This window comes from uncultured Granulicatella sp. (genome assembly GCF_963528315.1).
Classification (GTDB): Bacteria; Bacillota; Bacilli; order Lactobacillales; family Aerococcaceae; genus Granulicatella.
In genome coordinates this window covers 1-57,671 of the sequence record NZ_CAURVV010000002.1, presented here as the reverse complement: position 1 = coordinate 57,671, position 57,671 = coordinate 1, and the positions used below count along the sequence as shown (strand labels likewise).

Annotated in this window: 57 protein-coding genes and 1 pseudogene (1 of these 58 running past the window's edge); 30 read left to right on the top strand and 28 right to left on the bottom strand. The window is 32.6% G+C overall.

Features of this window, described 5'->3' with window-relative positions:
- The 5 genes from RYK07_RS01045 to RYK07_RS01025 all read left to right on the top strand — a co-directional run.
- Positions 1–2,184: the 3' portion of a DEAD/DEAH box helicase family protein gene (locus RYK07_RS01045; protein WP_314851980.1), read on the top strand. It extends 480 nt beyond the left edge of the window; 2,184 of the gene's 2,664 nt are visible here — the last part of the coding sequence; its start codon lies off the left edge, out of view; it ends in the stop codon at positions 2,182–2,184.
- 105 nt (positions 2,185–2,289) lie between these two features.
- Positions 2,290–2,481 (top strand): type II toxin-antitoxin system HicA family toxin, encoded by a 192-nt coding sequence (locus RYK07_RS01040; protein WP_314851979.1) that lies wholly within the window; start codon positions 2,290–2,292, stop codon positions 2,479–2,481.
- 32 nt (positions 2,482–2,513) lie between these two features.
- A complete protein-coding gene (locus RYK07_RS01035; RefSeq protein ID WP_314851977.1) occupies positions 2,514–2,933 on the top strand; it encodes a type II toxin-antitoxin system HicB family antitoxin in 420 nt (139 codons plus the stop codon).
- A 163-nt stretch (positions 2,934–3,096) separates the two neighbouring features.
- On the top strand, positions 3,097–3,501 hold the full coding sequence (locus RYK07_RS01030; protein WP_314851976.1) for a YbgA family protein: 405 nt from the start codon (positions 3,097–3,099) through the stop codon (positions 3,499–3,501).
- Positions 3,485–3,853 carry a TIGR02328 family protein gene (locus tag RYK07_RS01025; RefSeq protein ID WP_314851975.1) on the top strand — a complete coding sequence of 123 codons (369 nt, stop codon included), beginning with the start codon at positions 3,485–3,487 and terminating at the stop codon, positions 3,851–3,853. The genes RYK07_RS01030 and RYK07_RS01025 overlap by 17 nt, the downstream gene beginning before the upstream one ends.
- Before the next feature lie 58 nt (positions 3,854–3,911).
- On the opposite strand, the gene hemH is transcribed toward RYK07_RS01025, so the two are convergent.
- On the bottom strand, positions 3,912–5,009 hold the full coding sequence (gene hemH, locus RYK07_RS01020; RefSeq protein WP_314851974.1) for a ferrochelatase: 1,098 nt from the start codon (positions 5,007–5,009) through the stop codon (positions 3,912–3,914).
- Between the two features lie 129 nt (positions 5,010–5,138).
- Here hemH and RYK07_RS01015 point away from each other — a divergent pair, with 129 nt between their 5' ends.
- The 8 genes from RYK07_RS01015 to RYK07_RS00980 all read left to right on the top strand — a co-directional run bounded on the left by RYK07_RS01015 (position 5,139) and on the right by RYK07_RS00980 (position 10,417).
- Positions 5,139–5,621 carry a prolyl-tRNA synthetase associated domain-containing protein gene (locus tag RYK07_RS01015; RefSeq protein WP_314851973.1) on the top strand — a complete coding sequence of 161 codons (483 nt, stop codon included), beginning with the start codon at positions 5,139–5,141 and terminating at the stop codon, positions 5,619–5,621.
- Positions 5,622–5,708: 87 nt separating this feature from the next.
- Complete coding sequence (locus RYK07_RS01010; protein ID WP_314851972.1) at positions 5,709–6,275, top strand: hypothetical protein; 567 nt, start codon at positions 5,709–5,711, stop codon at positions 6,273–6,275.
- Positions 6,276–6,284: 9 nt separating this feature from the next.
- Positions 6,285–7,247, top strand: a complete 963-nt coding sequence (locus RYK07_RS01005; RefSeq protein WP_314851970.1) for an LD-carboxypeptidase — start codon at positions 6,285–6,287, stop codon at positions 7,245–7,247.
- 119 nt (positions 7,248–7,366) lie between these two features.
- The gene (locus RYK07_RS01000; protein WP_314111140.1) at positions 7,367–7,600 is read left to right on the top strand and encodes a YneF family protein; all 234 of its coding nucleotides are present in this window, start codon (positions 7,367–7,369) and stop codon (positions 7,598–7,600) included.
- A 289-nt stretch (positions 7,601–7,889) separates the two neighbouring features.
- Complete coding sequence (locus RYK07_RS00995) at positions 7,890–8,501, top strand: sel1 repeat family protein (protein WP_314851969.1); 612 nt, start codon at positions 7,890–7,892, stop codon at positions 8,499–8,501.
- A 35-nt stretch (positions 8,502–8,536) separates the two neighbouring features.
- On the top strand, positions 8,537–8,719 hold the full coding sequence (locus tag RYK07_RS00990) for a hypothetical protein (RefSeq protein WP_314851968.1): 183 nt from the start codon (positions 8,537–8,539) through the stop codon (positions 8,717–8,719).
- Between the two features lie 256 nt (positions 8,720–8,975).
- On the top strand, positions 8,976–9,566 hold the full coding sequence (locus tag RYK07_RS00985) for a type IV toxin-antitoxin system AbiEi family antitoxin domain-containing protein (RefSeq protein WP_314851967.1): 591 nt from the start codon (positions 8,976–8,978) through the stop codon (positions 9,564–9,566).
- Entirely contained in the window at positions 9,563–10,417 is an 855-nt protein-coding gene (locus RYK07_RS00980) for a nucleotidyl transferase AbiEii/AbiGii toxin family protein (protein WP_314851966.1), read from the top strand. The genes RYK07_RS00985 and RYK07_RS00980 overlap by 4 nt, the downstream gene beginning before the upstream one ends.
- A gap of 209 nt (positions 10,418–10,626) precedes the next feature.
- Here RYK07_RS00980 and RYK07_RS00975 read toward each other — a convergent pair whose 3' ends face one another.
- Entirely contained in the window at positions 10,627–11,256 is a 630-nt protein-coding gene (locus RYK07_RS00975; RefSeq protein WP_314851965.1) for a 1-acyl-sn-glycerol-3-phosphate acyltransferase, read from the bottom strand.
- 335 nt (positions 11,257–11,591) lie between these two features.
- Here RYK07_RS00975 and RYK07_RS00970 point away from each other — a divergent pair, with 335 nt between their 5' ends.
- From RYK07_RS00970 to phnE (RYK07_RS00915), 12 genes are all read left to right on the top strand, one after another.
- Positions 11,592–12,230 carry a 3-keto-L-gulonate-6-phosphate decarboxylase UlaD gene (locus RYK07_RS00970; protein ID WP_314077657.1) on the top strand — a complete coding sequence of 213 codons (639 nt, stop codon included), beginning with the start codon at positions 11,592–11,594 and terminating at the stop codon, positions 12,228–12,230.
- A gap of 23 nt (positions 12,231–12,253) precedes the next feature.
- Entirely contained in the window at positions 12,254–13,315 is a 1,062-nt protein-coding gene (gene ulaG / locus RYK07_RS00965; RefSeq protein ID WP_048711869.1) for an L-ascorbate 6-phosphate lactonase, read from the top strand.
- Between the two features lie 100 nt (positions 13,316–13,415).
- Complete coding sequence (locus tag RYK07_RS00960) at positions 13,416–13,865, top strand: PTS sugar transporter subunit IIA (RefSeq protein ID WP_314077659.1); 450 nt, start codon at positions 13,416–13,418, stop codon at positions 13,863–13,865.
- A gap of 1 nt (position 13,866) precedes the next feature.
- Positions 13,867–15,363 carry a PTS ascorbate transporter subunit IIC gene (locus RYK07_RS00955; protein ID WP_314851964.1) on the top strand — a complete coding sequence of 499 codons (1,497 nt, stop codon included), beginning with the start codon at positions 13,867–13,869 and terminating at the stop codon, positions 15,361–15,363.
- Between the two features lie 87 nt (positions 15,364–15,450).
- Entirely contained in the window at positions 15,451–15,735 is a 285-nt protein-coding gene (locus RYK07_RS00950; protein WP_314111133.1) for a PTS sugar transporter subunit IIB, read from the top strand.
- Between the two features lie 21 nt (positions 15,736–15,756).
- On the top strand, positions 15,757–16,449 hold the full coding sequence (locus RYK07_RS00945; RefSeq protein WP_314851963.1) for an L-ribulose-5-phosphate 4-epimerase: 693 nt from the start codon (positions 15,757–15,759) through the stop codon (positions 16,447–16,449).
- A 9-nt stretch (positions 16,450–16,458) separates the two neighbouring features.
- Positions 16,459–17,295 carry an L-ribulose-5-phosphate 3-epimerase gene (locus tag RYK07_RS00940; protein WP_227931339.1) on the top strand — a complete coding sequence of 279 codons (837 nt, stop codon included), beginning with the start codon at positions 16,459–16,461 and terminating at the stop codon, positions 17,293–17,295.
- A gap of 500 nt (positions 17,296–17,795) precedes the next feature.
- Positions 17,796–18,593, top strand: a complete 798-nt coding sequence (locus tag RYK07_RS00935) for an AAC(3) family N-acetyltransferase (RefSeq protein ID WP_314851962.1) — start codon at positions 17,796–17,798, stop codon at positions 18,591–18,593.
- 494 nt (positions 18,594–19,087) lie between these two features.
- On the top strand, positions 19,088–20,143 hold the full coding sequence (locus RYK07_RS00930) for a PhnD/SsuA/transferrin family substrate-binding protein (protein ID WP_314851961.1): 1,056 nt from the start codon (positions 19,088–19,090) through the stop codon (positions 20,141–20,143).
- A gap of 69 nt (positions 20,144–20,212) precedes the next feature.
- Positions 20,213–20,974, top strand: a complete 762-nt coding sequence (phnC, locus tag RYK07_RS00925) for a phosphonate ABC transporter ATP-binding protein (RefSeq protein WP_314111124.1) — start codon at positions 20,213–20,215, stop codon at positions 20,972–20,974.
- Positions 20,964–21,782 (top strand): phosphonate ABC transporter, permease protein PhnE, encoded by an 819-nt coding sequence (gene phnE, locus RYK07_RS00920; protein ID WP_314679030.1) that lies wholly within the window; start codon positions 20,964–20,966, stop codon positions 21,780–21,782. Before phnC ends, phnE (RYK07_RS00920) begins: the two co-directional genes overlap by 11 nt.
- A 16-nt stretch (positions 21,783–21,798) precedes the next feature.
- Positions 21,799–22,608, top strand: coding sequence for a phosphonate ABC transporter, permease protein PhnE (phnE, locus tag RYK07_RS00915; protein ID WP_314679028.1), 810 nt, complete (start codon positions 21,799–21,801; stop codon positions 22,606–22,608).
- Between the two features lie 18 nt (positions 22,609–22,626).
- Here the strand turns inward: phnE (RYK07_RS00915) and RYK07_RS00910 are convergent, their stop codons facing one another.
- The 13 genes from RYK07_RS00910 to lspA all read right to left on the bottom strand — a co-directional run bounded on the left by RYK07_RS00910 (position 22,627) and on the right by lspA (position 37,779).
- Positions 22,627–23,241 carry a DUF624 domain-containing protein gene (locus RYK07_RS00910; RefSeq protein WP_314851960.1) on the bottom strand — a complete coding sequence of 205 codons (615 nt, stop codon included), beginning with the start codon at positions 23,239–23,241 and terminating at the stop codon, positions 22,627–22,629.
- A 472-nt stretch (positions 23,242–23,713) separates the two neighbouring features.
- Positions 23,714–27,445, bottom strand: a complete 3,732-nt coding sequence (addA, locus tag RYK07_RS00905) for a helicase-exonuclease AddAB subunit AddA (RefSeq protein ID WP_314851959.1) — start codon at positions 27,443–27,445, stop codon at positions 23,714–23,716.
- A 3-nt stretch (positions 27,446–27,448) separates the two neighbouring features.
- Positions 27,449–31,018, bottom strand: coding sequence for a PD-(D/E)XK nuclease family protein (locus tag RYK07_RS00900; protein ID WP_314851958.1), 3,570 nt, complete (start codon positions 31,016–31,018; stop codon positions 27,449–27,451).
- Between the two features lie 141 nt (positions 31,019–31,159).
- Positions 31,160–31,396 (bottom strand): glutaredoxin-like protein NrdH, encoded by a 237-nt coding sequence (nrdH, locus tag RYK07_RS00895; RefSeq protein WP_006702652.1) that lies wholly within the window; start codon positions 31,394–31,396, stop codon positions 31,160–31,162.
- Positions 31,397–31,625: 229 nt separating this feature from the next.
- Positions 31,626–31,790 carry a hypothetical protein gene (locus RYK07_RS00890; protein WP_314851957.1) on the bottom strand — a complete coding sequence of 55 codons (165 nt, stop codon included), beginning with the start codon at positions 31,788–31,790 and terminating at the stop codon, positions 31,626–31,628.
- Positions 31,791–31,848: 58 nt separating this feature from the next.
- Positions 31,849–32,475, bottom strand: a complete 627-nt coding sequence (locus RYK07_RS00885) for a thermonuclease family protein (RefSeq protein WP_314851956.1) — start codon at positions 32,473–32,475, stop codon at positions 31,849–31,851.
- Between the two features lie 79 nt (positions 32,476–32,554).
- Positions 32,555–33,115 (bottom strand): ribosome recycling factor, encoded by a 561-nt coding sequence (gene frr / locus RYK07_RS00880; RefSeq protein WP_006702655.1) that lies wholly within the window; start codon positions 33,113–33,115, stop codon positions 32,555–32,557.
- A 1-nt stretch (position 33,116) separates the two neighbouring features.
- Positions 33,117–33,839, bottom strand: a complete 723-nt coding sequence (gene pyrH / locus RYK07_RS00875; RefSeq protein WP_314679015.1) for a UMP kinase — start codon at positions 33,837–33,839, stop codon at positions 33,117–33,119.
- Positions 33,840–33,940: 101 nt separating this feature from the next.
- Positions 33,941–34,822, bottom strand: a complete 882-nt coding sequence (tsf, locus tag RYK07_RS00870) for a translation elongation factor Ts (RefSeq protein ID WP_006702657.1) — start codon at positions 34,820–34,822, stop codon at positions 33,941–33,943.
- Positions 34,823–34,926: 104 nt separating this feature from the next.
- On the bottom strand, positions 34,927–35,697 hold the full coding sequence (gene rpsB / locus RYK07_RS00865; protein WP_314450495.1) for a 30S ribosomal protein S2: 771 nt from the start codon (positions 35,695–35,697) through the stop codon (positions 34,927–34,929).
- A gap of 170 nt (positions 35,698–35,867) precedes the next feature.
- Complete coding sequence (pyrR, locus tag RYK07_RS00860) at positions 35,868–36,407, bottom strand: bifunctional pyr operon transcriptional regulator/uracil phosphoribosyltransferase PyrR (RefSeq protein WP_314348998.1); 540 nt, start codon at positions 36,405–36,407, stop codon at positions 35,868–35,870.
- A gap of 12 nt (positions 36,408–36,419) precedes the next feature.
- Positions 36,420–37,313 carry an RluA family pseudouridine synthase gene (locus RYK07_RS00855; RefSeq protein WP_314852013.1) on the bottom strand — a complete coding sequence of 298 codons (894 nt, stop codon included), beginning with the start codon at positions 37,311–37,313 and terminating at the stop codon, positions 36,420–36,422.
- 1 nt (position 37,314) lies between these two features.
- Positions 37,315–37,779: a signal peptidase II gene (lspA, locus tag RYK07_RS00850; RefSeq protein WP_314851954.1), complete on the bottom strand. Its 465-nt coding sequence runs from the start codon at positions 37,777–37,779 to the stop codon at positions 37,315–37,317.
- A gap of 283 nt (positions 37,780–38,062) precedes the next feature.
- On the opposite strand from lspA, the gene RYK07_RS00845 reads away from it, so the two are divergent.
- Together RYK07_RS00845 and RYK07_RS00840 are read left to right on the top strand one after the other, a co-directional pair.
- On the top strand, positions 38,063–38,695 hold the full coding sequence (locus RYK07_RS00845; RefSeq protein WP_314851953.1) for a YkyA family protein: 633 nt from the start codon (positions 38,063–38,065) through the stop codon (positions 38,693–38,695).
- Positions 38,696–38,702: 7 nt separating this feature from the next.
- Complete coding sequence (locus tag RYK07_RS00840) at positions 38,703–39,896, top strand: putative glycoside hydrolase (RefSeq protein WP_314851952.1); 1,194 nt, start codon at positions 38,703–38,705, stop codon at positions 39,894–39,896.
- A gap of 192 nt (positions 39,897–40,088) precedes the next feature.
- Here RYK07_RS00840 and parC read toward each other — a convergent pair whose 3' ends face one another.
- Positions 40,089–42,545, bottom strand: coding sequence for a DNA topoisomerase IV subunit A (gene parC, locus RYK07_RS00835; RefSeq protein WP_314851951.1), 2,457 nt, complete (start codon positions 42,543–42,545; stop codon positions 40,089–40,091).
- Position 42,546: 1 nt separating this feature from the next.
- Positions 42,547–44,595 carry a DNA topoisomerase IV subunit B gene (gene parE, locus RYK07_RS00830; RefSeq protein ID WP_314851950.1) on the bottom strand — a complete coding sequence of 683 codons (2,049 nt, stop codon included), beginning with the start codon at positions 44,593–44,595 and terminating at the stop codon, positions 42,547–42,549.
- Positions 44,596–44,768: 173 nt separating this feature from the next.
- Between parE and plsY the strand changes: the two genes are divergently transcribed.
- Positions 44,769–45,371 (top strand): glycerol-3-phosphate 1-O-acyltransferase PlsY, encoded by a 603-nt coding sequence (gene plsY, locus RYK07_RS00825; protein WP_314851949.1) that lies wholly within the window; start codon positions 44,769–44,771, stop codon positions 45,369–45,371.
- A 178-nt stretch (positions 45,372–45,549) separates the two neighbouring features.
- Here the strand turns inward: plsY and codY are convergent, their stop codons facing one another.
- The 8 genes from codY to ylqF all read right to left on the bottom strand — a co-directional run bounded on the left by codY (position 45,550) and on the right by ylqF (position 54,376).
- Positions 45,550–46,353, bottom strand: a complete 804-nt coding sequence (gene codY / locus RYK07_RS00820) for a GTP-sensing pleiotropic transcriptional regulator CodY (RefSeq protein WP_314851948.1) — start codon at positions 46,351–46,353, stop codon at positions 45,550–45,552.
- Positions 46,354–46,368: 15 nt separating this feature from the next.
- Entirely contained in the window at positions 46,369–47,775 is a 1,407-nt protein-coding gene (gene hslU / locus RYK07_RS00815; RefSeq protein WP_314451425.1) for an ATP-dependent protease ATPase subunit HslU, read from the bottom strand.
- Between the two features lie 11 nt (positions 47,776–47,786).
- On the bottom strand, positions 47,787–48,314 hold the full coding sequence (gene hslV, locus RYK07_RS00810) for an HslVU peptidase proteolytic subunit (RefSeq protein WP_006702671.1): 528 nt from the start codon (positions 48,312–48,314) through the stop codon (positions 47,787–47,789).
- Between the two features lie 11 nt (positions 48,315–48,325).
- Entirely contained in the window at positions 48,326–49,267 is a 942-nt protein-coding gene (gene xerC / locus RYK07_RS00805) for a tyrosine recombinase XerC (RefSeq protein WP_314851947.1), read from the bottom strand.
- A gap of 364 nt (positions 49,268–49,631) precedes the next feature.
- Positions 49,632–51,701: a type I DNA topoisomerase gene (topA, locus tag RYK07_RS00800; protein ID WP_314851946.1), complete on the bottom strand. Its 2,070-nt coding sequence runs from the start codon at positions 51,699–51,701 to the stop codon at positions 49,632–49,634.
- 105 nt (positions 51,702–51,806) lie between these two features.
- Positions 51,807–52,673, bottom strand: coding sequence for a DNA-processing protein DprA (gene dprA / locus RYK07_RS00795; RefSeq protein ID WP_314451423.1), 867 nt, complete (start codon positions 52,671–52,673; stop codon positions 51,807–51,809).
- Between the two features lie 70 nt (positions 52,674–52,743).
- The gene (locus RYK07_RS00790; protein ID WP_314451422.1) at positions 52,744–53,517 is read right to left on the bottom strand and encodes a ribonuclease HII; all 774 of its coding nucleotides are present in this window, start codon (positions 53,515–53,517) and stop codon (positions 52,744–52,746) included.
- Between the two features lies 1 nt (position 53,518).
- Positions 53,519–54,376, bottom strand: coding sequence for a ribosome biogenesis GTPase YlqF (gene ylqF / locus RYK07_RS00785; RefSeq protein ID WP_314851945.1), 858 nt, complete (start codon positions 54,374–54,376; stop codon positions 53,519–53,521).
- A gap of 143 nt (positions 54,377–54,519) precedes the next feature.
- On the opposite strand from ylqF, the gene RYK07_RS00780 reads away from it, so the two are divergent.
- Positions 54,520–54,774: a hypothetical protein gene (locus RYK07_RS00780; protein WP_314851944.1), complete on the top strand. Its 255-nt coding sequence runs from the start codon at positions 54,520–54,522 to the stop codon at positions 54,772–54,774.
- Between the two features lie 8 nt (positions 54,775–54,782).
- Here the strand turns inward: RYK07_RS00780 and RYK07_RS00775 are convergent, their stop codons facing one another.
- Together RYK07_RS00775 and RYK07_RS00770 are read right to left on the bottom strand one after the other, a co-directional pair.
- Entirely contained in the window at positions 54,783–55,745 is a 963-nt protein-coding gene (locus RYK07_RS00775; RefSeq protein WP_314851943.1) for an ADP-ribosylglycohydrolase family protein, read from the bottom strand.
- An 89-nt stretch (positions 55,746–55,834) separates the two neighbouring features.
- Positions 55,835–56,533, bottom strand: a complete 699-nt coding sequence (locus tag RYK07_RS00770; protein ID WP_314851942.1) for an MgtC/SapB family protein — start codon at positions 56,531–56,533, stop codon at positions 55,835–55,837.
- A 341-nt stretch (positions 56,534–56,874) separates the two neighbouring features.
- On the opposite strand from RYK07_RS00770, the gene RYK07_RS00765 reads away from it, so the two are divergent.
- Positions 56,875–57,069, top strand: coding sequence for a hypothetical protein (locus RYK07_RS00765; RefSeq protein ID WP_314851941.1), 195 nt, complete (start codon positions 56,875–56,877; stop codon positions 57,067–57,069).
- A gap of 351 nt (positions 57,070–57,420) precedes the next feature.
- Here the strand turns inward: RYK07_RS00765 and RYK07_RS00760 are convergent.
- Positions 57,421–57,671, bottom strand: a pseudogene (locus RYK07_RS00760) (TIGR00341 family protein); the annotation flags it as partial.

Here is a 57,671-nt window from a genome sequence, read left to right as displayed (position 1 = left end):
CGAGAAAATCGGTTATCTTATGAACAATTTGAAGATATCTCACTTGTATTATTAGCAGATGAAGCACATCATTTGAATGCTGGTTTGAATAAAGCAGCTGAAGTTGAAAATACTAGTTGGACTACAACCATAACAAATATTCAACAAAAAGCAAAAAAATCAAGTGTTTTTGAATTTACAGCAACAATTGACTTATCAAATAAAGATATTGCAACTAAATACGAAAAATCATTAATCTTTAAGTATGATTTAAAAGAATTTCGATTAGATAAATATTCCAAAGACGTGTTATTCCATCTAGTCGATGGTGAATTAAAAGTTAGAATGCTGAATGCTATATTAATTAGCCAATATCGTAAAAAGATTGCATTAAAAAATGGTGTTAATTTAAAACCATTAGTGATGTTTAAGTCTGAGAAAATTGCTGAGAATAAAGAAAATTTAAACTTATTCAAAGAATTATTAGATGAGTTAACTCCAGAAATGATTCTACAACAAAAATCTGTTATTAAATTGAATAATGAGAAAAAAATTAATATCTTACAGAAGGCGTTAGAATATTTCGAAGCATCAGATATTAGTTTAAATGATTTGATTGAAGAGTTGAGAGAGGATTTCCGACTTGAAAGATTAATGTTAATTGATGGTAAAAATAAGTCTCAAGAAGATTTAGTTTTATTAAACACATTAGAGCAACCAATAAATGAAATTAGAGTAATTTTTGCAGTTGATATGTTGAATGAAGGCTGGGATGTTTTAAATTTATTTGATATTGTTCGTTTATATGATAAACGTGATGGAAAGCAAACTGCTAAAGGCTTTATACCCGGAAGAACTACAAATGCAGAAAAGCAATTAATCGGTCGTGGTGCACGTTATTATCCATTTACAATAAATAATCAACAAGAAGATAAATACACTCGAAAATTTGATGATAATGAAAATAATGAATTACGTGTAATTGAACAGCTTCACTATCATGCAGCAAATAATCCTAAATATATTTCAGAAATGAAAATGGTTTTACGTACATCTGGTATTCTTGATGAAGAAAACACTGTTGAAAGAGAATTAAAACTAAAAGATTCATTTAAAAATTCAAGAACATATACTAATGGTGTAGTATGGATGAATGAGAGATTAAGCTATTTAGAAGCTTTAGAAGTCAGACAGGAAAGTTTATTTGACACCAAGTTTATTCCAGAATCAATTGAAGTAAAATTACCAACAAGTAGTATTAGAGGATTTTCTGTTTTTGAAGATGATGAAATTACAACGTTGGAAGAAGATTTGAGAAATGTAACATTTAAATATGGAAAAGTAATCGGTAATAATATTACTAGACATGCAATCAATCAAAATAAAAATTATACTTTTGATAAACTTCAAAAAGCCATCATTGGTTTACCTAGTATATCAGTCTTTATGGATGATTTAAAAGATATAGAAGTAACGGTAATTGGTAATATTATCGATGAAAAATCACTTACTCCAGACCAAAAATTATTTATTGCTCAAACTTTATTAACGAAGATGGAAAGTTCATTAATTCCAATGGAAGAGAAGTTTATTGGATCAGATAAGTTTAAGCCTTACCCAATTCATAAAGTGTTTGAAGATAATATTATTCGTAAATATAGTATTCAAGAGAATTCAAATTCAGAATTTGGTATATCTCAAAAAAATGCTAGTTCAACTCAGTATTTTGAAAATATTGATGAATTAAATTGGTATGCTTACGACGATAACTTTGGAACAAGTGAAGAAAAATTATTAGTTCGTTCTATTAAAGGTTTAATGGCTACTTTAGAAAAACAATGGTCAGATATTTATTTGTTGAGAAATGAAAAAGGTGTTCGTATCTTTAATTTTTCAGATGGACAAGCATTTGAACCTGACTTCCTGTTATTTGCCAATGATAAGAAAACAGGAAATATTTCATGGCAAATCTTTATTGAACCAAAAGGAAGTCAATTCTTGGATAGTAATAATACCTTTAAGAATAGTAAAGAAGGTTGGAAAGAAGCATTTTTAAATGAAATTACTGAACGTTCAGAATCAAAAGTATTAATTGATGATGATAAGTACAGAATTATCGGTTTACCATTCTTCAATGAGAAAAATACAAAATCTCAATTCGTAAATGCATTGAAAAATGTACTTCCAGATCCTGAGTTAGAATAGAATATTACGGCTCCTCAACTTTTGGTTCGTTGAGGAGTTTTTAATACTTCAAATTTGAATTATACACAAAAATGTGTATAATAAGATTTGTAAGGAGGAATGGCTATGCCTATGACGCCTAAGGAAATGATTAAGTTTTTAGAAGAGAATGGCTTCGTATATATAAAAAGTGGAAGTGGTTCTCATAGAAAGTTTAAGAATTTTTCTACAGGGAGGACTACGCAAGTTCCAGTTCATTCTCGTGAATTAGGAAAAGGATTAGAACAAAGAATCCTAAAACAAGCGGGGCTTAAATAGCTCCTCCTTACTAATTTTTACGAGGTGATTATATGTTTGTAACGTATCCAGCAATTTTTTATAAAAATAAAGAGAATGAAGGATATACAGTTGTATTTCCCGATTTAGAATATGGAGCAACTGAAGGTAGAAATGAAACAGAAGCAGTACAAATGGCGCAAGATTATATTGGAAGTTGGTTATATGAAGATTATCTTGAAAATAATGATTTTCCAAAATCAAGTAGGTTAGATGAAATCACTGTCGAAGATGATGAGTTTTCAGATATGTCTAAAACATTTGTAAGTATAGTTGGAATGGACATTGCAGATTATGTTAGAAAAACTGAAACAAAAACTGTTCGTAAAAATGTTTCAATTCCGAGTTATTTAAATGAATTAGCTAAGAAGAGAAATCTAAATTTTAGCCAAATTCTACAAGAAGCATTATTAGCTGAATTAAATCGTGCATAATTTTCCCCCTCGCCAAAACGTATCATCATACGATTTGGCGTTTTTTTTGTTTTAAAAAATTATATAATAAAAGTTCATAAATTTCGTGATTCCCACTTTCAATGCTATAATGATACAAGAAGTCATACGCTAGATTATTTTCTAGTTTAAAAGAAGGTGTAGAGTGAATCAAAAATATATCAGAAAACAATGTGAACAGCTATGGGCAAAAAATAAATATTACGTGTTGAGTAAATCTCATAAAGTTTATTTGGAAATCAGAAAATATTTAAAAGAAACAGAAGTTGATGTAAATGTATTAATTCAAAAAATCAAACAAGTAAATGAGATACCAGAAAGTAAAAAGGACTTTCATAATGCAATTCTTCATGTATGGGGCTATTTTAAAAATACAGCAGAAAAAGTTGAAAAAGATGAATTGTTTCGTTTACTGGAGGAATATAGAACTGGGGCAAGAGATCAAAGTTCTATTATCCATTATATCCATACATTATTAGAGAAATACCCTAATAACTACTTACAACAATCAACGTTAATAACAGGAGAACAAGATGAGATTATGGCATGAACAAATGATACCAAAATTACCTAAGAATCAATTATTAGGGCAACATAGAGAATGTTGTGCGCTTAGGGGAAATGGATGGAATAAGAAACATAAAACAGTCGATTATGTATTTTTATATTCTCCTTTTCACCTATTTTGCTATCATACATCGATTATGGATGAGATGAATAGTAGAGGCTACCAAGTAGCAACTGAGTGGCGAGATAAAAATTATCGTGGGAAGATTGCAGAAAGCTACGTTAATCTTGAGGAAACAGAGATAAGCACCCCAATTTATAAAGAACATAATGAAGCATATCTACAGGAATGTATCGAGAATTTACGATTAAAAGGGATTGAATTAGACCTATAGAATTCACTAAACCCTGCACCCAAAACTCTATACTTTTGGGTGCAGGGTTCTTTATGTCTTATTGTTTTTTCTGTTTTGCACGTTGTTCTAACATACGTTTGACGAACTCAGGCATTTTAACATTTTCTCTGCCTTTTTTAGCGATTAATTTCTTCACGAATTCTGGCATTTGAATATCAGATTCTTGTTCTAGAATGTCTTTTGATGTTTCTGGTGGTAACATTTCATCCATTGTTTCTTCTTCATGTGTTTTAAGAGTGAAGCTTTCTGTTTCGTGAGCTCGAACCGTTTCGTATAAGGCTTCTACTAAGAGTGGATGAGTATCCGGCATTGGTGGTCTGTGATAGTGTACGCCAAACTCATCGCATAAGTCCTTACATTCGATATCATTGTCGTATAATACTTCGATATGTTCGCTAATAAAGCTAATTGGAATGAAGATATAATGTTCAGGATGTTCCGTTTGTTCTCGTAAGTATTCTAATACATCTGGTTTCATCCATGGTAATCCAATATCACTTTCGCTTTGCCATGTATGAGTGTACTGATGTTTTTCTAACCCTAATCTTTCTGCAATGATTTGTCCATTTTTGTAAATTTGGTCGATATAAGGATCTTCGAATTCCAATGCAATAACAGGTACGCTATGTGCTGAGAAGAATACTTTAAAACTTTCATCTTTGACTTCTTCGGTTAAAATCTTTTTTATTTCCTGTTCCCAGAATTGTAGTAAGTTAGGATTATGATACCAATCTTTTACCATGTGGAAACGAATGGTTTTGCTTTCGATGAATTTCTCATATCCATAAATGGAGTAGTAAGAGTAATGGGGTTCAAGAGCTAAGCCCAGGCATTCTTCGATTCCGTCTTGTTCCATTTGTTTAACGACTTCTGGAATGAATGGAGAGGAGAATTTATTAGCAAAATAAACCGTATATTCTCCTTGTACTCGTTCTTGTAATTTTGCTGCTTGCTGTTTTGAAATTTCTTGTAGGGGACTTCCACCAATTTTTTGATAATTATCATACAAATGTTGAATTTCTTGATCTGTTGGGCGAACGCCACGTCGAATATTTGTAAAAAATCTTGCGATATCTTCAAAAGTATATCCTTCAGGTGACCCAAAGGTCATGAGTAAAATTGCTTTTTTTGTCATATAACCACTTTCCTATGTGAATTTTTTCTCATCATAACATGATTTAGTTCATCTGCATAGTAGTATACATTGAAAAGTAGTATACGAAGAGTTTATAATAAAGAAAACAAACTATAAGAGGTCTTTTCTATGTATCAAAAAGTAGTAGATCAATTAAATGAATTAGGCATTCCATTTCAAATTGTAGAACATGAACCTGTACTAACAACAGAACAAGCAGATCGTTTTATTGAAGGAATTGAAGGTGTTCGTACAAAGACAATGTTTTTAACAAATAAGAAAAAGAGAAATTTTTACTTAGTCATTATAGATGATGCAAAACGATTAGATATGGATGTTTTTAAAGAAATCGTAGAAGAAAATCGAATCAAAATGGCTTCAGCTGAAACGTTAAATGATAAAATGATGCTCCTACCAGGAACTGTATCTCCATTTGGCTTATTAAATAATAGAGACAAAGATATTCAAGTATATTTCGATCAAGAAATTGTATCTGAAGAACGAATGTGCTTCCATCCAAATACAAATGAGAAGACGATTTTTGTCAATACGGAAGACTTGTTTACCTTCTTAAAAGTAATTGGATATGAACCTCACATAATTAAGTTGTAAGGTGAATCTGACACTATCAATGAATTGCTAGTTTCCAAAAAAAATTAAATACTACAAAACTAACCCCCAGAAGATTAGGAGAAATACATGACATATAAATTTTGGACCATTCAAAAAAGAGAAATTTTAAAAGCAATTGAGGAAACAGGAATGTATATTCCGAAACGTCAATTAAGTGAATATGTACAAGGGAATGAAGAAATGACGGAGTTATATGACTTTATAACAGATTCCTTTAATCGATTGAATGATATTGAATTAGAAGGAGTGTTATTTGCTTTTGCAAAAGGGACTGAAACGGGAGTTTCATTTTTCCAAGACTATGAAGAATTTGTCACTTATATGAGAGAACATAAAGACGCAGTCAAAGGATTATGGAAGAGATTCTTATCAGATGATTACGTAGTCATTGAAGTTGATTTCCCAAGAATTTATAATCCAATGTTTGTGGATTTAAATGACTTCCAATTTATTATGCCACCATTTATGTTAGTTCCACCATATACGGAGCAAGATTTCTTACAGATTGTACAAGCGTTAGAACAAGGGAAGTTTTATCCTTCAGTATTTCCAAGTTACATTATTCAAGGACTTATTCCATTTTTACGTGATGAAAATGTAACAAATATTTATCCAATGTTTGAATTAGAATGAGGTGATTATATGAAAAAATTACAAAAAGGAATGCATATTCGTATAGTAAGTCCATCATCATCGATTGAAAGTGTCGGTGGATTTGAAGCGAATAGGGCTGCTAAGGAAAGATTAGAGGAGTTAGGGTTTAAGGTTAGCTATTCAAAACATTATTTTGAGCACGACTTACTTGGTTCTGCAAGTATTCAAAGTCGTGTGGAAGATTTACATGATGCATTTTTAGATTCTACAGTAGATGTCATTTTGGCAACCATTGGTGGATTTAATTCAAATGAGCTTCTACCGTATTTAGACTATGACTTAATTGCGGAACATCCTAAAATTATTTGCGGATATTCCGATACGACTGCTATTTTAAATGCGATTTATGCAAAAACAGGCATGTTGACCTATATGGGTCCTTCTTATACAAGTTTTAAAATGAAGGAACTCCAAGAATACCAAACAGCATCATGGCTTAAAGCATTAAGTAATACCCATTATGAATTAGCACCAAGTGAGAAATGGGGGAGTAATGCCTGGTATTTACCAGATGCACCTTTGACGTTTCAACCTACAGAGTGGAAAGTATATAACCACGGTAAAGCTACCGCAACAGCAATCGGTGGAAATTTATCAACCTTTTCATTATTAAGAGGAACTCCTTATACTCCAAAACCAGAAGAGTATGCCTTTTTTATAGAAAAATCTGAAGATAGCGACTACTTTGAATTTGACCGAAATTTGGCAGCATTACTACAAGCTTATCCAAATCCAAAAGCAGTACTAATTGGCAGATTCCCAAAGGAATGTCGTATGACGGAAGAGTTATTATTGTATATATTAGACAAATATCCAGTCTTAAAACAAATCCCAGTGATGTACGACTTAGACTTTGCACATACGCAACCATTATTTACGATTACTATTGGAGCAAAAGTAACGGTGGATACAGAGGAAATGTCTATTATTATGGATGAAGAAGGATTATAAAATATACAGTAAAAGAAACGAAGAAAAGTACAAATTTTACAAAATTTTCAAAAAGCCTTTTCATTATTGTTATATTTTAGTACAATAGCAATGTAGATTAATGAAGGGAGAGAACTTGCATGAGTACAAGTGTATGGATTTTAATCGTCGTTGTAGCTGCTATCTTAGGAGCAATCGGTGGATTCTTTATCGCACGTAAAACAATGATGAATTACTTTCTAGAAAATCCTCCATTTGATGAAAGTATGATTCGTAGTATGATGACTCAAATGGGTCAAAAACCATCCGAACAAAAAGTTCGTCAAATTGCTGCTTCAATGAAAGCACAAGCAAAGAAAAATGCTAAAAAATAATTGAGTAGAAGAGTAGACAATGTCTGCTCTTTTTTTTACGAAATAAAAAGTAAGAATTACCATTGCTACACTGAGGACGGCAGCAGCCCTACGGTCTCATGCCTAAAAATCGAGCCTTGGTCTCAATTTTTCCTTTGTGATAATCATGACTGATTACCACCACCACTTTAGAATGGTAATTCTTGCTTTTATATAGATGATTGTGTCGTCAGATATCTAAATCTAAGTTCACTTTCATACTTTGTGATATAATGAGTTTAAAAAAATGAATGTGAAAGAAGGCGTAACAATGTTTCAGTTAACACAGACAGATAAACAAGCACTTTATAATGATGATGCAGAATATTTTACAGATAAAGGAGCAAGAGCTTATTCTAGAGAAGAATATCGAGAAGCTGTAGAATATTATCGAATTGCAGCGACACTTGGTGAAACACAAGCAATAGCTAATCTTGGATACTGCTATCTATACGGACGAGCAATTGAACGAAATATCGATTTAGCTATTGCGTATTTTGAAATTGCTGCTTCAATGGGTAATATCGATGCACTTTATAAACTAGGAAGTATTTTTCAAAGTGATAAATGGGGTTATAAAGATAATGAAAGAGCAATTTTTTATTTCCAAAATGCTATATTTGAAGTATTAGGTAGTAAGGAATATGATGTAGATGATATTAAAAATGAAGATTTTCTACTAAACTATCCAAGTTTATGCTTAACATTAGGACAAGCACATATGAAAGATGGCATTTTACAAACGAATTTAAAAATAGCATATGTATTCCTTGAAAAAGCAAAAGAAGGATATGAAGAAGCGTTAGCTAATAATATGAAAATGTATGAAGGAGCTTATCATAGAACTTTAGAATTATTAAATGATCCAGAGTTTTTAGGGTAAGTTTCAAAAATAAAAATTAAAGCGAGTATATTATCATGGCGACAAATAGTTTTTTAACAACAAAAAAGTTTAATAAAGAATCTATAAACAGTCTTTTGCATGCTCTTGAAAATAATAGAAAAGTTCATTTAAAAGATATATCTAATGTAAGAGTAGTTAGTGATACGAAAGAAATAGAAGAATTATTTAAGAAGAATCTCATTAGAAATGCACGATAAGAAACGCAATATACGCACTAAAAAAGCAAGAATTTCTACTCTACAGTTACAGTGATAATCAGCCATGATTATCACAAAGGAAAATTTGAGACCAAGGCTCAAATTTTAGGCATGAGACCGAAGGTCTGCTGCCGTCCTCACTGTAGCTGTGGAGATTCTTGCTTTTATTCATAAAAGACAATTACTAATTATTTTACAAATATGCCCTTTAGTTGTAAAATATAGGGTGTAAATGTAAAAGGGTGGGTGATAGACTATGACAGAAGAACAAATTCTACAAATGGCTGAAAATAATAATGGAACCGTAACCTCTAAAATGATTGATCAACATGGTATCGCAAGGCAATATTTAAAACAACTAGTTGATAAAGGATTATTAGAAAGAACTACAAGAGGAATATACACATTACCACATATATGGGAAGACGAAATCCAACATATACAATTTCGTTTTAAAAAAGGAATCTATTCTAAAGAAACAGCATTGTATTTATATGATTTAACGGATAGAACGCCAATCCAATATTCGATGACTTTTCCTGAAGATTATAATTTAACCACAGTTAAAAAAGAAGGAATTATAGCTACTAGAACAAAAAATGAATTATATGAATTAGGTCAAGAAGAAATCTTATCGCCATCAGGAAATACTGTAAAAGTATATAATATTGAAAAAACATTATGCGACATATTAAAACCAAGAAGTGGAGTAGAAATAGGAATAACAGCAGAAGCATTTAAACGATATGTAAAAAGAAAAGATAAAAATATACCCTTGTTATCAGAATACTCGAAAATCATGAAGGTAGAAGAAAAAGTCAGTAGCTATTTAGAGGTGCTATTATGAAAAATGCAATGTCGTTAAAAGCAATAGTAAAAAATATTGCTAAACAAAATGGGATAACTGCTCAACTTGTGCTACAAAATTATTTTCTAGAACGTTTATTAGAAAGGATTTCTTATTCAAATTACAAGAATTATTTAATTCTTAAAGGTGGATTTTTAATTGCTTCAATTGTCGGTTTAGATACTCGGACTACAATGGATATGGATGTAACAATTAAGGGACAACCTTTAACAGAAGAACATTTACGGTTAATGTTTAAAGAAATCATAGATATACCAATAGAAGATAATATTCAATTTGAAATAAAATCAATTCATGAAATTAGGGAAAATGATGAATACAATGGATATAGGATTCATTTAATAGCTAAATATGAAGTGATTGCATCACCTTTAAAAATTGATATTACAACAGGGGATCAAATTACTCCAAAAGAAATACAATATCAATTTCCGATGATGTTCAGTGAAAGTAAAATTTCTGTTTTGGCATACAATCTTGAAACAGTTTTAGCTGAAAAATTAGAAACAATTTTATCAAGAGGGGATCAAACGACACGTTCAAGAGATTTTTATGATGTATATATCATATGGAAACTCCATACTAAGTACATATCTAAAGTTGATTTATTAGAAGCATTGATACAAACATCTCTAAAACGAAATTCGTATTCATTATTAAAAAGTTATAAAGAGACGGTGAATTCAATTCAAATAAGTCCAAAAATTCATGAGGATTGGAAAAGGTATCAAAATACGTATCAGTATGCAAAAGATATCAAATTTGAAGATATCTGTTCATTAATTTTAGAAATTTTATTCGATATTAAATTAGATGATAGAATAAAATGAGTTATGTTAAAGATAAACAGAGCGTTAAGTAACGAAATATACGCTCTAAAAAAAGCAAGAATCTCCACTCTACAGTGGCAGTGATAATCAGTCATGATTATCACAAAGGAAAATTTGAGACCAAGGCTCAAATTTTAGGCATGAGACCGAAGGTCTGCTGCCGTCCTCACTGTAGAAGTGGAGATTCTTGCTTTTAATTCATAAGAACATTATTTCCGTTTTTTCTCCGGAATCACATAAACAAAGTTAGGATTGATTTCCTTATCCAATTCATCGAATTTTTGAATTAATAATTCATCATATTGCGCTAATTCTTCCTTAGATAAACGTCCCTCTGGTAAATGAATTGGTTCCCCAATTTTTACAAACATCTTTTGACGCTTCAAAATGTTCATAAAAGTAAAAGGCCCCTGATAAACGATTGGAACAATCGGAGCTTTTGCCATACGAGCAATCGTTACAGCCCCACCTTTCATTTCATTAGAGTAGCGAGTACCCGTTGGGAAAATCACTAAAGCCTTTCCGTGTTCCTTAATCTGAGTCACTGGATGCTTAATCGCACTCGGACCAGGCTTTTCACGGTTCACAGGAAACGCTCCTAACTGACGAATAAACCAAGCAAAAGGTTTCGGTTTAAATAATTCTTGCTTTGCCATCAATACTAATGACTTTGGATATACCGCAATCGCAATTAGTACAGGATCTAACCATGAACGGTGTGGAGCAACAATCACATACCCAGAATCCTTTGGCAGATTCTCCAAACCCGTTACTTTCGTAAATCCATTTAATAAGATAATTAATAAACGAACAATAAATATAGTAATTTTATAAATCATATGAAACTCCTTAAAAGTTGATTACTCAAACAGTATGAAGTAGAAAGGCATATTTTGCAAGATTTTCGATAAAAATTTTACAAAAAATCTTAAAGAAATCTTATAAATAAAGAACTTTGACAAAAAAATCATAAAAATGAAAACGTTCATAAAACTCGATTAAAGATTGATTACACAAGATGCGTTGTTATAGAAAACGTTTTATTATATAATGGTTTCATTAATAATTACTAGTAATTATGAAATGATCATGAATTAAGAGACGTCTTAAAAATTATGATTATTTCAAATTTTTGTGTGGCAAAAGCCCTGAGAGAGAAAAGGAGAATGACAAAATGGCAATTCCAAATTTACAAGTTGCATTAGACCATTTACGTATCGAAGATGCGTTAAAAGATGCACTTGCTGTTGGTAATGAAGTAGACATTATCGAAGCTGGTACAATTTTAATCTTGAATGAAGGGGACAAAGCAATTAAATGCTTACGTAATGTATTCCCTGATAAAGTTGTCATTGCAGATACAAAATGTGCCGATGCTGGATCAACAGTTGCTAAAAACTGTAAAGATGCTGGTGCCGACTGGATGACTGTCATTTGCTGTGCTACCATCCCTACAATGAAAGCTGCTCAAAAAGAAATTGGCACTTTACAAGTAGAATTATATGGTGACTGGACATTTGAACAAGCAGAGCAATGGCGTGAAGCTGGTATCGACCAAGTAATCTATCACCAAAGTCGTGACGCTCTATTCGCTGGAGCAACTTGGACAGAAAGTGATTTGAATAAAATCAAACGTTTAATTGAGATGGGATTCAAAGTTTCTGCAACTGGTGGATTAACAAAAGATACATTGAAAGTATTCGAAGGTATCGATATTTATACATTCATTGCTGGACGTGGAATTTACGCTACAGAAAATCCTGCACAATCAGCTCGTGAATTTAAAGAAGAAATTAGAAGAATTTGGGGCTAATCTCAAGGAAGGAAAGAAATATAATGGCAAACATTAAAGATGTAACAAAAGAATCATGGATTTTATCAACATTCCCAGAATGGGGTACATGGTTAAACGAAGAAATCGAACGTGAAGAAGTTAAACCAGGAACATTCGCTATGTGGTGGTTAGGATGTACAGGTATCTGGTTAAAATCAGAAAAAAATACTAACATCCTATGTGACTTATGGTGTGGAACTGGTAAACGTAGCCACGGAAACGGAAAAATGAAAACTGGACACCAAATGCAACGTATGAGCGGTTGCCAAAACTTACAACCAAACTTACGTACACAACCATTTGTTATCGATCCATTTGAAGTGAAAAATGTAGATGCTTTAGTAGTAACTCATATTCACTCAGACCACTTAGATATCAATACAGCAGCAGCAGTTGCTAACAACTGTCCAGAAGCTAAATTCGTTGGACCACAAGAAGTAGTAAACACTTGGTTAGGTTGGGGAGTTCCAGCTGAACGTACAATCGTTGTACACCCAGGAGACTCAGTGAAAATTAAAGATATCGAAATCGTTGCTTTAGAAGCATTTGACCGTACAGCTTTAGTAACAGCTAAAGATGGCGAAGTATTAAAAGGTAAAATGCCTCAAGATATGGACGAAATCGCAGTTAACTACTTATTCAAAACAAGTGGTGGTAACTTATACCATGCTGGTGACTCTCACTACTCAAATATGTTTGCTAAACATGGTAACGAACATGAAATCGATGTGTGCTTAGGTGCATATGGTGAAAACCCTCGTGGTATTACAGATAAAGTGACTTCAGTTGATATGTTACGTATGGCTGAATCATTAAACGCTAAAGTTGTTATTCCAGTTCACTATGATATCTGGGCTAACTTCCAAGCAGATCCTAAAGAAATTACAGAAATCTGGAAATTCAAAAAAGATCGCTTAGAATATAAATTCAAACCATTCATTTGGCAAGTAGGTGGTAAATACACTTACCCAACAGATAAAGATAAATTAGAATTTAACTTCTACCGTGGATTTGACGACGTATTCTCAATCGAAAACGACGTTCCATTCCCATCATTCTTATAATATTAACATCCTGATTGACCGTTACTACGGTAACGGTCAAATCTTAAAATATGGATGAATACGATTTCTTAACTAAAATCGTCAAAAAGGAGTTTTATCAGTGTTAAAAGAAATTATTCAAAACAATCGTTTTAGTTTCCAAAAAGGTTTTTCTTCTTGGGAAGATGCGATTCGCACAGCGTGTCAACCATTGTTAGACCAAAACATTATTACAGCTGACTATCCAGGTTACATTATTAATAATGTTCACGAATTTGGTCCATACATTGTAATCGCACCAGAAATTTGCATTCCACATGCACAAGAAGGAAAAGGTGTTAACGAAACAGCGGTTGCCTTCATGAACGTTGAAGAGGCAGTTGACTTCGGACCTAGTTCTGAATATAAACCTCGTTTATTCTTTGTTTTAGCTTCGACTGACAATGAAAAACATTTAGGCAATTTATCAGAACTTGTAACATTAGTTGAAGATGAAAATATCATCAATGCTTTTGTTAATGCACGTTCAAAAGAAGATCTAGAAAATATTTTACAAGGAATAGGTGAATAATATGGAATTCTTATTTGGTTTTTGGCAGTTCTTCTATACAAACATTTTTACTAAACCACAATACTTTGTTGGTTTAATCGTATTAGTAGGTTACTTATTATTAGGTCGTAAATGGTATGACGCATTAGCTGGTTTCATTAAAGCAGTTGTTGGTTATATGATCTTAAACGTAGCAGCTGGTGGATTAGTTTCAAACTTCCGTCCAGTATTAGCAGCTTTAGGTGACCGTTTCGGTTTACAAGCAGCAGTTATCGACCCATATTTTGGTCAAGCAGCAGCAGAAGCAGCTTTAAAACAAGCTGGTCATGCAACAGGTTTAACAGTACAAGTACTTTTAGTAGCATTCTTAACTAACTTAGCACTTGTAATTTTCCGTAAATTAACTAAAGTACGTACTGTTTTCATCACTGGTCACATCATGGTTCAACAATCAGCTACAGCTACTTGGTTAATGGCTTTAGCATTAGGTGACAATGTACAACAATTACAATTTGTTGTTTTATTAGGTATCGTATTAGGTGTATATTGGGCAGTAGCTTCAAACTTAACAGTAGAAGCAACTCAAGAACTAACAGAAGGTGGCGGATTCGCAATTGGTCACCAACAAATGTTCGGGGTTTGGTTAGTAGATAAATTTGCACACAAATTCTCAGGTAAAAATGACAAGAAAATTGAAGATTTAGAATTACCAGGATTCTTATCAATCTTTAAAGAATCAATCGTAGCAACTTCTATCTTAATGGTAGTGTTCTTCGGAGCTATCTTATTAGTATTAGGTAAAGATTACTTAGTAAGCGTAAACGGTCAAGAAATCGTAGTTATGGCTTCTAAATTCAAAATGGCTACATTAAAAGAAGGCGACAACTTCTTCTTCTATATTTTACAAATTGCTTTAACATTTACAGTTTATGTACAAATCTTACAATTAGGGGTTCGTTTATTCGTTGCTGAGTTATCAGAAGCGTTCCAAGGTATCTCTAACAAATTATTACCAGGTTCTATGCCAGCCGTTGACTGTGCTGCTGTATATGGATTTGGTTCACCAAACGCAGTAACAGTTGGTTTCTTATTCGGGGTTTTAGGACAAGTAGTAGCAATCTTAGGATTAATCGTGTTCAAATCTCCAGTGTTAATCATCACAGGTTTCGTTCCTGTATTCTTCGACAACGCAACATTTGCAGTATATGCTAACCACAAAGGTGGTTTACGTGCTGCTTCAGTTATGTCATTCTTATCAGGTTTAATCCAAGTTTTAGGTGGTGCAGTTGCCGCTGGAGCATTCGGATTAGCAGCATTCGGTGGATGGCATGGTAACTTCGACTGGGATACAGTTTGGGTTGGATTCGGATTCTTAATGCAACACTTCCAATACATTGGATTAGGTATCGTATTAATTATTCTTTTAGCAATCCCTCAATTACAATACAGCCGTAACAAAGAACATTACTTTACAATTGCAGAAGATTACGAAACATATTTAGAAAATAAACAAGCTTAATTAGTTTTAAATAGAAAATTTTTATTATAAAATAGGTAACGGGTAAGAATGACTTACCCGTTATCGAATTCTAAAGGAGAGATATCAATGAAAGTATTAGCAGCATGTGGAAGTGGAATGGGATCAAGCCAAATTATCAAAATGAAATTAACAAACGTATTCCGTAAATTAAATATTCCATTGGAAGTACATCACTGTGCAGTATCAGAAGCAAAATCATCAGCTAAAAGCTATGATATGGTAGTTGTTTCTCAAGCATTATTAGAAATCTTCGACGGATTAGATTTACCAAACACTAAAATCGTTGGTTTACAAAACTTATTATCAGAAAAAGAAATGACTGAAAAAATTTCAGCAGCTTTAGAGCTTTAATTAAAAAGGAGTCTTTTTATCATGGCATATGAAGCATTAAAACAACATGTTCTTGAAGCAAACTTATTATTACCAAAACATAATTTAGTATTATTCACTTGGGGTAATGTTTCAGAATACGACCGTGAAGCTGGCGTTATTGCTATTAAACCTTCAGGGGTAGATTATGATGTAATGAAAGCAGAAGATATCGTTATTGTAGATATTGATGGAAATAAAATCGAAGGAGCTTTAAAACCATCTTCTGACTTAGATACACACTTAGAAATTTACCGTAATTTCCCAGATGTTAAAGGGGTAGTTCATACTCACTCAACTTGGGCAACTACAATGGCTCAAAATGGCCAAGAAATTCCTGCATTTGGTACAACACAAGGGGACTACTTCTACGGAACAATCCCATGTACTCGTGCGATGACTGATGCAGAAATTAAAGGGGCTTATGAGTTAGAAACAGGTAAAGTAATTGTTGAAACATTTAAAGATAAAGATCCTAATTCAATTCCTGGTGTATTAGTATTCAACCATGGACCATTTGCTTGGGGTAAAGATGCTTTTGATGCAGTTCATAACATTACTGTTTTAGAACAAGTTGCTAACATGGCTTGGCATAACTTAGTATTAAATCCAAACTTACAACCAATGTCTCAAACAATTTTAGACAAGCACTATTTACGTAAACATGGTGCGAATGCATACTATGGACAAGGGTAGGAGTTAAGCATGTACGAATTAGGACTATATGAAAAATCAATGCCAAACACATTATCATTCAAAGAAAAATTAGAAACGGTTAAAGCAACTGGTTTCGATTTCTTAGAAATGAGTGTGGATGAAACTGATGAAAAATTAGCTCGTTTAGAGTGGACGAAAGAAGAACGTCTTGAACTTGTTAAAACAATGTACGAAACAGGCGTATCTATTCGTTCCATGTGTTTAAGTGGACACCGTAAGTATCCATTTGGATCACATGACGCATCTGTACGTGAACGTAGTATGGAAATCATGGAAAAAGCAATTGAATTAGCAGATGACTTAGGTATCCGTGTGATTCAATTAGCTGGTTATGATGTATACTATGAAGAAGGCGATGCCGATACATTAGAATTCTTTATTGATAACTTGAAAAAAGCTACTTTATTAGCAGCTCAAAAAGGAATCGTTTTAGGATTTGAAACAATGGAAACTCCATTTATGAATACAGTTGAAAAATCAATGCGTTTTGTAAACTTAGTAGATTCACCTTATTTACAAGTTTATCCAGATTCAGGAAACTTAAAAAATGCTTCTTTAGAACCTGGTGCGAAAAATGTTTATGAAGATATTGAATTAGGAAAAGGTCACATTGTGGCTGCTCACTTAAAAGAAACGATTCCTGGACATTATCGTGAAATTCCTTTTGGAACTGGACAAATTGACTTCAAAAAAATGGTGGACACTTTCTTATCAATCGGTGTTCGTCGTTTCACTGGTGAATTCTGGTATGTTGGACAAGAAAACTGGTTAGAGGATATTCATTTCGCTAACAAATTCTTACGTTCATATTTTCCAGAAAAATAATTAAGAATTTAATGTAACATCCTTAGAGTGATCTAGGGATGTTTTTTTACGTATAAGTAAATGATTAGATTATACCTCCCTGGATTGTTGCAGCGCCGCCAACAGCCTCGCTTGCGAGTCTCATGGCTAAAATTCGAGCCAGTAGTCTCGAATTTTGCGGTAATATATATTTATATATTACTTTTGCAACTGAGGAAGGTATAATCTAGTCATTCACTTAAAAAATTTATGTCATTTATTGTATTAGAATACTTATTTAACGTATGGATTCTAAATACATAGAAAATACTCTATAGTAGTCAAAGCAATATAAGTAGCGTTAGCTATTTTTATTACAGGGAAACTTTGAGACCTAGGCTCAAAGTTTAGCCAGCAACCTTGCTGATATATCAACAGTATTTTCTATGTATACTGAATCCTATTGTTTTTTCTATTCTAACAGTTATAATTAATTTAATGATGATACGAAAAAGAGGGGAGTGATTTTTTTGTATTCTTATATGCAAAAGTGTATTGATAAAAATTTTAAACCAGTTACGAAAGATGATTTGATTCATAAATTTTCCCAGTTAGGAATTAAACGTGGGGATACTTTATTAGTTCACGCTTCTATGTCTTCGTTAGGTTATGTGGTTGGTGGAGTTGAACCTTTATATTTGGCGTTAAGGGAAGTTATTGGAGAGAAGGGAACGATTGTAGTTCCTTCTCAAACGGTTGAAATATCAGATCCTGCTAGTTGGCAGTATCCTCCAGTTCCAGATGAATGGCACGATGTAATTCGTGATGCCATGCCTGCATATTCAAAGGAGTTATCGTATAGTAAAGCGATGGGAGGTTTTAGTCAACTTATTGGTATTTTGCCAGAATCCATTAGAAGCAATCATCCTATGTATTCTTTTACGGCAATAGGAGAGAAGGCTATAGAAATTATTGGACAGGATTCATTTGATTTCCCATTTGGAGACGAATCTCCATTAGGAAGACTGTATTCCATTGGTGCTAAAATATTAATGATTGGAACTGATTTTGAAACAAATACGTCACTCCATTTAGCTGAAAATCGCTTGAATCGTGCAGTCATTCAAGAAAGTAGTAAGATATTGACAAAAGATGGAGAAAAATGGATTTCGTTTAAAAATATTGAATTAGATTTATACGATGACTATTTAGAAATTCAAAATAGATTCATGGAAAACCATTTAGTTGCTCATACAACTATTAATGAAGGCACTGTATATTTATTCGATATGAAAGAATGTGTCGATTTTGCGCAACATTATTATCAAATAAAAGAATAATAAAAAGTGTTTTACGTATAGATTCAAAATACATAGAAAATACTCCATAGTAGCAAATGCATTTATGCGGGAAACTTCGTGACTACAGGCTCGAAGTTTAGCCATGAAACTTGCAAAGCAAGGCTGCTGGGACCTTGCTACTATATCAAAAGTATTTTTTATGTATTTTGAAGACGTTAAGGAGTAAAATATCTTTTCAAACTATTACGAAAATAACCGAACGTTCATATTTAAAACGTTCGGTTATTTTTATTGTTTTAAAACTATTATATCCTTTTAAATTTACTAATTATTCATCTTTTATGTTTTCACACTGTTATTGTTCGTATTTTAGACGTTTTCAACGTTTGAAAATGTATTATTTTTATGAAAATTCATCTAAAAATGTATTTTTAGATAGAAATCACTTGTAATTATCGTTCGGATTTTGTATGATTGTACTTGAGGTTGAGAGTTCAATCTTGTAGAAAACATATCTTAGGGGGATATATTTTATGAAGAAGTCTTTTTGGTCAAAATTAGCACTTGGAGTATCAGCAGCAGCTTTACTTGCAGCTTGTTCAAGTCAATCAAGTGATTCAGGTTCTAAAGGAAATGGATCGAAAAAAATTGATACATTAAAGGTTGCATTTGTACCTTCTCGTGATCCAGAAGCGATTGTAACGGCTACTGAGCCATTGAAAGAATTATTGAAGAAACAATTAGCTGATGAGGGTTATACAGTTAATAATGTTGAAATCAATGTTGGTACAAGCTTTGATGCAGTAGGGGAAGCTTTAGCATCAGGTACTGCTGATGTAGGTTTCATTCCTGGTGGTACTTATGTATTATTTGACAAAGAGGTAGACGTATTATTAACAGCAACTCGTTCTGGTTTAGAAAAAAATTCTTCTAATGCAAAAGATTGGAACGATGGTCAAGAATCAAAACGTTCTAAAGATCAAGTTACTTCATACAAAGGATTAGTAATTGCTGGACCAACTGAAAAAGGGAAAGCAATCGCTGAAAAAGTAAACAGCGGTAAAGATATTTCTTGGGATGATTTAAATTCAGCAAACTGGGGAGTTTTAGGAACTTCTTCTTCTTCAGGATATATTTATCCTACATTATGGCTACAAGATAAATTCGGTAAAAATATTTCAGATTTACAAAATGTTGTTCAATCTGATTCATACGCTTCATCTGCCGCTCGTTTAGCTTCAGGACAAATTGATATTATGGTTGGATATGCTGACTTACGTTCTGATTATGCTAAAAAATGGACAAGCGAATATGGACGTTCAGAAGAAATTTGGAAAGAAACAAATGTTATTGGTGTAACTCCAGATATTTATAACGATACAATTTCAGTAAGTAAATCGTCTCCAGTTGTAGACGACGCATTCAAAGAAGCTTTTGCTAACGCAATGATCAAATTAGCTGAAACTGATGAAGGTAAAGAAGTCATTAAAATTTACTCTCATTCAGGATATAAGAAAGCTAATGCCTCTGATTACGATAAAGAACGTGAAGCTCAAAAAGTTCTTAAAAAATTAAAATCAGGTAACTAAGGAAAGAAATGATGATCAAATGAGGGTTAGGAGCGACTCCTGACCCTTTTTTTGAGGAAGAGGACAGATATGATTAAATTTGAAAATGTTTCAAAAACCTATCCAAATGGTGTTAAAGGTTTAAAAAATATTAATTTAGAAATTGAACAAGGTGAATTTGTTTCGATTATTGGTTTATCAGGTGCTGGTAAATCAACATTAATTCGTACGATTAACCGTATGATTGAGATTACAGAAGGAACTTTAACCGTTGATGGTACAAATGTATCTTCATTAAAGGGGAAATCTCTTCGTAAATTCCGTAGAAATAAAGTAGGGATGATTTTCCAATCATTTAATTTAGTAACAAGAACAACAGTTATTAAAAACGTACTAACTTCGATTGTTCCAGATATTCCATTTGTTCGTTCATTATTTGGAATTTATACAAAAGAAGAAAAATTACATGCTTTAGAAGCTTTAGATAAAGTGGGGATTGTTGATAAAGCCTTTATCCGTGCTGACCAATTATCAGGGGGACAACAACAACGTGTTGCATTAGCGAGAACATTAGCACAGAATCCTGAAATTATTTTAGCAGATGAACCAGTTGCCGCTTTAGACCCAATTACAGCTAAACGTGTTATGGAAGACTTTAGAAAGATTAACCAAGAATTAAATATTTCTATTTTACTAAATATTCACCATGTTGAATTAGCGTTAGAATACGCAGATCGTATTATTGGGATTCGTGATGGAGAAATTGTTTATGATGGTCCAAGTAGCCAAGTAACGAAAGAAGTATTAGATTTAATTTATAAAGGAAAGGCGGAGGAGTTACATGAAGGATAATAAACTCTTCGCTGCAAAAGAATTTACTTTAAAAAATGGTACAACCGTTACTGAACCAAAATCAAAAGCTATTTATGTTGCGATTGGTTTATTAATTGCGATGTATTTTTCAGCTAAAATTACTGGATTTAATATCCATACCATTTTACAACGTGGTGTTCAATTCTTTGTTATTATTGGTCGTATGTTTCCGCCAGCTTGGGAATATTCAAGTAATATTTGGCAACCATTAATTGATACAATTAAAATGTCATTATTAGGTTCTTTATTGGGCTCGATTTTAGTCATTCCATTTGCCATTGTTGCATCTAGTAATATTGTTAAAAATAAATGGATTATTAGTTTAAGTCGTTTATTTTTAAGTGTGGTTCGTACTTTACCAACACTTGTAACTGCCTTAATTGCAACTTATATCTTTGGTTTAGGAACAATGGCGGGTACATTTGCGATTGCAACTTATACATTTGCTTACTGTGGTAAACAATTATATGAACAAATAGAAACAGTAGATATGGGAGCTTTTGAAGCAGCTGAAGCTTTAGGCGCAACAAAAGGTCAAGCATTTACAAGTGCGATTATTCCTCAAATTTTACCAACTTACTTAGCAAGCTCATTATATTGCTTTGAAGGTAATGTTCGTTATGCGTCAATTTTAGGTTATGTTGGTGCCGGTGGTATCGGGATTATTTTAAACGAAAATCTTGGATGGCGTGAATATGGAAATGTAGGGATGATTTTAGTGACTTTATTTATCACTGTAGTCATTATTGAGTCTGTAAGTTACTACTTACGTACGAAATTAACATAGAAGGGGAGTTAAACACATGAATGAAGCAGTATTAAAACAATATGAAAAAGCTCCTCGTACATGGATTGTTCAATTAGGCGTTTTATTCTTATTAATCATCATTTTTGCATGGTCTGGATCTACCATTGAATTAAGTAAAATTCCAGAAAATGGATTACAAATTTCTCAAAGTATTTTACAAGGGATTGTAACTCCTGAAACATCTTTATTGTTAAACTTTACAACGAAAGGTGTTCCATATTTATTATTAGAAACTATTGCAATTGCTTTTCTAGGAACATTAGTTGGTGCAATTTTAGCGATTCCGTTTTCATTTATTTCAGCAACTAATATTGTACCTAAACCAGTTGCAATTATTGGACGTACAGCAATTATGGCGATTCGTACAGTCCCAACATTAATTTACGGGTTAATGTTTATCCGTGTAACGGGACCTGGTGCTTTTACAGGGTTGCTTACAATGTCTGTGGCATCGATTGGGATGATTTCTAAATTGTATATCGAAGCTATTGAAGACTTGGATTACAAAATTTTGGAATCATTAGATGCTAGTGGATGTAATTTCTATCAAAAAATTCGTTTTGGAATCTTACCACAATTAATTCCAGCATTCATTTCTACAGTCATTTATCGTTTTGATATGAATTTGAGAGATGCGACTGTTTTAGGGATGGTAGGAGCCGGTGGTATCGGTGCTCCATTAATCTTTGCGATGACAGCGTATAAATGGCATGAAGTAGGGGCAATCCTATGCGGATTAATTGTATTAGTATTAGTGATTGAATTCTTATCAACGAAGATTCGTACTCACTTAGCTCGTGGATAAAAGAAAAAGCATGAAGGATTAAACTTCATGCTTTTTTTCTACTTTTGAAAACATTTTATGAAACAATGGTGCTAAAGCATATCCCATTAATGAAATCCCGATAATTCCCATGAAATATAAAACCGTTTCTTGGAAAATGCTAAAACCAATTAAAATAACTGGAATAGCTAAAATAGCAACAGCTTCTTTTAAAGAAATAAAAATAAATAAATATCCATCACGAATATAACTCTTAATCGTACCAAAATACTGTGTTCTTGCTAATGAAATCAACATGGCTGTGATCGTCATACATAAGAATAAAAAGAAAATAATAGCTAACATCATTCCAAAAATATTTTGGGAGCTATACCAAAATTGAATGACATATACAGTCGCTGCAATGATTGCTGTATAAATTAAAGAAACAGCAACTCGTACAAAGAAAAGATGTTTCAATTCATTCCAGAACGTTTTCACTAAATAACCATCTTCATTTTCAGAAAACTTCATCATTGTATAAAACAAAGCCGCCAACACAGGCCCAATCGTTACAATAGGAATACTAATTACAATCACTAATAAGTTCAACAAAATAAAATCCGCTAACATCGTAGCAAAACGCCAAAAAGGACTTTCCTCATTAAATTTCATCCAAAACCATCCTTTAACAAATAAAATACAAAACACATTATACGATTAACCCAAAAATTAAGCAAGTTATCGTACGTATAAGGTATGTATGTTAATTAAATGAGGAAAATTTATACGTTATCTAAAGTTCTAACTGACAACATAAAAAGTAAGAAATATATTAACCAAGTAGCAAACAGTACTAAAATAAAAGTGAAAAATAATGGATACCGTAGCTAAAGTAAAAGAATCAGATATGATTCTTTTACAGGGAAACTTTGAGACCCAGGCTCAAAGTTTAGCCATGAGACAGCAAAGCTGGCTGCTGGCGACCTAGCTACAGTTAATCCATTATTTCGAACGATATACAGGTTTACATAATATATATTAAAGAAAGTTGTATATCGAAAAATAAACCAACCAACACAAATCCTCCACCATCAACCAAACAAACATAAAAGGACGCTCCTCACGAACGTCCTTCTTTCATCTATTAAACATTAGAAATATCAATTGATTGACCAATCGATAATAAACATAACATACGTTTTGTAACTTTCTTTTGATAACTTGTTTCTAATGCTTCAGCATATAAATTCAATTGCTGTTTATACTTATCAACGACTTTCTGTATTCCTTTTTGTGTAGGAACCACATGATCTGTCTTATAATCAAATAAGATAATCTCATCGTCTAATTCCACAAATCCGTCGATAATCCCGTGAATTAACATCGAATCTTCATTATCTGGTAAATGCTTAAAGATACGTTTTGCTGTTACAACATGTGAAAATGCTTGTTCACGGTTTAATAATGCTTGATGTTCCTGTATCCATTGTCCAAATTCACTTTGGAAGAAATGATAAACTTGGTCAACTGGAATTACTGTGGCAACTTCTTTTTCTAAAAATTGTGTCTCAACTAATTGTTGAATCGTTTCTTGAATGAATTCAGGAGTAATTTCCTTCGTTAAGTCTAATTTTTGCATTAATAAATGTAAACCGCTTCCACGTTCTGCAGCTGAAACTTTTTGTTTACTTTCTATAAAGCTTGGTTTCGTTAATTCAGACGTTAAGTAAATATATTGTTGAACAGGTTTATCTGATTGTTGAGTTTGTTCTTCTAAATGTGGTAATTGTTTCACATCTGGTTCTTCATTCATCCGTTTTATTTCAGATACACTCTGATAACTTGCGGTTGTAGATGCTAATAAATATGGATACGTTTGTTTTAATTCTTGTAGTAGTTTTGGAAGATTTTTAACTGTATTCCCTACTGCTTGCTTTTGTAACCACTCTTCTTCATTCATAGAAGCTGTTTCAGTTTCTTGTATCCAATTGAGCGCATTCTTTTTAATTTGTTCAAATTCAATTACTTCTTGATGGAATGGAACTTTATCCTGCTTTCTAAATGTAGCCATTAAAATCCAAGTTAAATAATTATCAACATGATAACGAAGAGCAAATGGTAATACTTCTTCATTCAAATCATCGATCATAGAATGTTCTTCTTTGAATTTTTCAAAATCTTTTAGAGAACCGACAATAATGAGTTTTTCACGTGCACGAGTCATTGCTACGTACAATTTTCTCATTTCTTCAGATAGTAATTTATTTTTCTCTGCTTTATAAGCCATCACATATGGAATGGTTGTATATTGAATTCTTTGAGGAAGTTGTAAATATTTAACACCTACTCCTAATTCATCACTACGAATGGCTTGTTGACGAATATCTTGTTGGTTAAATTTCTTTCCAGCATTCATTAAAAATACAACTGGATATTCTAATCCCTTACTAGCATGAATCGTCATGACACGTACTGCATCTTCTTCATCAGAAATTTGAGTAGGTTCTTCTAAATCTTGCTTTTTATGCTGCATTTGCTGAATAAATCGTACAAAATTACGTAAACCTTTAAAGCTAGAATCTTCGAAATCTTTCGCATACTTATATAAGGCATGTAAATTCAACACACGTTGCTGTCCAACAGATTGCCCATGTACATATGTTAAATATTTCGTATCCATATAAATTTGCCAAATTAGCGTACTGATTGACTGATGATTCGCAATATCTCTCCACGATTCTAATTGCGCTAAAAATGCTTGTACACGGTCTTTTAATTGCTGTTGTTGAGCACTATCATAATAAGTCACTTCTTCTAGTTTAAAATGCTCCACAAATTGAGCGCAAGCTTCATAAAACGAACAAGATTTATTGTGTTTACGAATATGAGCAAGATCTATTTCATCTAATCCAACGATTCCAGAACGTAAAACGGCTACAAATGGAATATCTTGAGTCGGATTATCAATAATTTTTAACGCTGACATCATAATGGCAATTTCTGTTCGTTTAAAATATTGAAGATTCTTTTGGACTAAAACAGGAATTTGATATTGCGTAAAGATTTCCTCAATTAATCCATTATTGGCTTTTGTTGGAGCTAAAATAACAATATCTTTATATTGAATTGGTCGTTTTTTCGGATTTTCCTTTGTACTTTCTTCATGCATGATTTCGAATTGATTCGCCATCATTTCTTTAATTTTACCTGCAATAAAATGAACTTCTGCAGTAGCTGAACTATCAATCATACTTTCTGTCTCTAATTCAGATGTTTCTTCTTCCTCATCGTTCAAATTAGTATTTTGAATAATATAGCATTCGCTAAATTTATCCGTATCCTCTGAATAATTTAAGTTTCCAGTTTTTAACGCTGCATCATCATCATAGTCAATTTGACCTAATTCATGGTCCATAATTTGTCTAAAAATTAAGTTGGTAAAGGACAATACTTGATCTCTAGAACGGAAGTTTTCAGCTAAAATAATTCGTTTACCGCCATTTTCATCTGCATAGGCTTCATATTTATCTCTAAATAAAGATGGATCTGCTAAACGGAAGGCATAAATCGATTGTTTCACATCTCCTACCATGAAGAGATTATTCTCTTTAGCCACACTTGTTAAAATTGCTTCTTGAACACGGTTTACGTCTTGATATTCATCAATTAAAACTTCGGTAAATAGTTCTTGGTAATATTTTTTAGCAATTAGAACTCCATTTTTCTCAGTAGAAAGAATAGATAATGTATCATGTTCTAAGTCAGAGAAATCAATTTTGTTTGATGTTTTCTTTTCCAATTGGAAAGCTTCATAAAATTTTAAGACCACTTGAGATAAATGCAACATCATTGGATAAATTGCTTTTAAATGCTTCATTTGAACCTCAGGAGACTCGAAAAAGGCTGTTGCTAATAACTGATCTTCCCAATGTTTCTTTAGGCTATCTCTTTTACGTTTAATGGCCTGTACTGCTTCTCTATCTGTAGTTTCATCTTTTTTTGGAACAGTTGGGAAACGGTCAAAACTTAGTCCCTGCGCTAATGTATACGCTGCTGTGTAATTAGCACTTGCAAATGCTGCATACACTTCCTGAATTTTTTGAGCATCAGCTTCAACTACGTCTTTACACTTTTCAAATCCAGTTACTTCAGCTAATTTAATTAATTCATCATAGGCAGAAACTAAATAGTTTAATTCTTCGACAATATAAGGTGCAAATTGATCTTTAATAATCGGGATTTCTCCGTAATTATCCTTTGTTTCATATAAATCTGCTAAAGAAGAAATCCATTGTTTTGGATTTGGTTTTGAACGTGAAAAATCATATAGTTGATAAACTAATGTGGTAAATCCATCATCATTACGATCGCTAGAAAAATAGCGCATTAAACCATCCATCCAAGAATGTTCTTCTAATAATTCATCTTGTATGTTTCGCCATACTTTTTCTTTTAATAAAGTTCCCTCTACTTCATTTAATAGTGAAAATACAGGGTCTAATTGACTTAAATAGAAATAACGACGAATAACTTTCATACAGAAACTATGAATGGTAGAAATCGTTGCATTTGGTAATAGACTTAGTTGTTTGACATACATATGTTTCTTAGCAATATCTGTTTCTTTTGTAATAGCTTTTTCTAAATTAGTACGCAAACGTTCTTTCATTTCTTTTGCAGCGGCTTCAGTAAAAGTCACAATTAATAAAGAATCAATATTCACTCCATCTTCGATATATCCCATAATTCGGTCGACTAATACTTTTGTTTTTCCCGATCCAGCAGAAGCAGAAACTAATAAATTATCCCCTCTTTGCCAAATCGCTTGCCATTGTTCAGGAGTTGCTAGTACACCCTCTGGTTTTACTGGTATCATCGATTACTCCTCCTTTCCGTCCATTTTCTTTCTCATCCAAGTTAAGTTCTCTTGAAGAGGCATTTTCGTTAAAAATTGATAATTATTTTCTGGATTTGTCGCATCAAACATAGAAATTGCACTGAATTTACCATTTACTGAATCTGCATATTCTTTTAATTCATCAAATGGAGCAATTTGATTTTCCCCATTTAAAATTCTTTCTCCTGCAGTTTTCAATTGATAAAAAGCAAAGTCCATTAATAAATTCATGTCATCAGGAGCATAGACTTGGCTAGTTGCTTTATATTCTCCATCTTTCTTAACGCCAAATGGTAATACAATAGAGTCTCCTGCTTCAAAATCAGGTTGTACTTGTTGCAGAACTCCAAAATCATTCGTCAATAATCCAGATAATTTATATTTCTTCAGACGAGTTTCTGCAAAATCTGCATCTGATTTCAGATCTTTAGCGTTAAAGCTTGGTTGAAAAACATGCATATATAATCCACCATAAGGCGTCACAGTTTTCTTAAATTGGTCAGAAACAATGTTTCTAGCAACTGATAAATACGTTAATAGTTGTAATTGAATTCCATAACGTAATCGATTGATATCAAATTTTTGTGCTGAAGATTTATAATCGACAATTCCTAAGTGATAACCCTTTTCGGTTTCTAAAAGGTCTATACGGTCAATTTTTCCACGAATAAATAAAGATTGAGTATCGTTCAATGGGATTTCAATTTTTTTATCAGATTTTGCTCCAAAAACAACTTCTGTTTTCCATGGTGTTACTTGTAATTGTTGTAATTGCAATAATGCTGCTGATAATGTTTGTCGAATCGTATCTTGTAGTAGCACTTTTGTCCAATTCATTCTTGGTGTAGCATTTAAAATTTGGAATCTTGCATCATCATTCATAGAATTGAAAATTTCTTTTAATACTTTTTCTGTTGTAGCTGCATCTATAGCACGAATATCCAATTTCAATTCATGAACTTTGCGAATGAACTGGTCAAATGTTTCATGGAAATATTCCCCAGATCCTGCTGCTGTTAATTCGAACTCTCTACGCTCTCGTACATTTAACCCATATTGTAAGAAATGACTAAATGGATCCTTATAAAAGGTTTCAACTTGAGAAGTTGATAAGTATAAATGATTTCCATATAATTCAGCAGCCAATTCTTTTGGTAATTGTTTTGCAATATTTAAATGGAATACACTATCCACTAATGTATGATACTCCTGTTGGAAATCTTTATCCTGTCTTAATAAATGAGGTAAAGCAATCCAAATAGATGGAATATCTTCTTCTTTTGAAAATTTATACTGACGAAGTTTTTGTAATAAAGTCGTAAATAATTCATGAATCGTTACAAAGTCGCCCTGTTCAAATCGTTCTTGCTGTTTTTGATTGCCATCTTGGGTAGAAATTTCATATTGATTTAAAATACGTTCTACAAAACTAGAAGGTTTTAATTTAGCTCCTTTATCTGTATGATGCATTGATAAGTATAACTTTTCAGTTGCTGAAGTTAACACTTTATAAAATAAAAATGGCTCTACTGATTGTTTTTGAATGGTTGTTGGATGTAAGAAACGTCCACTATCTAATTTACTTAATAAATACTCTCTTTCTTCATCTGTTATTAGACCACTCTCCTCTTCCATTCTAGGAAGGACACCTTGAGATAACCCAATAACAAATGTAACCTTTTTAGGAGAATAACGAACAGAATCAATTCCCGTACACGTTAATTGGTCTAAAGTAGATGGGGCCATATTATAGTGTGTATGTTCGAATCCTGTATGTAATAATAATTGGAAAATTTCCCAATCAAATGGTTCATCTCCAAAAATATAAACATACTCTTCTAATAATTTTAAAAATTCATTCCATACTTGATCTTGTCTACGAGCTGTTTGAATGTCCCCAATATTGGCAGCATGATTTCTCCAGTATAGGAATGCATCTGTTACCCCAATTTTTTCTAATAATTGATATAGAAGAGTGATTGCTTCTTTTGTTGTCTCTACTTTATCTAATTTCTTATAGAAAGGTTCTAATAAAGAGACGATTTGCTCTCGTAGTTCTTGTGCTTGTGTTAACTGTTGATTCACTAACACTTCTCTGCTACTTAAGCTATCTTCATCAATATTTTCAAGTTGATAATTCCAGGTTTTACTTGAAATCCAATCTTTTCCTTCATAACCTTGTGCTAGTATAATTGTTTCTGTTTCATCTAATGTTTGACGATAATGAATCAGTGCTTGTCTTAAATCCTCTTCCTCATTATCCTCACTCTTTGAATTTGCTCGATTTAGAGGCCAGAAACAATATTCACTTCTTAGAAGGTTCATAATATCATGATAACGCCAAAAATGCTTCTGGATAGCAAAAATAGCGTCTAGCACTTGAATGAGTGGATGATGCTCCATTGTATCGGATAAATCCATGAAATACGGAATTTGGTACGTTTCTAATAAAGGTTGTAATAATGTTTGTTGTTCTTCTAAATTTCTCGATAAAATTTGAATATCTTGGTAACGATAGTTACCGCTATCAACTAATGTTTTAATCGTTGCTAATGTTTCTTGAATTTCTTGACGTTCATCTTCATAAGTAATCCATTGTAACGCATCGATTTTTTTAGATGAAGATTCAGAAGAAGTTTCAAGACCACCACTTGTTTCTAACCAATATTGCTCAAGTTCTAAAAAGTCAGGATGATAAGTCGTATTACTCTCTTTTAATTCTTTTAAAACAGGTTTACTTTCATCAATCATTAACCAATTTAATAAGCGAGAAATTAATTGGCGATTGGAGTCAAATAACCCAGATTCTAGCGTTTCTTTTGGTTTAAAGGCATCAGTTGTTGCAGTCGTATAAAACTCTACTCTTCCGCACGATTTCACTAAAGCATCAATTACTTCTAATTCCATTGCATTTAAATGATAGGATTGATCAATTACAACATACGTATTTGATAAATCCATAGATGAAATTTCTTGCGCTAATATCCGTAATAAATCTTCTGATTGAACAAAATCTTGTTTTAAATATTCTAAATAATGTTTATAAATGATGCCAAATTCTTTTAAACGTTGGTCAATTTCTTCATAAGAATCTTGTTCAAACCACTCTGAGAAGTCCTCTACTTCGATTCCACCTAAACGAAATTCTTGCATGACAGCAGATAAACGTTCAATAAATCCTTTATGACGAGATTCTTTATTAAAAAGTACTAATTCTTCTTGATATTCGGATAAGATTTTTTGTAAAATCATACAAATTCCAACTTTGGATAATGAAGGACGTTGCAATGCAGCATGATCTCTTAAAAAATACCATGCCAAACGTTTAAAACTATACACTTGAAGCTTTGTAACAGCATAAGAATTCTTCGGTTGCTGTAATAATTGACCCACTTCTTGAATCATTTCTAATTCTGCAGAAAATTTAATATGATCCGGAACTAGATAAATCACTTGATTGTTGCTAGATTGTTTCAACCAATCTGCAATTTTAGTAGCAATCTGCGAAACTTTTGCACTTGTTTCTTTTGTTAGGATGACTTCGAAACTCATAAGAACCTCCAATCGTTTATTCCCTTTAACTTAACCATATAACGATGAATTTGTAAACAAAAATAAAACGATTTTTCTACTTGTAGCGTCGTACTACGAAAGAAAAATCGTTTTTAAAATTTAAGGATAAAGTTAAAATTTTTACCCAACTAATTGTTCTAAAATGTCTGGACGGAAACCAAAGAATGGTTCAATTCCATCGGCTACAACAACTGGTAATGATTGGAAACCTAATGCTTTCACTTCTTCTAAAGCCTCTTCTGATTCAAAAACATCTTTAACCACAAATGGTACTTGATTATCCTCAAAAAATTGTTTTGTAAAGTTACATTGCATACAATTTGGTTTTGAATATAGTGTAATTTGACGATTTGACATAAACATCTCTCCCTTTTGTTTCATACAGGTAGTATGATACCTCATATTAGAGGGAAATACAATATATTGTGCTTAATTTTTTTATTTTATTTTTCATAACACAATATATTGGGATAGAACTGTTGTAGTATAAGTCGTCTAAACCTTGATATAAAGGCAAAAACAGTTTTAAAACAGAGTAAATATAAAAAAGCTAAGCACTATATTTTGTACTTAGCTTTTACTATCGTTACTTCTTTTCTGAATCTTTCAATCTTTTAATATTTGCAGCATAAATTGCGGCTCCAATAGATGCAAATACTGCGATCATCCTTTTATCATTGAAAAAGACAGTAAAGACAACTACTAAATATATCAAAAATAAAATTGTTACGATAACACTTCTTTTTTTCATAACCCTGCCACCTAATTAATATGTAATCTTGGCAAAATTATATCATAACTGAGACAGATTAGTATACGCTTGGATCAAATCCACGGTTTGTTACGTAGCCATCTTTTTCCCAAATGTTTTTCTTTTTCTTTTTCGTTTGTTCTTCTACTTTTTGTAAATCTTTTAATAGCGTTGTATTCGGTGGGTGAGCATACCCTACTCTTGCTAAACTTTCTTCTACTAAAGTTTGTTGTAATAATTTTCCATCTAAGTAAACGTACATTAAAGCACGTCCATATTTATCTGTATAATCACCGACATCAAACTTACCTTCTACTTTTTTAGCTTTCTTTAACAGTTCTTCTGTTTTTTGTTTTGCTTGATCTGCAAATGGTTGGGCAGCCTTTCCTTCTTTAGCTGTTTCTGGTGTATCAATGAGTAATAAACGAATTTTAAAATCTTTTCCATCTAATTTAACATGGAATGTATCTCCATCGGCTACTTTTCCAACTTGAAGAGTATACATTTTTGATTTGTCATATCCAGAAAAATCTACACTACTTTCTACTTGTGTTTGATTAGTATTCGATTTATTGGAAGATTTCTTTTGATTTTTTGAGAATAAACCAAGTCCAGAAATAACTAGGATAATGGCTAATATCGCTAACTTAACCAATAGAAATTGTTGTTTTTTCGTTAATTTCATAAAATCTCCTTTCAACGATTCAAAAAATAAGTGACAACAAATCTATTACGATTACAAAGATTTGTTGCCACATCATGAATTATACTTCTAATAATTCTTTTTCTTTCACTTGTGCTAAATGATCAATGTTTTTAACGCTGTCATCTGTTAATTTTTGAATATCTTTTTCATATCCACGTAAATCATCTTCAGTGATTTCTTTATTTTTTTCAGCTTTCTTTAAATGCTCAATCGCATCACGACGAATGTTACGAACACTTACTTTTGCGCCTTCAGCTTCTTTCCCTACTTGTTTCGCTAATTCTTTACGACGTTCTTCTGTTAATTGTGGAATAACTAAACGAACAACACTACCATCATTTGTTGGTGTAATACCAATATCAGACATTAAAATTGCACGTTCAATATCTTGTAAACTAGATTTGTCATAAGGTGTAATTAAAAGCATACGAGCTTCAGGAACTGTTACAGAAGCTAATTGATTAACTGGAGTTGGAACTCCATAATACTCAACTTGCAGGCGATCTAAAAGACTTGCGTTCGCACGTCCAGCACGAATGCCGCCTAATTCACGTTGTAAGGCATCTTCAGTTTTTTTCATACGTTCTTTAGCATTTGCAATAATTTCAGTTGCTGTCATATTATTTCCCCCTTACAGTTGTACCGATATTTTCACCAAGAACAACTCGACGAATATTTCCTGTTTCATTTAAATTGAAGACAACTAATGGAATATCATTATCCATTGATAATGAACTTGCTGTTGTATCCATTACTTTTAGTCCTTTTTGAATCACATCTAAATGTGTTAATTCATTAAATTTAATTGCATTTGTATCAATACGAGGATCCGCACTATAAACACCATCAACATTATTTTTAGCCATTAAAATAGCATCTGCTTCAATTTCAGCAGCGCGTAATGCAGCGGCAGTATCTGTTGAGAAATATGGATTACCAGTACCCCCAGCAAAAATTACAACACGTTCTTTTTCTAAGTTTCTAATCGCTTTACGACGAATGTAAGGTTCAGCAATTTGACGCATTTCGATTGAAGTTTGAACACGTGTAGGAACTCCAATGTTTTCTAATGCATCTTGCAATGCTAATGCATTCATCACTGTTGCAAGCATACCCATATAGTCTGCTTGAGCACGTTCCATACCTACTTCTTCTCCTGTTACACCACGCCAAATATTTCCGCCACCAACAACGATTGCAATTTGAACGCCAAGATCATGAACTTCTTTAATTTCTTTAACAATTTCCTTAATAGTTGGAGGATTAATACCAAAACCTGTTTGGCCTGCTAATGCTTCTCCACTTAATTTTAATACCACACGTTTATATTTAGGTTCAACCATTGTAAGGACTCCTCTTCTTATACATTTCCTAGTGAATTTAGTCTAAAAAAAAGGGGAATAGAGGGCAGCTTCCTACCTTATTCCCCACTAATTGAAATCAATTATTTTTTAACTTGTCCCATTACTTCTTCAACGAAGTTATCAACACGTTTTTCTAAACCTTCACCAACTTCATAACGGTGGAATAATTTAACTTTACCACCTTTAGAAGCAGCATATTTAGCAACTGTTGTATCTGGATCTTTAACGAATGGTTGGTCGTTCAAGCTGATTTCAGCTAAGAATTTGTTTAAACGTCCAGCAATCATTTTTTCAACGATATTAGCTGGTTTACCTTCGTTTAATGCTTGTTCTGTAAGAACTTTTTTCTCATGTTCTAATTCATCAGCAGAAACTTCTGAACGGTCAACATATTTAGGATTGATTGCTGCAACGTGCATAGCAATGTCTTTAGCAGCATCTGCATCTGTAGAACCTTCTAATACAGTTAACACACCGATACGTCCACCCATGTGTAAGTATGCTCCGAATGCATCTGCATCAGATTTTTCAACGATTTCAAAACGACGTAATGAAATTTTTTCTCCGATAACTGTAGTTGCTTCAGCAATTACGTCAGAAACTTTACCTTCTGGAGTAACGATTTCTAAAGCAGCTTCTAAGTTAGCTGGTTTGTTAGCTAAAATTACTTCTGATAATTTTGCTACTAATGCTTGGAATTTGTCGTTTTTAGCAACGAAGTCTGTTTCAGCATTTACTTCTAATACAACTGCAACGTTTCCATCTACTAATACGTTTGTAATACCTTCTGCAGCGATACGGTCAGCTTTTTTAGCTGCTTTTGCTAAACCATTTTCACGTAAATAGTCAACAGCTGCATCGATATCTCCTTCAGTTTGAACTAATGCTTTTTTAGCATCCATCATCCCTACGCCAGTCATGTCACGTAGTTGTTTTACTAATTGTGCTGAAATTTGTGCCATTTCAATTTCCTCCTAAATTATAAAAATTTACAAATATTATTTTTTAAAAAAAGCTGTTTGGATGAAAGATTTTTTTCGATTCCAAACAGCCTACTGGTTAGTGATTATTCAGCGTTGTCGCCTTCAACTAATTTTTCAATATCTTCTAATGAAGTATCTTTATCTAAGTCTTCTTCGTCAACTGCTACGTCTTCACCTTGGTTACCTTCAACGAATGCATCAGCCATTTTAGCTACGATTAATTTAACCGCACGGATAGCATCGTCATTTGATGGAATAACAACATCGATTTCATCAGGGTCACAGTTTGTGTCAACCATAGCAACGATTGGAATGTTTAATTTGTGAGCTTCTTGAACTGCAATGCGTTCTTTACGAGGGTCAACGATAAACATTACATCAGGAATGCGTGGCATATCTTTAATACCACCTAAGTATTTTTCAAGTTTGTCTAATTCTTTTAATAGAACGCCAACTTCTTTTTTAGGTAATAAATCGAATGTACCGTCTTCTTGCATTTCTTTAATTTTTTTCAAGCGGTTGATACGTGTTTGGATTGTATCCCAGTTAGTCAACATACCACCTAACCAACGATGGTTAACATAGTATTGACCTGTACGGATTGCTTCATCTTTAACAGCATCTTGTGCTTGTTTTTTAGTACCTACGAATAAAGCAATACCTCCGTCTTGAGCAACTTCACGCAAGTAGTTGTATGCGTCGTCCACTAATTTAACGGTTTTTTGTAAGTCGATGATATAGATACCATTTCTTTCTGTGAAGATGTATCTCTTCATCTTAGGGTTCCAGCGACGTGTTTGGTGACCGAAATGTACACCAGCTTCTAACAATTGTTTCATTGAAATAACTGCCATTTTTGTTTTCCTCCAATTTTGGTTTTATTTTTCCTCCCCAATTTTCATCGACAAGGGTACTTATTCCTAAGCACCACCCTTATCATCCAATTAGGTGTGAAATATGGTTTTTATACCGTTAGTTATATTACACTAATATGAATTAGAATGCAACTATTTTGATACATTCCTTATACTTTTTTTAAAGTAACACATTCCTCATCGTCAACTTCATGTAATTTCACTAAAATTTCCTCATTTTTTGAAGTTGGAATGTTTTTTCCTACATAGTCCGGACGAATGGGCAATTCTCTATGACCACGATCAATTAAAACTGCTAAACTAATCGTTTTTGGTCTACCGTATTCCATTAAAGCATTTAATGCAGAACGTACCGTTCTACCAGTAAAGATGACATCATCTACTAAAACGACATTTTTTCCATTTAATGAAAAAGGAATATTCGTTCCATTAATAATTGGATCTACCGTTGGATCTGGTTCGTGGCGATCATCTCTATATAAAGTAATGTCAATTTCACCTAGTAATACTGGTTGATTTTCAATGGATTCGATTTTCTTTTGAAGTCGTTTAGCAATATGAACTCCTCTAGTTTTAATGCCAACAAGTACTAAATCATCAACTGATTTGTATTGTTCAATAATTTCATAAGATATTCTCGTCATTGATCGATTCATCGTTGCTTCATCTAATAAGAATATTTCTGACATATCCATACTCCTCTACTGTAATTCTTGAATCATTTCTTCAAATTCTTTTGGTAATGGACTTTCAAAATATAGTTTTTCTTGTGTAATAGGATGAACAAATCCTAAAGTTTCAGCATGTAAATATTGTCCAAATTCTGTAGCATTTTTTCCATTTGGATGATACATCGGATCATTTAAAATTGGGTGATGAATAAATTCCATATGAGCACGAATTTGATGAGTTCTTCCTGTTTCTAAATTTAAGCGTAAAACACTCGCCTCTTTTAACGCTTGGATTACTGTAAAATGAGTAATCGCTTGTTTTCCTTCTTTTTGAACACAACGTTTTAGACGATTATGTGGATCTCTAGCTAATGGTGCATCCACTGTACCAGTAATATGCTCAAAGCTTCCATCCACAATTGCAACATAACTACGAGTCATAGAGTGATCCATTAATTGATTCGATAAGCCAACATGAGCTTGTGGCGTTTTTGCGACTACTAATAATCCGGATGTATCTTTGTCAATTCGATGCACAATTCCTGGACGATATGTTTCAGAACCCTTGGATAATTGATCCACGTGATACAGTAATGCATTCACTAATGTACCAGTTGAATGTCCTTTTGAAGGATGTACAACCATTCCACTTGGTTTATTAATCACTAATAAATGTTCATCTTCATAAACAATTTCTAATGGAATATTTTCTGCAAGAACCGTTAATTCTTCCTCTTCTTCAATTTGAATCGTAACATGGTCTCCATCTTTTGCTTTGTAGTTAGCTTTGACTACTTCCCCATTAACAGATACAAATCCTGATTTTAACCATTGTTGAATGACTGAACGTGTATGAGATAATTCTTTTGTTAAAATTTTATCGAGTCTTTCGCTTTTTTCTAATGATAGTGTTAATTCAATAATCTTATTTTCCACTTTTTTCCTTCTTTCTTTCGACAATTAAAATATATAAAAATAATGCCGCTACCCCAACAGTTAAACAAATATCTGCAATATTAAAAATTGGGAAATCGATAAATTCAAGTTGAAACATATCTACAACAAATCCTAATCGAACACGGTCAATAAAATTTCCTAATGCTCCAGCTAATAACAAACTATACGTTGTTAATGCAAATTTTGATTTTCCTCTTTCTTGAAACATCAAGTATAAAATAGCAGAAACTCCAAAAGCTGTAATAATATAGAAAACAAATTGTTGTCCTGCTAAAATTCCCCATGCTGCACCAGTATTTTGAATATAAAATAACTTCACAACACCTGGTAATAATTCTTGTCCTGTATGTAATGCAAAATTAGAAACAATCCACATTTTCATTACTTGGTCTGCTGCAATTAATAATAAACTTAAAACTAAATAAATAATCATAAAATACCTCTTTCTACTCTCAATAGCTCTATTGTACCTATTCTACTATTCTTCGTCAAACATGAGAATAGAACCATTAAAACTTTCAAAATCTACTTTAGAAAATTCATTTTTTACCAAATTTCACCTATTTTTGCCCCATTTTCACATGAAAAACCTATCAAATCGGTTAATAATTTGTATATTTCACAAAAAAACTGTATAATGACAAAGTAATTTGTGTGTCTATAAATTAAGATGCGCGCATTCTATAAGAATGCAGCCTCAAAGTAAGGAGTGCGTTATGAAAAAAATTGCAACGAAGGTATTCTTGATTAGTGCAAGTTTGCTAGTATTTGCAGCCTGCTCTAATACAAAGAAGAGTGCTGAAAAAACTGTTCAAGAAGTACAAGATACCTTACCTGTGGTTGTTGATCATTTAAACAACATCCAAACTTTTGAAGCCAATTTGCAAAGTGATTGGGAAGATGATATCGCTGATGATTCGACTCTAGCAAATTACGCTAAGAAAAAAGGTAAAGTTTTTGATAATCTTCAACAAAGAAAAGATATTCAAAAACAAATTACTAAAACATTAAAAGTGATTCGTGATGATGCGTCTCACCTTAGTAATTTACAAGACAAAGACTTGCCAAGTGTTGAAATAAAAATTGTAAGTTCAAACTTGCAAAAAATTGTCGACAGTATAACAGATTATATTAAAAAATCTGAAGAACAATTGAATAATGAGCAAAAATTCTTTGTTGAAATATCTGGAAACAAATTATCAAAAGATGATTTGAAAGATAAAATTAAAGAATTAAACGAAGCGGCATTGGAACGTCAAAATATTTTAGAAGAAATTAATGATCCTCTTTCAGCAATTGATAAACCAATCCGTATTTTAAAAGCTCGTTTGAATGCTAGAAAGGAGTAAGATGCTGATGAAAACAGTCAACAGAATCATGCGTGTCCTTCTTCTAGGAATAGTTGTTCTACTCTTTCAATCTGTTCATGCTGAAGAAGAAGTAACACAAAAATTAACATTAAGAACCTCTAGCTTATTAAAAGTTCCTGTAAACTTCCCTACAACTAGTAGTTATGATTCTGGTATTAATATTCCATACCCTAAAGAAGGTGTAAAAGGAATTTATGTTCAAGCTTTTAGAGCGAAAGCTGAAGAACTAGATAGAATAGTTCGTTACGTAGACAAAACAGACATTAATGCTGTTGTCGTGGATGTCCGAGATGGTTATGGTAAAATAACTATGCCATTAGAAACTAATAATCAAACAATCCAAAACAATACTGTTAATGAAATTACAGACACAAAACAATTACTGAAAACTTTGGAAAAACATCAAATTTATCCAATTGCTCGAATCGTAAGTTTTGGGGACCACTTAGTTCCTTATCAAAATCCAGATTTAACCTTCCGTACTCTAGCGGGAACTGTTTGGGAAAATGATGAAGGTGAATCTTTCCTAAATCCTTTCTTAAAAGAAAATTGGGAATACATTGCTGAAATTGCAGTAGGTGCTGCTAAAGCTGGATTTAAAGATATTCAATTAGACTATGTTCGTTTCCCTCTTGGGTTTGAATTAGTAGAAAAATACTTAGATTACGATTTAGGTGATTATAGTGATTATACTGATATGGATGAAGCACGTATCGCTGCAGTTACTGATTTCGTCTCATTTGTTCGTGAAAAATTAAAACCGTATGGGGTTCACCTTTCGGCTGATATTTTAGCGCACGCGATTACTGCTTCTAAAATTGGTGGTATCGGACAAAAATTCACGAATATTGCAGATCATGTAGATGTTATTTCTCCAATGATTTTCCCAAGTCACTGGGTAAATGGAGCTTTTGGTGTAAAAGATCCAGATAAGCAACCATATGATATTGTGACTCAATATATGAAAATTGAAAATGGATATGTGAAAGATTTAAATCCATCGCCTACTTCAAGACCTTGGATACAAGCTTTTACAGCTGACTATTTAGGTGAAGGAAACTTCCAATTGTACACAGCTGATGTTATTAGCCAAGAAATTAGAGCTTTAAAAGAAGCTGGTATTAAAGAATACTTACTATGGAATGCAGCCAGTCAATATTCAACAGAAATTGATTTTTAAGACAAAGAAAAGACAGAATCAAATTGATTCTGTCTTTTTTATACCCCAAAGACTTTCTATAGTAGTATGAGCATGATAAGCCAAACCGGGCTTATCACGCAGGAAATTTTGAGACCTAGGCTCAAAATTTAGCTATGAAACTCGCAGAGCGAGTTTGCTAGCGTCCTAATACTACTATACCCAGAAAGTCTATTAAAAATCATAAACAAATTTTTTCAATACTGTCTTCGTAACTCCATCTGCATCATTTAACAATGCTGAACCATTACTTGTACGATCGACTAAACTTAAATCCATTGGACGAATCTCTTTCATTTCTCCATTTGTCGAAACAATAATATATTCTTGTTTTGAAGAAATATTTCCATCTAAATAAACAACACGGTGAGGATTATTCTTCAATTCTCGTAAGACCATTAATCCTCTCTTAGCTCTTGTAAGCATAGAAACTTCTAAAACATTGAAGCGTTTCACCGCTCCACGTTGAGTCGCTAAAAAGGCTGAAACAACTTTATGTTCTGGACTATAAACCATTGCTCCAGCAACAAAATCGTCTTTTCTTAAATTAATCGCCTTAACTCCACTAGCAACAGTACCTACAACAGGAACTTCACTTAATTCATAACGTAAGCCAAAACCACAATGAGTCACAATAAAAATTTCTTGCTCTTGATTTGGAACTAGCTCAATAGCTACTACTTCATCCGTTGCAGTTTTTAATTTAATGGCATTACTTGTACGAGTTTTATAGCCTCGATACGTATTAAATTCATTCAGCGCAGTTTGTTTCACAAGTCCTTCTTTTGTAAAGAATACAACTGTCCAGTCTTGATAAACATCATTACTATCTTTTTCTTTCACCATTCCGGCTAAAATAATTTCGTTAGTCGCTAAAGAAATGGATTGACTTAAATGATGCCCCACATCTTTCCATTTTGCTTCAGGAATTTCATGAACTGGTAGATGTAAATAATTCCCTTTAGACGTAAATAACACTAAACTATCTAAAGTCGATACTTTTTGAACAAGTAAGACTTCGTCCCCTTCACGCAATCCATTCTCTTCAGGAGCACTCGAAGCAAAGGAACGCGGACTAACTCGTTTGTAATAGCCTTGTTTTGTAGCTACTACATACACTTCTTCTTCTGGAATTAAAATCTCTGTTTCAATTTTAATTTCTTTAATTTCCGCTTGAATTTCTGTTAAACGAGGTGTCGCATATTTTTTCTTTAATTCACGTAATTCTTGTTTCATAACTTGTAATAAAGTTTTTTCTGATTTCAAAATACTTGTTAAAGTCGCAACACGTTCATTTAAGTCTAATTTTTCTTCTTGTAAAATTGTAATATCTGTATTCGTTAAACGATATAATTGCAAGCTAACGATTGCTTCTGCTTGTGTCATTGTAAAATCATAAGTTTCTACTAATTTTTCTTTTGCATCTTTTTTATCATTACTATTACGAATTAATGCAATCACTTCGTCTAAAATCGATAAAGCTTTCATTAAACCATCTACAATATGCAAACGATCTTGCGCTTTATTTAAGTCAAATTGAGTTCTTTTTGTAATAACTTCTTTTTGATGAGCAATATAAGAATCGAGTATTTTCTTTAACCCAACTTGCATTGGACGTCTAGCATCAATCGCAACCATATTGAAATTATAATTAATTTGAAGCTCAGTATTTTTTAATAAATAATTTAAAATTCCTTCTGCATTTGCTTCTTTTTTCAACTCAATGACAATTTGTAATCCAGTACGGTCTGATTCGTCTCGTACTTCGGCAATCCCTTCAATTTTTTTATTTAAACGAATCTCATCAATTTTCTTCACTAATAATGCCTTATTTACTTCATAAGGAATTTCAGTGACAACAATTTGACTCTTTCCACCTTTAATGGCTTCAATGGATGTTTTAGAACGAACCACTACTTTACCTTTACCGGTTTCATACGCTTGTTCTAATTCATCAATTCCTTGAATGATTGCTCCCGTTGGAAAATCTGGACCCTTTACAAATTGCATTAATTCCTTAACCGTTGCTTTAGGGTGATCAATGGTATGAATCGTTGCATCAATGACTTCACCTAAATTATGTGTTGGAATTTCAGTTGCATAACCAGCAGAAATCCCGGTAGCACCATTGACTAATAAATTCGGGAATCGAGCTGGTAAAACTGTTGGTTCTTCTTCTGTATCATCAAAGTTTAATACAAAATCAACCGTTTTTTTGTCTAAATCACGTAATAATTCTTCAGAAATTTTTGATAAACGAGCTTCCGTATAACGCATAGCTGCAGCTGGGTCTCCATCCATACTACCGTTATTCCCATGCATTTCTACTAAAACATCTCTTAATTTCCAATCCTGACTTAAACGAACCATCGCTTCATAAACCGATGAATCCCCGTGAGGATGATAATTACCAATTACATTACCAACAGTTTTAGCAGATTTTCTAAATTGTTTTTCACTCGTATTTCCTTCTACAAACATCGCATATAAAATACGTCTTTGTACAGGTTTTAATCCATCACGAATATCTGGTAAGGCACGATCTTGAATAATATATTTGGAATAACGTCCAAAGCGATCGCCCATTACATCTTCAAGATTTAACTCTTGGATATCTTGCTGCATGCTCATATTATTCCTCCTCCATTAATAGTGATAATTGTTCAACAGATGATGGAGAATTTATTTCTTCTTTTTTTGTTTTAGAAACTTTTGGTTGTTCATTCACTGTTAAATGCCCTTCTGTTTCTAAAATACTCTTTCCATCTTCTAAGCTAAATTCCACATGACTTTCAATCCATTTTCTACGTGGCTCAACTTTATTCCCCATTAATGTACTTACACGACGTTCAGCTTGAGCTTTATCATCAATAACAACACGAATCAATGTTCTAGTCTCAGGGTTCATCGTTGTTTCCCATAATTGGTCTGCATTCATTTCCCCAAGACCTTTATAACGTTGTAATAAGTAACCTTTACCAACTTTTTTAATTTTTTCTTCTAATTCTTTTTCAGTCCAAGCATATTCTACAACTTGTTTCTTACCAGTACCTTTTGAAATCTTAAACAATGGTGGTAAAGCTAAATAGACTTTTCCTGCCTCGATTAATGGCTTCATATAACGATAGAAGAATGTTAATAGTAATACTTGAATATGAGCTCCATCGGTATCGGCATCGGTCATAATGACAATTTTATCGTAATTACAATCTTCAATATTAAAGTCATTCCCAACTCCAGCACCAATTGTGTAAATGATTGTATTAATTTCTTCATTTTTTAAAATATCAGATAAAGAAGCTTTCTCAGTATTAATAACTTTTCCTCGTAATGGTAAGATTGCTTGGAATTTACGGTCACGTCCTTGTTTCGCTGAACCACCCGCAGAATCTCCCTCTACCAAGTAAAGCTCATTCTTTTTAGGATTTTTCCCTTGAGCAGGTGTTAATTTACCAGATAGAAGAGTTTCTTTTTTCTTTCCTTTTTTACCATTACGGCTCTCTTCTCTTGCTTTACGACTCGCTTCACGTGCTTCTCTTGCTTTTAGAGCTTTACGAATTAATTCTTGAGCGATTTCACCATTTTCTGTTAAAAAGATTCCTAATTGTTCAAAAATCGTATTATCAACAATACTTCTTGCAGCAGGAGTTCCTAATTTATCCTTCGTTTGTCCTTCAAATTGTAAAATCTCTTCCGGAACACGTAAAGAAACAATCGCTGTTAATCCTTCACGAACGTCACTACCTTCTAGATTTTTATCTTTTTCTTTTAATAGACCCACTTTACGAGCATATTCATTAAAAGCTTTTGTTAAGGCAGTTTTCATTCCTACTTCGTGAGTTCCACCATCTTTTGTACGAACATTATTAACAAATGATAAAATTGTTTCAGAATAGCCATCATTATATTGGAAGGCAAATTCTGTTTCTACTCCATCAATCGTACTATTGAAATCTACAATTGGAGATAAAGTATCTTTTTCTTCATTTAAATATTGAATAAAATTACGAATACCTTCTTCATAACAAAATACATCACTTGTATCCGTTCTTTCATCCGTTAATGTAATCGTTAATCCTTTTAATAAAAAGGCAGATTCGCGTAAACGTTCCGCTAAAGTTTCATAAGACCAAACGATAGTTGAAAAAATATGTTTGCTTGGTAAGAAACGAACTGTTGTCCCAGAACCTTTACGATTTGTTTTTTCTTTTTTAATGGAACTAACTTTTTCTCCACCTGTTTTAAATGTTTGAGTATATAATACACCATCACGTAATACTTCTACTTCTAACCAATCAGATAAGGCATTTACAACACTGGCTCCTACCCCATGAAGTCCTCCAGAAGTTTTATATCCACCTTGTCCAAATTTACCACCAGCATGTAAAACGGTAAAAATGACTTGAATGGTTGGAATTCCTGAAGCATGTTTTCCGGTTGGCATTCCACGTCCATTATCTCTAACAGATAGTGAACCATCTTTATGAATTGTGACATCAATCTTACTTGCATATCCAGATAAGGCTTCATCGACTGCATTATCAACAATTTCATATGCAAGATGATGCAATCCACGATGGTCAGTTGAACCGATATACATCCCTGGACGTTTTCGAACGGCTTCTAAGCCTTCTAATACTTGAATTGAATCATCATTATATTGGTTAGTGACTTTACTCATTCACGACTCTCCTTCTTCCTATTTATAAAACATATCTACTCTATCATACTTAATTTTTCAAATATTGCAAGAATTCTTCCTAACTCCCTTTAAAAACATACTAATTTTTTTAAAATATGCTATAATCAATAAGTATAATTTAAATTTAACGAATAAAGGAGAAAGACATATCTATGCTATCCATTTTTTTAGGTGCTACGATGGCATACTTATTAGGATCCATTCCTTCTGGATTATGGATTGGACGTAAGTTTTTTCAAATTGATATTAGACAACACGGAAGTGGAAATTTAGGGGCTACGAATTCTTTTAGAATTCTTGGTAAAAAGGCAGGAACGATTGTTTTATTAATGGATCTTTTAAAAGGTTCGATTAGTGTTCTTCTATTAAAGCAAATGGATTTACACGGGATTTCCCCTCTCATTATTGCATTATTTGCTGTAATGGGTCATACGTATCCATTATTTGCAAATTTTAAGGGTGGCAAAGCTGTTGCGACTTTTGCTGGAGTTATATTAGCGTATCAACCTGTATTATTTCTAATTGGTTTAGGAATCTTTATTTTGACTTTAGCGATTTCAAAAATGGTAAGTTTTACAAGTATGCTTACGATTTCAATTGGTGTTCTTTTATCTCTATATTTTCAAGATATGGTTCTGACAACAATAGCATTACTTGCAGATATCTTTATCATTTATCGACACCGCACAAATATTCAAAGAATATTAAATGGCACAGAAGCTAAAGTTGATATTTTTAAATGGAAGAAAAGATAGGAAGAAAAATATTTTTTGTTTGTGAGGTCGCCAGTAGCCTCTTCGAGTCTCTTGTAATTTCACTACAAAAAATTTTTCTTCCTATCTTTTTTACAAAATTTGCATTTTTTACTACAAGTTCTGAATTTACTAACAAAAAGAATAACCTACTGAAAGGAGTAGATTATTCTTTTTTTATCTATAAATTAGCTAGTTCAGCATTCAATGCTTGGTGAATGTGTTGGTTCTTGATTCGTAAAAATGTTCCTTTTGTTCCTAAACTTCTACTCTCAAGTACTCCCGCAGATTCTAGTTTACGAATCGCATTTACAATTACCGTACGTGTAATATCAAATTCTTTGGCAATTTTTAATGCAGTAAATCGTAATTCAATCCCATCAAATAATGATAAAATAATTTTAATGGCTTCAATTTCGCTATAAGAAAGAGATTTTAAAGCTAAATGGACATTTTGTTTTTCTCGGTTTTCTTGTTCAATTCGTTTTGTTTGCCAGTGCAATAATTCTGTTCCAATAACAGTTGCAGCATGCTCTGCTAAAATCAAATCCCCCGCTGAAAATGACTCTTTAGCTTTTCCCATCACAACAAATCCTAAACGGTTCCCAGAAGCATAAATCGGAATAATTGTTGTTTTTGCTTCAAGATATTCCTGTTTTAATTCCACGGGAAAAATCGTTAATTCAGCATCTACTGATATATTTTCTAAATTTGTTTCTATAGAATTCAAAGCGTTCATATAAAAATCAGGAAATTGTCTTGTTGAAACATATTCATGCATCCGAGCATTATTTAACTTAAATTGATCATGAACCCCTAAAATTCTACCTTCTGGCGATGCAATAAATAAATCCACTTTCAATAGAGTTCCTAATACACCACTTAAAGTATTAAATGGTAAATCGGCTTTTTCATCTAATGTCCATAAATTATCATATTGTAAAACCGTATTGATTTTTCTTAAATCTTTAAGTACTTGTTGCAATGGTCTCTCTCCTTCCTATAAAATATAACGACTTAAATCACGATCAGCTGTTATCGTATTTAATTTTGATTCCACATATTGCTCAGTAATTTGAATGCTTCCCATTTGCATTTGAGGAGCTTCAAATAATAATTCTTCTAATAATGTTTCTAGAATAGTATGCAATCTTCTTGCGCCAATATTTTCCATATTACTATTTACTTCAAATGCTGTTCTAGCAAGTGCTGAGACAGCTTCTTTTGTAAAGATAACTTCAACATTTTCAGTAGCCAATAATGCTTTATATTGTTTTAATAGAGCATTTTTAGGTTCTGTTAAAATACGTTCGAAATCTTCTTTTGATAAATCTTGTAATTCCACACGAATTGGGAAACGACCTTGTAATTCAGGCATTAAATCACTAGGTTTAGCAACATGGAAAGCTCCAGAAGCAATAAATAAAATATGATCTGTTTGAATGGCACCATATTTTGTTTGAACTTGGCTACCTTCTACGATAGGTAAAATGTCTCTTTGAACCCCTTCTCTAGAAACTTCCCCGCCATTATGTCCTTTTGCAGCAATTTTATCAATCTCATCAATAAAAATAATTCCTGATGTTTCTGCTAATTTTAATGCTTCTGCATGTACATCATCTTTATTCACTAATTGATCTGCTTCTTGTTCGGTTAAAATATCTAAAGCTTCTTCTACACTAACTGTACGTTTTGAACGTTTTTTAGGTGTCATTTGGTCTAACATGGATTGAATTTGCATCATTTGCTCCATTCCATTTGAATTGCCAGCCATACGTAATGGTTTTTCTTCTACTTCAATCGTTACTTCTTGATTTTTTAATAAACCATTTCTCAATTGTTGCTCAATTTCACGTCTTGATGCAGCAATTTCCTCTGTTACTTCTTCTTTTTCCTCTTGTGGTAGGTCTGTTTTTGGTAAGCCCATTGATTGGAATAAATTCATTAGAGAATCTTGTTGAGGATTTGCCACTTTTTTCATGATACCAGGTTTTAAAATTTTTGCTAATTTACGTACAGCCTTATCATAAGCTTGTGGACGTACATCTTCTTGTTTTTGTTTCTGAACAATACTAATCGCATTTTCAACTAAGTCACGAACCATCGATTCTACATCACGACCGACATAACCCACTTCTGTAAATTTAGTGGCTTCTACTTTAACAAATGGAGCATCGACTAATTTAGCTAAACGTCTCGCTAATTCTGTTTTCCCTACACCAGTTGGTCCAATCATTAATAAGTTTTTAGGCGTCACTTCTTTTTGCATTTCTTCATCTAATAATAATCGACGATAACGATTACGTAGAGCAACTGCTAAAGCACGTTTTGCACTAGCTTGACCTACAATAAATTGGTCTAATTCTTGTACGACCTCTCTAGGTGTCTTACTAATTTTTGAATTCATTTTCCCGTCTCCTATACTACTTCTGTAATAATTGCATCATTTGTATACACATCAATTTCTGAAGCAACTTTTAAACTTTCTCTTGCAATATCTTCTGCGCTTAAATTTTCATCCCCAAAACGTAATAAAGCTCTAGCAGCTGATAATGCAAAGTTCCCACCTGAACCAATCGTTAAAATCCCATCATCTGGTTCAATCACTTCACCAGTACCTGAAACTAATAATAATTGATCTTTATTCATTACAATCAGCATCGCTTCTAATTTTTGTAAGGTACGGTCAGTTCTCCATTGTTTTGCTAGTTCAATAGCTGCACGTTGCAAATTCCCTTTAAATTGCTTTAATTGATCTTCAAACATTTCTTCTAAAGTAATCGCATCTGCAACCCCACCAGCAAAACCAACAACGACTTCTCCACCGAAAATACGTCTGATTTTTCTAGCGCTGCCTTTCATAATAATTCTCTCGCCCATTGTAATTTGACCGTCACCTGCAATTGCAGATTGATTTCCTTTTTTAACGGCACATATTGTTGTCATTTTAAAACCTCCTATGGTTTATGGTTAAATTTGGATGCATCAAAAGTATCTTCCTCTTGTTTTGCTCTTGGAAAATATAATTGATAATTTTGTTGCAATGCATCTTTTGTGACATGTGTATAAATTTGAGTAGAACTTAAACTAACGTGTCCTAATAATTCTTGAACAGTTTTCATATCTGCTCCATTATTTAGTAAATGAGTCGCAAAAGTATGTCGCAACATATGCGGATGAATTTTTAGTTGTAATCCACTTTCTTGTAATAATTGATTTAAAATATAGCGAACTCCTGTTGTTGTTATCGGGTCTCCTAAATGATTCACGAATACAAAAGCATGTTCTTTTTTATATTGGCTCATTAAAGAAGTTCTACTTTCTTCTAAATAAAGCTGTAAAGCTTCTGTAGCAAAATCTCCTATTGGAACATAACGTTCTTTTGAACCTTTCCCAATGACCAAAATAACGCCATTTTTTAAATCTATTTGCTGTAAAGTTAATTCGGTTAATTCACTCACACGCATCCCTGTAGCATATAATACTTCAATTAACGCACGATTGCGTTGGTCTAAAGGCTGATTTCCATCAATGGAAGCAATAAATTTTTCCATCTCATCTTCATAAAAAAATTCAGGAAGTCGTTTTTGTCCTTTTTTATAAGAAACACTCGCAAATGGATTTTCTTCAACAAGGTCGTGTTCTAATAAGTATTGATAGAACGAACGAAGACTGGATAAGAAACGAGAAATACTGGAACGATTATATTGTTGTTGATGTAATTTTCCTAGATAAATCCGTACATCCACTGCCGTAACTTCTGATAATTTTGTTAATGGAATTTCTTTTAAAAACATTAAAAATTGTTCAATATCACGTTGGTACGCTTCAACTGTTTTCATCGAATATCTTCGCTCAACGGTTAAATATTGAATAAACGCATGAAATTGTTCTTCCATTTAACGACATCCTTTCTCCATATAAAACTGTAGCATAGTTTCTAACAACTGACAACTAAATTGTCAAAATTTTCCAAACAATTTTCACTACAAAAGAAATCATTTTTTATTTTTATTAGGAAAGTATTTCATTGATCAGTTAGAATTTTAATTTATCTATAATCCAAAAGTTAAATCTTCTTTTTTTAGTTAAAGTAATAGGATCTGCGAAAGCAGAAACTATTACAGGTAAATTTGAGACCAAGGCTCAAATTTAAGCTATGAGACACCGAAGGTGGCTGCTAGCGTCCTCAACTACACCAAAATTATTATTTAGCTTTTGAATTATTACGAAAAAAAGAAGCCTTTCGGCTTCTTCTCATCATTATTTTTGAATTTCTTCTTTGTAATCGCAATGGCTACATACAATTTGTTTACCACTTTTTACTTTTTTCTCTACAAGATAGTGAGAACATTTCGGACATTCTCTTCCTACTGGTTTATCCCATGACACAAATTCGCATTCAGGATAACGGTCACATCCATAGAATAAACGATTCTTCTTCGATTTTCTCTCAATGACATGTCCTTGTTGACAATGAGGACACGTTACACCGATTTCTTTTACAATGGCTGCAGTATGACGGCAATCCGGGAAATTACTACACGCATAGAATTTGCCAAAACGTCCTAACTTAATCACCATTGGGCTTCCACAAACTTCACAGTCGAAACCTGCAGGTTCATCTTTAATTTGAACTTTCTCAATTTGAATTTCTGCTTTATCCACTTCAGCCTTAAACGGTTGATAGAAACGATCGATTACTTGCACCCACTCTTGTTTTCCAGCTTCAATTTGGTCTAATTCAGATTCCATTTCAGCAGTAAAATGAGTATCTACAATATTCGGGAAATAATGATTAATCATTTGATGAACAATTTCTCCCAATTCAGTTGGTTCAAAACGTTTCGCTACTAATTTAACATAATAACGTTTTTGAATCGTTTCAATTGTTGGAGCATAAGTCGAAGGACGTCCAACACCAATTTCTTCTAATGTTTTAATTAAAGTTGCTTCTGAATATCTTGCCGGCGGTTGAGTAAAGTGTTGTTCTGGATCTAATTTTTGTACAGACACTGTGTCTCCCTCAACTAATTCAGGTAAAACATTTGATTTTTTTGAATCTGTATTATCTTGATACACTTTTTGGTAACCAGCAAATTTAATCGTAGAACCATTAGCTTTGAATACTTGCTGATTTTGCTCTAATTCAACTTGAACTGTATCATAAACAGCTGCAGACATTTGACTAGCAACAAATCTAGACCAAATTAATGTATACAGTTTTAATTGATCTTTTGTTAAGTAAGAAGCAATCGAATCAGGCGTTCTCATAACAGATGAAGGACGAATCGCTTCGTGGGCATCTTGAGCTCCTTCAGATACTTTTGTTGAACGTGTTGAGTTTGAATACTCACTACCATACTCTGATAAAATAAATGATTTTGCTTCATCTTTAGCCGTTTGAGAAACACGAGTTGAGTCTGTACGCATATACGTAATTAAACCGACTGAACCTTGTCTTCCTAATGAAACACCTTCATATAATTGTTGAGCGACCATCATTGTTTTACGAGTTCTAAAGTTTAATTTATTAGAAGCATCTTGTTGCAAACTACTTGTTGTAAATGGTGCAGCAGGATTTCTTCTTCTTTCCTTTTTCGTTACTTTTTGAACGGTAAATGGTGATTTCTCATCAATTTGTTTTAAAACTTGATTCACTTCATCTTGAGATTTTAATTCAACTTTTTCTGCAGTTGTTCCATAATAACTTGCTGAAAATTTCTTTGTTGATTTTTGGAAAGTTGCATCTAATGTCCAATATTCTTCTGGAACAAATGATTGAATTTCTCTTTCTCGATCAATAATTAATTTTACAGCAATACTTTGTACACGACCTGCACTTAAGCCTTTTTTAACTTTTTTCCATAAAATTGGAGAAATCGTATATCCTACTAATCGGTCTAAAATGCGTCGAGCTTGTTGTGCATCAACTAAATCCATATCTAAATTTCTTGGATTTTTAAAGGCTTCTTTTACAGCATCCTTTGTAATCTCATTAAATTCTACACGAATTGGTTTAGTCGTATCTAATCCTAATAAATGCGCTAAATGCCATGAAATAGCTTCCCCTTCTCTATCCGGGTCACTTGCAAGGTAAACAGCATCTGCTTTACTCGCTTCTTTTTTCAAAGATTTGATTAAATCCCCTTTCCCACGAATAGAAATATAATGAGGTTCATAGTTATTTTCAATATCGATTCCCATTTTACTTTTTGGTAAATCACGTAAGTGACCTTTACTTGCCACTACTTTAAAATTTTTTCCTAAATATCTTTCAATTGTTTTCGCTTTAGTTGGTGATTCGACAATCACCAAGTTCTTCTTAACCATATCGAAACTCCCTTCACAGAAGTAAATGCTTGTTTTCAATAATCGTTATTCATCATAGCGAACGAAAGTTTGTTTGTCAAATCAAAAACTATAAGCGTAAAAATTTTATGGAAAATAATGTAGAGAATCTAAAATATCATTCGCATTTCTTATTGGAAAAGCTCCAGCAGTAATCAGTTCATTTGTTCCTTTAGAATATTCACTTGTAATATTACCCGGTAAAGCAAACAATTGACGATTTTCACTTAAAGCGACATTAGCGGTAATTAAACTTCCACTATGCAATCTAGCCTCAATCACACATAATCCATGGCTTAATCCTGCAATAATTCGATTTCGATAAGGAAAATGAAATTTTAAAGGTGGACTATCTAATGGATATTCTGACAGTATCAGCCCTTTACTCCCTATCGCATCATACAAAGATTGATTTTCCTTTGGATAGCAAATATTAATGCCATTTCCGATAACTGCAATCGTTTCACCATTTAAATCTAATGTAAGTTGATGCGCTAAACTATCTACTCCCCTAGCTAATCCACTAATAATGGATACTTTTCTTTCAAGTATATCGGGTAGTAAATATTCTAGCGCTTCTTTGCTATAGGGAGTATGATTTCTTGCTCCAACAATTCCTATAGATAAACGATTGAATAACTCCAATCGTCCTTTATAAAATAACACAACTGGTGGTAAATAAATTTCTTTTAAACGTTGTGGATATAGAACGTCTTCGTACATTAAAAAATGAATATTTTCTTTTCGATACTGTAATTCTAAACTAGTAAAATCAGTATTTCTAAGCCATTCAAGCTCTTCTAAACTTAACTCCTGGTGAATCGCTTCTAATGTAAATTTTCCCTCTGTCCATTCATTTTGACATAAACGTTGATACAACTCCCATCTTTGTTGACTACTTCCCTTATCCCTCATCGCCATTGCAATCATTAATGTTCTTCTTGTCCATTCCATAAAAATAACCTTCTTTCTCGAAATAACATTTCTACTTGTTATATACGAAAAAAAAGGCTAAAAATATTTTTTATTCTAAATAATCTTTTATTGGAGCAAAAGTTTTTCGATGAATTGGACAAATTCCTTTAGATTTTAATCCTTCCAAGTGTTTTGGAGTTCCATAACCCGCATTATTAGAAAAATCATATCCAGGATATAATTCATCAAATTCTTGCATCATTTGATCACGCACTTGTTTGGCAACAATACTTGCTGCTGCAATTGATATACTCTTGGCATCTCCTTTAATGATGCCAATTTGAGGTGTATTCACATCAATTTTCATCGCATCAATTAATAAATAATCCGGTTGAATCTTTAATTCACTGACTGCTTGTTGCATTGCTAAACGACTGGCTTGATAAATATTGACTTGGTCAATAATATCTGCATCCACAATTCCAATTCCAATGGCAATAGCTTTTTCTTGAATGAGTCGATAAATTTCTTCTCGTTTAGAAGCAGATAATTTTTTAGAATCATCAAAACCTAAATCTTCAATATTTTTCGGTAAAATGACTGCTGCAGCTACTACAGGACCTGCTAATGGACCACGTCCTACTTCATCGACTCCTGCAATAAAACTAGCTCCTTCTTTATAAGCTAATCTTTCATAATACTGCATTTCAATAAAATGTTCTGCACGTTTTTGTTCTTTTTCAATTCTTTTTTGACACGATTTGAGTGCTGTTTGCACTCCTTTTCTCATATCTAAACTTAATTGTTGAAACATTGGATCTTCAATCGAATGAATCGAACTTAATATTTCTTTAATCTGACTAATATTATATTTTTCAGTCATTTTATACACCTTCCAAACTAATTGGTGCAGTATCTAATGTATATCGCCCTAATTTACCACCACGAATATCAAAAATAATACGTTCACTTGCACGTTCATAATCATCTTTGAATCCTAACTTTTTCGTAATCAGTAATAATAAATCTACATCAGATAATTCTAAATCAGCTTCACTCAATCCATAAGGTTTTCTTAATGCATCTGTATAGTAGGTTCTAAAAATATTAATCGCAAATAATGCTACATCATCCATATGTAATAATGAATCTTTAATCGCTCCTGTTACAGCTAATTTATTCCCAATCTCTTGATTATCAAATTTTGGCCATAAAATACCAGGCGTATCTAATAATTCAAAATCATTACCAATTTTTAACCAACGTTGTCCTTTGGTAACTCCAGGACGATTCGCGGTTTCAGCTTGATTTTTTTGAATCATACGATTAATAAATGTTGATTTTCCAACATTTGGGATTCCTAATACCATTAAACGAATCGGACGAGGACGAACTCCTTTTGCAGCTAATTTTTCAAATTCTTCTGCCATCAATGCTTTAATCGCTGCTTTTACTTGATTCAATCCTTTACCATCTTTAGCTTCAACTGTTAAAACTTCAATTCCTTCTTCTTGGTAATATTTCATCCATTTCTTTGTTTGAATCGGATCAGCCAAATCAGTTTTATTCAATAACATTAATTGTTTCTTTTGTCCCTTAATCTCATTTACAATTGGATTACGACTAGATTCCGGGATACGTGCATCAACTAATTCGATTACAACATCTACTAATTTTAGTTTTTCAATTGCTTCTCTTTTAGCTTTTGCCATATGTCCAGGATACCATTGTATCATTGCCATCAATTTCACCCTTTCTTACTACTTGTAACTTTATTCTGAACTATTTTAACATACTCCCTTTTTATTTCAAAATTATTCATAGTCACAGGCAAACTTTTAGTGTATAATCACAATACTATTTTTATTTTGAAAGGAAGAAAGATATGAAAAAATTGATTCAACTGATTGATAAATTTGATGGTTCTCAATCAACATTAAGTAATGAAGAATTTTTCATTCGCGAAAAACTATTACTCTATTTAAAATTATTCTGGGTAATTTCCATTGTTATTTTTGTCTTATTAGGAATCATTGTCAGTATTTCTTATTTTTTCTATTTCTTTTATTATGCCATCATTTTATGGATTATTACGAAAGTGTTGGATATATTGTTATATTTTTACTTGAAGAAAAAATGATAGATTTATTACTCTTGAAGAATTCCCTCAAAAAACTGTTCGCATTTTTCGTCTATTAAGTCTTTATTAGCTAATTTTTCTATCCACTCTCCAGGGATTGATGCTAAAGAATATTTAGCTCCAGCAAGTGTACCTGTAATGGCGCCAATTGTGTCGGTATCTTCTCCTAGATTCACGGCTGTCAATACGGCATCTTTAAAACTATTTGTTGTTCCTATACACCATAAACAAGCTTTCAGTGTATCCACCACATAACCTGTCGATTTAATTTCCTCACGACTTTTATGAAAAAATTCATCAGCAAAAATTTCCTTAAAATAATTTTCATATTCTTCCCAGTACTCAGAATTTTGACTAAATATTTCTTCTAATTTTAATTGTACACAATCTAATACTTCTGGAAGTGAATCATGGATTAACAATTCTTTTAATAGAAAAATATAAATAATAGAGGCAACAATAGACCTTGGATGTCCATGAGTTACTGTCGTATATTTTTTTATTAACTCAACTTGCTCATTTAGATTGGAATTTTTATTCAAAAGGAACACTAATGGAGAAATTCTCATTAAAGCCCCATTCCCATTAGACCTTTCATCATTTCCTCCACACTCATCAGGTGAAATTCTTGATAAATAACGCTCAATAGCTTCATTTGTTGCAATCCCAATATCGAAACAATCCCCAAAAGGTGTAAGATAACCTTCACGATAAGCAACAAATTTATCCATTAAGATTTTTAAATCTGATTTTTCACCTAAATGTTCCATTAAGGCTAATGTCAATGAAGTATCATCTGACCAAGTACCTGGAGGCTGATGATACGTACCATAACCTACCATATCAACAACACTGTAAGTATCTCTTTCTTCAAACTCCACTGGAACTCCTAATGCATCTCCAATAACAAGTCCATAAAGAACAGAAAAAAGTTTTATTTTTAATGATTCTAAGTTCTCTTGTTTATTCATACAATCGCAGCCTCCTTTAAGCGTATTATACCATAAACAAAAAGCCTTGAAGTGAGCTATACAACTCCTTCAAGGCTTTCTAATATTGATTATCCCATTGTTGCTTTAAATTTAACTTTCTTAATTTTAAAATCAATTCCCTTTTCTTGAATAGTCTTTTTAAAATCTTGAACAAAAACTCGAGCATCATTATCAATTTGAATATAAAGCTCGTATCCATCTGAAACTTTTTTCACTTCAACGTTTGCTGCTTGATATTGTTTTAAATTACAATGTTTATGAATATCATGAATAACATTCAGATGACTAATCATTCCAGTAATATTTAATTGATACATTTTTCGATTCACACTAATTTTACGATGCGTCAATAATTGTACAATCACTACAACTGCACAACACACACTTCCAAAGAACCAAAATCCTCCGCCAATAGCCATTCCAATTCCCGAAGTTGCCCATAAACCAGCAGCTGTTGTAACACCACTAACACGCATATCACGCATATAAATAATGCCCCCACCGATAAAGCTGATACCACTAACGATTTGAGCTGCAATACGTGTCGTATCTGCTGCATCAGGAGTTTCCCAAAAAGCTTCTTTTGAAACAATCATCATTAAAGCAGAAGCTAATGCAACAATCACGTGAGTTTTCACCCCCGCTTGTTTATTTCTCGACTTACGCTCATATCCGATCGCCCATCCACATAAACATGCAAGAATGATGGATAAAAAATGGCGTAATTCTAACAAAGCATCAAATTGATGTAAAAATATTTGATTCATTTAACTTCTCCTTTCTACAATTCTTGATATCGTTCCCATAGAATGCTTATTATCGTATAATTTTTAAATGAAAAAGTCAAGCTGAATGAAGTGATTGATATATTTTTTGTTAAACACAAGTGATAATGTCTCAATAAAATACAAGTAAAAATTTCCCAGGTAATGTTACAATAAATTTATTCTAATTTTATAGAGGGATTTTATGGAGAATTATCTAAACATGAATGAAAAATTTAAAGAAGAAAATATAGTCCCTTTAGAAAAGGCTCGTCCTAGAAAAAATACACTGGTGAATTATTACAGATGGATGCTTCACCTTTTGTTTTGTTTGGAGAAGAAGTGTGAATTTATATATTTATGTGGATGATTGCACTGGGATGAATCTCGAAGCTTATTTTGATCATCAAGAAGCATTGAAAGGCTATTACCAAGTAACACCTCAATTTTTAGAAAAATACGGTATTCCTATTAAAATTTTAACGGTTAGATATCCTGTTTTTATCTATAATCAGAAAAAAGAAGGATTCCTCTTCTGACAAAGGAATCCTTACTCAATATAGATATATGTGTAAAGCTCTAGGTTTTTCCCTAGATAACTACCTCTGTTCCTCTAGCAAAAGGACGGGTTGAACGTTTTTTTGACACCTTACAAAGCCACCTCGCAAGTGAATTGCATTTTTACAAAATCCTAACTTGTGAAGAAGAAAATCTTTATCTACAAACCTTTGTTGAAAATTTTAATAATTTCATTTGTCAAATTAACCTAGTAGTGATTGATCAAATCAACACAAATAATATCCTCATCAACAAGTCTTTCTATCCACCAACTTTTGGATATAGGATATCCTCCCAAGATTTGCTTTCATGAATTAGACAAGTCAATATCCTCAATTCTTGTCTGCTTCATTTTCTTTTGCGCGATCGTTTTGTAAATCTTTTTCAGAGAGTTTTTGTTCGATATACTTGTCAATGTTTTCGTAAAATTCCTTGATCGTCTCACTATCTAATTTTTCCGAATTATGGAATTGCTTGACTTTCAATTGAACAGATTGAATACCGTAAGAGGCTTGTTTTTGGCGAATAGTTTCTAATTCTTCTTCTGAAATCGGATCTCCAACAACCGTCAAGACCAATTCAT

What these genes read in the sequence shown, in the direction of transcription:
- RYK07_RS01040 (WP_314851979.1), top strand. Translation starts at nt 2,290, where the DNA reads ATGCCTATGACGCCTAAGGAAATGATTAAGTTTTTAGAAGAGAATGGC.
- RYK07_RS01035 (WP_314851977.1), top strand. Translation starts at nt 2,514, where the DNA reads ATGTTTGTAACGTATCCAGCAATTTTTTATAAAAATAAAGAGAATGAA.
- RYK07_RS01025 (WP_314851975.1), top strand. Translation starts at nt 3,485, where the DNA reads ATGAGATTATGGCATGAACAAATGATACCAAAATTACCTAAGAATCAA.
- hemH (WP_314851974.1), bottom strand. Translation starts at nt 5,009, where the DNA reads ATGACAAAAAAAGCAATTTTACTCATGACCTTTGGGTCACCTGAAGGA.
- RYK07_RS01015 (WP_314851973.1), top strand. Translation starts at nt 5,139, where the DNA reads ATGTATCAAAAAGTAGTAGATCAATTAAATGAATTAGGCATTCCATTT.
- RYK07_RS01010 (WP_314851972.1), top strand. Translation starts at nt 5,709, where the DNA reads ATGACATATAAATTTTGGACCATTCAAAAAAGAGAAATTTTAAAAGCA.
- RYK07_RS01005 (WP_314851970.1), top strand. Translation starts at nt 6,285, where the DNA reads ATGAAAAAATTACAAAAAGGAATGCATATTCGTATAGTAAGTCCATCA.
- RYK07_RS01000 (WP_314111140.1), top strand. Translation starts at nt 7,367, where the DNA reads ATGAGTACAAGTGTATGGATTTTAATCGTCGTTGTAGCTGCTATCTTA.
- RYK07_RS00995 (WP_314851969.1), top strand. Translation starts at nt 7,890, where the DNA reads ATGTTTCAGTTAACACAGACAGATAAACAAGCACTTTATAATGATGAT.
- RYK07_RS00990 (WP_314851968.1), top strand. Translation starts at nt 8,537, where the DNA reads ATGGCGACAAATAGTTTTTTAACAACAAAAAAGTTTAATAAAGAATCT.
- RYK07_RS00985 (WP_314851967.1), top strand. Translation starts at nt 8,976, where the DNA reads ATGACAGAAGAACAAATTCTACAAATGGCTGAAAATAATAATGGAACC.
- RYK07_RS00980 (WP_314851966.1), top strand. Translation starts at nt 9,563, where the DNA reads ATGAAAAATGCAATGTCGTTAAAAGCAATAGTAAAAAATATTGCTAAA.
- RYK07_RS00975 (WP_314851965.1), bottom strand. Translation starts at nt 11,256, where the DNA reads ATGATTTATAAAATTACTATATTTATTGTTCGTTTATTAATTATCTTA.
- RYK07_RS00970 (WP_314077657.1), top strand. Translation starts at nt 11,592, where the DNA reads ATGGCAATTCCAAATTTACAAGTTGCATTAGACCATTTACGTATCGAA.
- ulaG (WP_048711869.1), top strand. Translation starts at nt 12,254, where the DNA reads ATGGCAAACATTAAAGATGTAACAAAAGAATCATGGATTTTATCAACA.
- RYK07_RS00955 (WP_314851964.1), top strand. Translation starts at nt 13,867, where the DNA reads ATGGAATTCTTATTTGGTTTTTGGCAGTTCTTCTATACAAACATTTTT.
- RYK07_RS00950 (WP_314111133.1), top strand. Translation starts at nt 15,451, where the DNA reads ATGAAAGTATTAGCAGCATGTGGAAGTGGAATGGGATCAAGCCAAATT.
- RYK07_RS00945 (WP_314851963.1), top strand. Translation starts at nt 15,757, where the DNA reads ATGGCATATGAAGCATTAAAACAACATGTTCTTGAAGCAAACTTATTA.
- RYK07_RS00940 (WP_227931339.1), top strand. Translation starts at nt 16,459, where the DNA reads ATGTACGAATTAGGACTATATGAAAAATCAATGCCAAACACATTATCA.
- RYK07_RS00935 (WP_314851962.1), top strand. Translation starts at nt 17,796, where the DNA reads ATGCAAAAGTGTATTGATAAAAATTTTAAACCAGTTACGAAAGATGAT.
- RYK07_RS00930 (WP_314851961.1), top strand. Translation starts at nt 19,088, where the DNA reads ATGAAGAAGTCTTTTTGGTCAAAATTAGCACTTGGAGTATCAGCAGCA.
- phnC (WP_314111124.1), top strand. Translation starts at nt 20,213, where the DNA reads ATGATTAAATTTGAAAATGTTTCAAAAACCTATCCAAATGGTGTTAAA.
- phnE (WP_314679030.1), top strand. Translation starts at nt 20,964, where the DNA reads ATGAAGGATAATAAACTCTTCGCTGCAAAAGAATTTACTTTAAAAAAT.
- phnE (WP_314679028.1), top strand. Translation starts at nt 21,799, where the DNA reads ATGAATGAAGCAGTATTAAAACAATATGAAAAAGCTCCTCGTACATGG.
- RYK07_RS00910 (WP_314851960.1), bottom strand. Translation starts at nt 23,241, where the DNA reads ATGAAATTTAATGAGGAAAGTCCTTTTTGGCGTTTTGCTACGATGTTA.
- addA (WP_314851959.1), bottom strand. Translation starts at nt 27,445, where the DNA reads ATGATACCAGTAAAACCAGAGGGTGTACTAGCAACTCCTGAACAATGG.
- RYK07_RS00900 (WP_314851958.1), bottom strand. Translation starts at nt 31,018, where the DNA reads ATGAGTTTCGAAGTCATCCTAACAAAAGAAACAAGTGCAAAAGTTTCG.
- nrdH (WP_006702652.1), bottom strand. Translation starts at nt 31,396, where the DNA reads ATGTCAAATCGTCAAATTACACTATATTCAAAACCAAATTGTATGCAA.
- RYK07_RS00890 (WP_314851957.1), bottom strand. Translation starts at nt 31,790, where the DNA reads ATGAAAAAAAGAAGTGTTATCGTAACAATTTTATTTTTGATATATTTA.
- RYK07_RS00885 (WP_314851956.1), bottom strand. Translation starts at nt 32,475, where the DNA reads ATGAAATTAACGAAAAAACAACAATTTCTATTGGTTAAGTTAGCGATA.
- frr (WP_006702655.1), bottom strand. Translation starts at nt 33,115, where the DNA reads ATGACAGCAACTGAAATTATTGCAAATGCTAAAGAACGTATGAAAAAA.
- pyrH (WP_314679015.1), bottom strand. Translation starts at nt 33,839, where the DNA reads ATGGTTGAACCTAAATATAAACGTGTGGTATTAAAATTAAGTGGAGAA.
- tsf (WP_006702657.1), bottom strand. Translation starts at nt 34,822, where the DNA reads ATGGCACAAATTTCAGCACAATTAGTAAAACAACTACGTGACATGACT.
- rpsB (WP_314450495.1), bottom strand. Translation starts at nt 35,697, where the DNA reads ATGGCAGTTATTTCAATGAAACAATTGTTAGAAGCTGGTGTACATTTC.
- pyrR (WP_314348998.1), bottom strand. Translation starts at nt 36,407, where the DNA reads ATGTCAGAAATATTCTTATTAGATGAAGCAACGATGAATCGATCAATG.
- lspA (WP_314851954.1), bottom strand. Translation starts at nt 37,779, where the DNA reads ATGATTATTTATTTAGTTTTAAGTTTATTATTAATTGCAGCAGACCAA.
- RYK07_RS00845 (WP_314851953.1), top strand. Translation starts at nt 38,063, where the DNA reads ATGAAAAAAATTGCAACGAAGGTATTCTTGATTAGTGCAAGTTTGCTA.
- RYK07_RS00840 (WP_314851952.1), top strand. Translation starts at nt 38,703, where the DNA reads ATGAAAACAGTCAACAGAATCATGCGTGTCCTTCTTCTAGGAATAGTT.
- parC (WP_314851951.1), bottom strand. Translation starts at nt 42,545, where the DNA reads ATGAGCATGCAGCAAGATATCCAAGAGTTAAATCTTGAAGATGTAATG.
- parE (WP_314851950.1), bottom strand. Translation starts at nt 44,595, where the DNA reads ATGAGTAAAGTCACTAACCAATATAATGATGATTCAATTCAAGTATTA.
- plsY (WP_314851949.1), top strand. Translation starts at nt 44,769, where the DNA reads ATGCTATCCATTTTTTTAGGTGCTACGATGGCATACTTATTAGGATCC.
- hslU (WP_314451425.1), bottom strand. Translation starts at nt 47,775, where the DNA reads ATGAATTCAAAAATTAGTAAGACACCTAGAGAGGTCGTACAAGAATTA.
- hslV (WP_006702671.1), bottom strand. Translation starts at nt 48,314, where the DNA reads ATGACAACAATATGTGCCGTTAAAAAAGGAAATCAATCTGCAATTGCA.
- xerC (WP_314851947.1), bottom strand. Translation starts at nt 49,267, where the DNA reads ATGGAAGAACAATTTCATGCGTTTATTCAATATTTAACCGTTGAGCGA.
- topA (WP_314851946.1), bottom strand. Translation starts at nt 51,701, where the DNA reads ATGGTTAAGAAGAACTTGGTGATTGTCGAATCACCAACTAAAGCGAAA.
- dprA (WP_314451423.1), bottom strand. Translation starts at nt 52,673, where the DNA reads ATGGAATGGACAAGAAGAACATTAATGATTGCAATGGCGATGAGGGAT.
- RYK07_RS00790 (WP_314451422.1), bottom strand. Translation starts at nt 53,517, where the DNA reads ATGACTGAAAAATATAATATTAGTCAGATTAAAGAAATATTAAGTTCG.
- ylqF (WP_314851945.1), bottom strand. Translation starts at nt 54,376, where the DNA reads ATGGCAATGATACAATGGTATCCTGGACATATGGCAAAAGCTAAAAGA.
- RYK07_RS00780 (WP_314851944.1), top strand. Translation starts at nt 54,520, where the DNA reads ATGAAAAAATTGATTCAACTGATTGATAAATTTGATGGTTCTCAATCA.
- RYK07_RS00775 (WP_314851943.1), bottom strand. Translation starts at nt 55,745, where the DNA reads ATGAATAAACAAGAGAACTTAGAATCATTAAAAATAAAACTTTTTTCT.
- RYK07_RS00770 (WP_314851942.1), bottom strand. Translation starts at nt 56,533, where the DNA reads ATGAATCAAATATTTTTACATCAATTTGATGCTTTGTTAGAATTACGC.